Annotated in this window: 38 protein-coding genes; 12 read left to right on the top strand and 26 right to left on the bottom strand. The window is 69.2% G+C overall.

What is annotated here, in order from left to right; genetic code table 11:
* The 9 genes from DY262_RS20110 to DY262_RS20070 form a co-directional block, all read right to left on the bottom strand.
* Nucleotides 1-2,980 (bottom strand): calcium-binding protein (locus tag DY262_RS20110; protein WP_281272934.1); only part of this gene is annotated, 2,980 nt, incomplete at its 3' end.
* Between the two features lie 45 nt (nucleotides 2,981-3,025).
* A complete protein-coding gene (locus tag DY262_RS20105; RefSeq protein WP_116960855.1) occupies nucleotides 3,026-3,934 on the bottom strand; it encodes a hypothetical protein in 909 nt (302 codons plus the stop codon).
* Between the two features lie 596 nt (nucleotides 3,935-4,530).
* The gene (locus tag DY262_RS20100) at nucleotides 4,531-5,388 is read right to left on the bottom strand and encodes a formate dehydrogenase accessory sulfurtransferase FdhD (RefSeq protein WP_116960854.1); all 858 of its coding nucleotides are present in this window, start codon (nucleotides 5,386-5,388) and stop codon (nucleotides 4,531-4,533) included.
* 98 nt (nucleotides 5,389-5,486) lie between these two features.
* Nucleotides 5,487-5,873 (bottom strand): hypothetical protein, encoded by a 387-nt coding sequence (locus tag DY262_RS20095; protein ID WP_116960853.1) that lies wholly within the window; start codon nucleotides 5,871-5,873, stop codon nucleotides 5,487-5,489.
* Nucleotides 5,874-5,894: 21 nt separating this feature from the next.
* Nucleotides 5,895-7,094, bottom strand: a complete 1,200-nt coding sequence (locus DY262_RS20090) for a formate dehydrogenase subunit gamma (RefSeq protein ID WP_116960852.1) — start codon at nucleotides 7,092-7,094, stop codon at nucleotides 5,895-5,897.
* An 11-nt stretch (nucleotides 7,095-7,105) separates the two neighbouring features.
* Nucleotides 7,106-7,357 (bottom strand): hypothetical protein, encoded by a 252-nt coding sequence (locus DY262_RS20085; RefSeq protein WP_116960851.1) that lies wholly within the window; start codon nucleotides 7,355-7,357, stop codon nucleotides 7,106-7,108.
* Nucleotides 7,357-7,959, bottom strand: coding sequence for a formate dehydrogenase FDH3 subunit beta (gene fdh3B, locus DY262_RS20080; RefSeq protein WP_116960850.1), 603 nt, complete (start codon nucleotides 7,957-7,959; stop codon nucleotides 7,357-7,359). Before fdh3B ends, DY262_RS20085 begins: the two co-directional genes overlap by 1 nt.
* 10 nt (nucleotides 7,960-7,969) lie before the next feature.
* The gene (locus DY262_RS20075; RefSeq protein WP_116960849.1) at nucleotides 7,970-10,930 is read right to left on the bottom strand and encodes a formate dehydrogenase subunit alpha; all 2,961 of its coding nucleotides are present in this window, start codon (nucleotides 10,928-10,930) and stop codon (nucleotides 7,970-7,972) included.
* Between the two features lie 91 nt (nucleotides 10,931-11,021).
* Nucleotides 11,022-11,252, bottom strand: a complete 231-nt coding sequence (locus tag DY262_RS20070) for a formate dehydrogenase (protein WP_116960848.1) — start codon at nucleotides 11,250-11,252, stop codon at nucleotides 11,022-11,024.
* A 473-nt stretch (nucleotides 11,253-11,725) separates the two neighbouring features.
* Between DY262_RS20070 and DY262_RS20065 the strand changes: the two genes are divergently transcribed.
* The 3 genes from DY262_RS20065 (at nucleotide 11,726) to DY262_RS20055 (ending at nucleotide 17,170) form a co-directional block, all read left to right on the top strand.
* A complete protein-coding gene (locus tag DY262_RS20065) occupies nucleotides 11,726-13,099 on the top strand; it encodes a sigma-54-dependent transcriptional regulator (protein ID WP_116960847.1) in 1,374 nt (457 codons plus the stop codon).
* 118 nt (nucleotides 13,100-13,217) lie between these two features.
* Nucleotides 13,218-15,311: a sensor histidine kinase gene (locus DY262_RS20060; protein ID WP_116960846.1), complete on the top strand. Its 2,094-nt coding sequence runs from the start codon at nucleotides 13,218-13,220 to the stop codon at nucleotides 15,309-15,311.
* A 125-nt stretch (nucleotides 15,312-15,436) separates the two neighbouring features.
* Nucleotides 15,437-17,170, top strand: a complete 1,734-nt coding sequence (locus tag DY262_RS20055) for an FG-GAP repeat protein (RefSeq protein ID WP_147326287.1) — start codon at nucleotides 15,437-15,439, stop codon at nucleotides 17,168-17,170.
* Between the two features lie 24 nt (nucleotides 17,171-17,194).
* Here DY262_RS20055 and DY262_RS20050 read toward each other — a convergent pair whose 3' ends face one another.
* From DY262_RS20050 to DY262_RS20030, 5 genes are read right to left on the bottom strand one after another with little or no spacing between them, the layout of a single operon-like run.
* Nucleotides 17,195-17,500: a DUF1330 domain-containing protein gene (locus DY262_RS20050; protein WP_116960844.1), complete on the bottom strand. Its 306-nt coding sequence runs from the start codon at nucleotides 17,498-17,500 to the stop codon at nucleotides 17,195-17,197.
* A gap of 26 nt (nucleotides 17,501-17,526) precedes the next feature.
* Nucleotides 17,527-18,144 (bottom strand): TorD/DmsD family molecular chaperone, encoded by a 618-nt coding sequence (locus DY262_RS20045; protein ID WP_116960843.1) that lies wholly within the window; start codon nucleotides 18,142-18,144, stop codon nucleotides 17,527-17,529.
* 11 nt (nucleotides 18,145-18,155) lie between these two features.
* Nucleotides 18,156-20,225: a 4Fe-4S binding protein gene (locus DY262_RS20040; RefSeq protein ID WP_116960842.1), complete on the bottom strand. Its 2,070-nt coding sequence runs from the start codon at nucleotides 20,223-20,225 to the stop codon at nucleotides 18,156-18,158.
* Nucleotides 20,185-20,808 carry a DUF3306 domain-containing protein gene (locus tag DY262_RS20035; protein ID WP_116960841.1) on the bottom strand — a complete coding sequence of 208 codons (624 nt, stop codon included), beginning with the start codon at nucleotides 20,806-20,808 and terminating at the stop codon, nucleotides 20,185-20,187. The genes DY262_RS20040 and DY262_RS20035 overlap by 41 nt, the downstream gene beginning before the upstream one ends.
* Before the next feature lies 1 nt (nucleotide 20,809).
* Nucleotides 20,810-21,442: a DUF3305 domain-containing protein gene (locus DY262_RS20030; RefSeq protein ID WP_116960840.1), complete on the bottom strand. Its 633-nt coding sequence runs from the start codon at nucleotides 21,440-21,442 to the stop codon at nucleotides 20,810-20,812.
* Between the two features lie 189 nt (nucleotides 21,443-21,631).
* On the opposite strand from DY262_RS20030, the gene DY262_RS20025 reads away from it, so the two are divergent.
* Nucleotides 21,632-23,407: an FG-GAP repeat protein gene (locus DY262_RS20025; protein WP_116960839.1), complete on the top strand. Its 1,776-nt coding sequence runs from the start codon at nucleotides 21,632-21,634 to the stop codon at nucleotides 23,405-23,407.
* Nucleotides 23,408-23,420: 13 nt separating this feature from the next.
* On the opposite strand, the gene boxA is transcribed toward DY262_RS20025, so the two are convergent.
* The 4 genes from boxA to DY262_RS20005 form a co-directional block, all read right to left on the bottom strand.
* Nucleotides 23,421-24,698: a benzoyl-CoA 2,3-epoxidase subunit BoxA gene (gene boxA / locus DY262_RS20020; protein WP_116960838.1), complete on the bottom strand. Its 1,278-nt coding sequence runs from the start codon at nucleotides 24,696-24,698 to the stop codon at nucleotides 23,421-23,423.
* A gap of 135 nt (nucleotides 24,699-24,833) precedes the next feature.
* Nucleotides 24,834-26,261, bottom strand: a complete 1,428-nt coding sequence (gene boxB, locus DY262_RS20015; RefSeq protein WP_116960837.1) for a benzoyl-CoA 2,3-epoxidase subunit BoxB — start codon at nucleotides 26,259-26,261, stop codon at nucleotides 24,834-24,836.
* 29 nt (nucleotides 26,262-26,290) lie between these two features.
* Nucleotides 26,291-27,949 (bottom strand): 2,3-epoxybenzoyl-CoA dihydrolase, encoded by a 1,659-nt coding sequence (gene boxC / locus DY262_RS20010; RefSeq protein WP_116960836.1) that lies wholly within the window; start codon nucleotides 27,947-27,949, stop codon nucleotides 26,291-26,293.
* A 138-nt stretch (nucleotides 27,950-28,087) separates the two neighbouring features.
* Nucleotides 28,088-29,017, bottom strand: a complete 930-nt coding sequence (locus DY262_RS20005) for a helix-turn-helix transcriptional regulator (RefSeq protein WP_116960857.1) — start codon at nucleotides 29,015-29,017, stop codon at nucleotides 28,088-28,090.
* Nucleotides 29,018-29,164: 147 nt separating this feature from the next.
* On the opposite strand from DY262_RS20005, the gene DY262_RS20000 reads away from it, so the two are divergent.
* The 3 genes from DY262_RS20000 (at nucleotide 29,165) to DY262_RS19990 (ending at nucleotide 33,266) form a co-directional block, all read left to right on the top strand.
* A complete protein-coding gene (locus DY262_RS20000) occupies nucleotides 29,165-30,742 on the top strand; it encodes a 3,4-dehydroadipyl-CoA semialdehyde dehydrogenase (protein WP_116960835.1) in 1,578 nt (525 codons plus the stop codon).
* A gap of 24 nt (nucleotides 30,743-30,766) precedes the next feature.
* Entirely contained in the window at nucleotides 30,767-32,344 is a 1,578-nt protein-coding gene (locus DY262_RS19995; protein ID WP_116960834.1) for a benzoate-CoA ligase family protein, read from the top strand.
* Between the two features lie 163 nt (nucleotides 32,345-32,507).
* Nucleotides 32,508-33,266 (top strand): hypothetical protein, encoded by a 759-nt coding sequence (locus DY262_RS19990; RefSeq protein WP_116960833.1) that lies wholly within the window; start codon nucleotides 32,508-32,510, stop codon nucleotides 33,264-33,266.
* A 62-nt stretch (nucleotides 33,267-33,328) separates the two neighbouring features.
* Here the strand turns inward: DY262_RS19990 and DY262_RS19985 are convergent, their stop codons facing one another.
* From DY262_RS19985 to DY262_RS19970, 4 genes are all read right to left on the bottom strand, one after another.
* Nucleotides 33,329-34,180: a GNAT family N-acetyltransferase gene (locus DY262_RS19985; RefSeq protein ID WP_116960832.1), complete on the bottom strand. Its 852-nt coding sequence runs from the start codon at nucleotides 34,178-34,180 to the stop codon at nucleotides 33,329-33,331.
* 89 nt (nucleotides 34,181-34,269) lie between these two features.
* Complete coding sequence (gene apbC / locus DY262_RS19980; protein ID WP_116960831.1) at nucleotides 34,270-35,361, bottom strand: iron-sulfur cluster carrier protein ApbC; 1,092 nt, start codon at nucleotides 35,359-35,361, stop codon at nucleotides 34,270-34,272.
* Between the two features lie 156 nt (nucleotides 35,362-35,517).
* Nucleotides 35,518-38,376, bottom strand: a complete 2,859-nt coding sequence (locus tag DY262_RS19975) for a hypothetical protein (protein WP_147326286.1) — start codon at nucleotides 38,374-38,376, stop codon at nucleotides 35,518-35,520.
* 310 nt (nucleotides 38,377-38,686) lie between these two features.
* Nucleotides 38,687-40,078, bottom strand: coding sequence for a hypothetical protein (locus DY262_RS19970; RefSeq protein WP_147326285.1), 1,392 nt, complete (start codon nucleotides 40,076-40,078; stop codon nucleotides 38,687-38,689).
* 177 nt (nucleotides 40,079-40,255) lie between these two features.
* On the opposite strand from DY262_RS19970, the gene metG reads away from it, so the two are divergent.
* A complete protein-coding gene (gene metG, locus DY262_RS19965) occupies nucleotides 40,256-42,307 on the top strand; it encodes a methionine--tRNA ligase (protein WP_116960856.1) in 2,052 nt (683 codons plus the stop codon).
* Nucleotide 42,308: 1 nt separating this feature from the next.
* On the opposite strand, the gene bamE is transcribed toward metG, so the two are convergent.
* Nucleotides 42,309-42,833: an outer membrane protein assembly factor BamE domain-containing protein gene (gene bamE / locus DY262_RS19960; protein WP_116960828.1), complete on the bottom strand. Its 525-nt coding sequence runs from the start codon at nucleotides 42,831-42,833 to the stop codon at nucleotides 42,309-42,311.
* Nucleotides 42,834-42,934: 101 nt separating this feature from the next.
* On the opposite strand from bamE, the gene DY262_RS19955 reads away from it, so the two are divergent.
* The 4 genes from DY262_RS19955 to nadB are packed head-to-tail and all read left to right on the top strand — an operon-like array spanning nucleotide 42,935 to nucleotide 47,361.
* Entirely contained in the window at nucleotides 42,935-44,587 is a 1,653-nt protein-coding gene (locus DY262_RS19955; RefSeq protein ID WP_116960827.1) for a SulP family inorganic anion transporter, read from the top strand.
* A 42-nt stretch (nucleotides 44,588-44,629) separates the two neighbouring features.
* Nucleotides 44,630-44,842, top strand: coding sequence for a DUF3460 family protein (locus DY262_RS19950; protein ID WP_116960826.1), 213 nt, complete (start codon nucleotides 44,630-44,632; stop codon nucleotides 44,840-44,842).
* A gap of 10 nt (nucleotides 44,843-44,852) precedes the next feature.
* On the top strand, nucleotides 44,853-45,707 hold the full coding sequence (locus DY262_RS19945) for a segregation and condensation protein A (protein ID WP_070397269.1): 855 nt from the start codon (nucleotides 44,853-44,855) through the stop codon (nucleotides 45,705-45,707).
* 52 nt (nucleotides 45,708-45,759) lie between these two features.
* Nucleotides 45,760-47,361 (top strand): L-aspartate oxidase, encoded by a 1,602-nt coding sequence (nadB, locus tag DY262_RS19940; RefSeq protein ID WP_116960825.1) that lies wholly within the window; start codon nucleotides 45,760-45,762, stop codon nucleotides 47,359-47,361.
* Nucleotides 47,362-47,411: 50 nt separating this feature from the next.
* Here the strand turns inward: nadB and DY262_RS19935 are convergent, their stop codons facing one another.
* The 3 genes from DY262_RS19935 to DY262_RS19925 all read right to left on the bottom strand — a co-directional run.
* Complete coding sequence (locus DY262_RS19935) at nucleotides 47,412-48,059, bottom strand: hypothetical protein (RefSeq protein ID WP_147326284.1); 648 nt, start codon at nucleotides 48,057-48,059, stop codon at nucleotides 47,412-47,414.
* A 13-nt stretch (nucleotides 48,060-48,072) separates the two neighbouring features.
* Entirely contained in the window at nucleotides 48,073-48,465 is a 393-nt protein-coding gene (locus tag DY262_RS19930; RefSeq protein WP_147326283.1) for a hypothetical protein, read from the bottom strand.
* The coding region (locus tag DY262_RS19925; protein WP_181936577.1) for a hemagglutinin repeat-containing protein at nucleotides 48,462-54,111 on the bottom strand (5,650 nt) is incomplete at its 5' end. The genes DY262_RS19930 and DY262_RS19925, both read right to left, overlap by 4 nt.

Here is a 54,111-nt window from a genome sequence, read left to right as displayed (position 1 = left end):
TGGTACCGTAGTCGCTGATGGTGTCCGAGCCATCGCCCCGGTTGAACACATAGGTGTCGTTGTAGCCGCCGCCCGTCATGGTGTCGTTGCCCGTCCCACCAATGAACGTGGTGGACTGCTCCGCACCGTTGCTCAGCTTGAGCACGTCATCCCCCGCTCCGCCGTCGAGCACGTCCCAGCTGCCCACCGCCGTCAGCGTGTCGTTGCCCTCCAGGCCAATCAGCCGGTCGCTGTAGGTTCCCGTTCCACTGATGGTGTCGTTGCCGGCCGTGCCGGTGTTCGTCGTGGCCAGCGCCAGCTGCGCCAGGTTGTTGTGGGTCCAGACCGTCCCGTCAGCGAAGTTGATTTGCTCGATGCGGTAGAAGCCATTGACCTCGCTGAACCAGTTCTTGATCGTGATCTGGTCGCCCGGCACACCCGCCACCGTGACCACCAGATCCACGCCTACCCGGCGCGCTCCCACGTCGCTCACGGCGATGCCTGCACCAAAGCTGAGCTGGTCCAGGTAAATGCTGCTCGTGCCGTGCGTGCCGTAGTCGCTGATGGTGTCCGAGCCATCGCCCCGGTTGAACACATAGGTGTCGTTGTAGCCGCCGCCCGTCATGGTGTCGTTGCCCGCCCCACCAATGAACGTGGTGGACTGCTCCGCACCGTTGCTCAGCTTGAGCACGTCATCCCCCGCTCCGCCGTCGAGCACGTCCCAGCTGCCCACCGCCGTCAGCGTGTCGTTGCCTTGACCGCCATGGAGGTACTCGGACCCAGCGGCGTTGCCAGCGATGCTGTTGTCCAGCGCATTGCCAATCACCGTGAACCCGGCTTGCCCGGCCGGCACGGCAAACGACGTGGCCTGCGTCCCCATCCATGCCAGCCTCTCCGCTGTCAGCAAGGCGGTCACGTCTGGCGTGATCTCCACCGAGGCCAGCACCGCGGCCATGGTGTCTTCGAACGCCCACCCCACACCCTTCAGAACCTCATTGCCATAGCGCCTAAGGTCCGTCAGGTCTTTGATGGCATTGAGCGCATCGGTCTGCGCTCCTTGCAGCGCCAGCGCCTGAAGGCCCGAGGTGTCGAAATGAACGCCATTTCCATCCACCGTCAGCTCCACCGCATCCAGATACGGCTTGAGCCGCGTCTGCATCACCAGCGCCCCATACACGCTCTCTTTCAGAGCCTGGTACGCCTGCTGCAGGAACGCCACCTGCTGCGCCGCCGGGTTGATGACGTAGCCCGTCACCCCATTGACCGTGCTGCCCGACTGCCCCACCGGCATCGCGCTGCCCACTGACGCATAGAACCGGCTGCCATTGAACGCCTCCAGCACGCCGATCATGTTGCGGTACTGCTCACCGGTCATGCCCGCCGGCGGTGTCAGCGTCACGGCGCCGCCCAGGTAGCCCTCCAGGCTGCTCCAGTAGCTCGAGGTCTGTGCCCATTCGGTGATGAGGTTGTCGAGCAAAGCCCTCTGCGCCTCCCGCGTGCCCGCTGCCGCGAACGCCGCCACCGCCGCCTCCAGCTCATCGGCCTGCGCGCCCGTCAGGCTCATCGCCGCCCTCAGGTTCCTCACCATCCCCGAGCCGTTCATCTGCGGCAGCGCATGCGCCGCCTGCGTGATCACCACCGGGTTGCCCGCCTCGTCCACCACTTCTGGCGGGATCTGCGAGAAGAACCCATTGGCCTCCAGGTCGATCGCCCCCACCGTGCGGTTGACCCCATTGCGCGTGAACGTGGTGCTCAGCGCCACCCGGTTGTTGTTGATCGTCTGCCCCGCCTGCGGGCCACTGGCGCTGCCGTTGAGCCCAATGCGCGTGATGCCCAACGCATCGAGCCCGCTGAGCTCGCCGCTTTGGCTGATGCCGTCCTGGTTCGTATCGCGCCAGACCTGCAGCTGGGCCCAGGCAGCGTCCGCGCTGGTGATCTGGCCGTCTCCGTTGGTGTCCAGATCGCCCAGCGCATCGAAGCCCTGCGTGGCCATCTGGCCGTTGCTCTTCACCGTGTCCACGCCGAAGAGCTCGCGCCCGGAGTCGATCAGACCGTTGCCATTCAGATCGCGCACGAGGAAACCGTCGTCGGGGCGGGCCCAGCCCGTGCCGGTCTTGATGCCGTCGGCGTTGTGATCGAACAGCACGTTGCCGCCGGCGGCAGAGAGTTCCAGACCGTCGCCGTCCAGGTCCAGCACCAGCGGGTCGCGTTGAAGGACGACGGCTCGGGCGGAAGTGAACGCGGTGTTGAGCAGGGGATTGACCAGGAAGAGCGGGTCGCTTTCGATGACTTGGTGGATGGCATTCCACATGCGACCGACTTGCGTGTTGTTCAGCCACTCCTTCACCGTATCGATCAGCCGGCCCCATTCTTCGAAGTTCGCGAAACCCGGAACCTCGTCAATCCATGTTTGTGCCTGTTCTTGATAGGTAGGGTCAAACCTCAGCGAGCTAACGATGTGATAGAGCTCAAAATTTACGGCGAGCGCGTCCCAACCATCGCCACCGGTGTCTCGAACCTTTCCCCAAAGGGCCTCAACCGCCTCATCGCCTTGGGTCTGGCGAACCAGTTCCATGGGGGTGTTGAGGGTCCAGTTGTCGAGGGAGAGGTTGTGGTTTGCGAAGACAGCTTCGTGAATTTCTTTTGTATCGCGATAGTCGATGTCGCTGGAAAGCACCCCGCCATCACGATCTGCATATCGGATGAGGACATCGACGTAGCGCGTCGCCATCTGCATTCGAATCGAATCCAGTGTCGCCTCTGGCAAGTTACGACACTGCTCACCGCCCCACCCCATCATGGCCGTGCCCGTCAGGAAGTTCACCGCTGACACGCCGGCAATGGTGCTCTCACTCGCGACCCCACCGGCCCAGCCGGCGTAGCTGTAGCCCTTGCTGTAGAGATCGGCATAAACCTGCTCCACATTGGCCAGCGTGCCGTTGGCAAGTTGCTGAGAGTAGGCTTCAAGTTGCACGGTGGTCAGTGCTTGCGGTTGTGACATGGGTTTCCTCCTGAGCGTTGGTGGTTGAGGTGATGAGTGAATGGGTCAGCGCGGTGCAGAGGGCGCTTTCTCGGACTTGCTGGGGTCGTGCCGGAAGCCCAGAACGATCTGGGTGACCATGGGTTGAATCTCGCGCCAGTGCTGTAGCAGGGGACGGCGGTAGCTTGCCGTCAGTTGAACTCGAAGTTCCTGTGTTTCCATGGACCAGACCTGGGAACACCTAGACCTGTTCGCATCGAAGGAGACAGTGCAATCAAGAGTGCTGATCACTTTGCCAGTCGAATCGCGCCCGACGAACTCCTCGGACACGAGCGTCTTGGTCGGATCAGGCCCTTCTGGGGGCGGAGTCAGCCGAAACACCTCCAGGTCATGTTCGTTTTCGGCCTGGCGAAAGTAGCGGTGATTGACACTTTTTCCAGAGTGATCCAGAAGGCGTCGTTTGACATAGACGTCCAGAAAACCGTCCCTGGGATATCGCTTGCTGCTCTTCACCCCCACACTGATCCACCGATCCTCCCAAGGCGGCGTCAACAGCTTCTCCTCGCGCCGCTCCCACGAATCCAGTGTCTGGCCATCCGGGAATCGCACATAGAAGCCGAAGCTGTTGATCTTCGATTCGAAAGTGCGCACCGGCGGGCGCCAGTCCGGTGCGGGTGCCCACCCCGGGTCGCCGTCGTACTCCAGCAGCTCAGCCATGTAGCGCGGCATCTTCACCGGCATGCCGCCCAAATCACCAATGGCGAATCCCGGGTAAGGCTGAGAGGCCACATGGCTCTCGATACGCGAGGTGATGCGCTGGGCCTTGTGCAACCAGATGGCCACGATCGCCGCGATGGCAAGCAGGCCGATGAGCAGCAATCCCAGCAGCCAGCGGCCGATACGCCGACGCGGTTTGGCCGCTACCACCTCGTCGCCAAACTTGGCGACGCCCGCTTTGTTGTTCGATGTCGTCAAGACAAAACTCCCTTTCAAAAAATCAAGCGCGCGACGATACGTGGGCGCCGCACTGTCTACCGCGCGGTGTATGAGCACGGTGGCGGAAGGCCCTTCCTGCCCGCTGGGCATCCCGCGTCGTGGTCGCCGAGAACGCCGCCACCGCCGCCTCCAGCTCATCGGCCTGCGCGCTCGCCTAGCTCATCGCCGCCCGCGAGTTGCGCACCACCTCCGAGCCGTTCATCTGCGGCAGCGCATGCGCACGCCCCACAACCACCAACGGTTTGCTTGGCTTGAGCGCCCACCGATAGGCCTGCGCAAGTGCGCTCCATGGCGTCGCGCCATGCATCTATGCATTTCCCCTCCCTGTCGGTCGCAGTTGAAAGACCTGTTGCCTTCCACCGGACGTGACGGATTGGTAACGGCGAACCCTTGCGCGGTCTATCGTCGTTTGCCATGAGCCGCCGCTCGGTTCGCCAGTGCACCCGATCCCGGTCGTTCGCCCACAAGACCAGCGGGCCGACGATACGCGCGTCAGCCCAGCGGGTACAGGCCGCCGTATGCGACCTGGCCGATGTGTTAGGGCGTGAACCGCCCAGGCCAGGCGACAGCCTGGGTCAGCCGCGCACGGCCTGCGGCGCCGCCGCCGGCACCGCGTCGTACACCAGCCGCTCGGGGTTGGCGTAGCACAGGAAGTGCTTGTTGGTGGCCCGGCCCACCGCGCACAGGCCCACGCGGCGCGCCACCTGCAGGCCCATCTGCGTGATGCCGCTGCGCGAGATGACCGCCGCCACGCCCATCTGGGCGCTCTTGATGACCATCTCGCTGGTCAGGCGGCCGGTGGTGTAGAAGACCTTGTCGAGCGTCTCGCCCACGTCGCGTGGGGCATCGTCTTGCAGGGCGAGCCAGCCGGCGATGGTGTCCACCGCGTTGTGCCGGCCCACGTCTTCCACGAACAGCGCCAGCTCGGTGCCGCGGAACAGCGCGCAGGCGTGCACCGAGCCGGCCGACTTGTAGGTGCTCTCCTTCAGGCGGATCGCGTCCACGATGGCGTAGACCTGCGACTGGCGCAGCACGCCTTCGGGCAGCCGGATGCGGTCCAGGTCGTCCATGAGTCCGCCGAACACGCTGCCCTGGCCGCAGCCGGTGGTGACCACGCGCTTGGCCGTGCGCTCTTCAATGCGCTCGATGCCGTGGCGGGTCTTCACGCTCGCGGCGTTCACCTCCCAGTCGACGGTGATGGACTCGATGTCGTCCACCGAGGCGATGAGCCGCTGGTTGATCAGGTAGCCCAGGGTCAGCCACTCGGGCCGGGCGCCCAGGGTCATGAGCGTGACCAGCTCGCGCTTGTCGACGTAGACCGTGAGGTCGCGCTCGGCGGGGATGTGGATGGCGCGGCGCTGGCCGAACTCGTCCAGCGCGTCGATGGACTCGGTCAGGGGGGCACGGGCCTCGGTCAGTTGGGGCAGGCGCATGGGGCGAGACTACTAAAGAAAAAGGCCGGCACCCGAGGGGTGCGGCCTTTGGCGCTGCCCCGCGCGGGGGCATGGGGGCCGGCGGCGGCGCGCGGCGCTTACGGCTTCTTGGGCGTGGGCGCGCCGGCCGGCGCCTGGTTGCTGGGCGGGCTGGTCGCCGGTGCCGCGGGCGAGTGCGCGCCCGCCGCTTCGGCCGGCTTGGGTGGCACGTAGGAGAAGGGGCCCGGGTCCGTGCAGGCCGGCGCGCCCGCCGAGGGCTGCTTGCCCGCGCCCGCGGTGGTCTTGAAGTAGTTGGCCGCCGCCTTGTCCATGGCCTTGCACAGCTTGTAGGCGTCGACCTTGGTGTTGTACGCGGCCTTGGCCTTGGCCTCATCGGCCTTGGCGGCGGCCTCGGGCGTGAGCGGCGGCGGTGCCGGCAGCTTGGCCTGGGCCAGGGTGGCCGCGGCCAGCAGGCCCACGGCGATGGCGATTTTCTGGATGCTCATGCGGTCTGTCTCCTGAAACGCTCAGGCCTTCGCCGGCTGGCCGGACGCGCCCTCGGGCTTGTTCGCCGTGCGCTGGGCGGGGATCTTGCCGGCCTTGATGTCGTCGTGCCACAGGGCGTGGTGTTCCTTGGCCCAGGTCTCGTCGACGTAGCCGGTCTTCATCGCCGCGTAGGCGCCCTTCATGCCGATGGTGCCCAGGTAGATGTGGCCCAGGAACAGCGCCATCATCAGCGCCGCGGCCGTGGCGTGGATCATGTGGGCCACCTGCATGTTGGCGCGCGTGAACTCCACCGCCGGCAGCAGCTTGTCCAGGAACAGGCCGGAGCCCACCACGATCAGGCCGAAGAAGAACACGCCGGCCCAGAACACCACTTTCTCGCCCGCGTTGAAGCGGTGCGAGGGAACCTCCTTGCCGCTGAGCAGGCCGCCGCCCTTGAGCAGCCAGACCAGGTCACCCTTGGCCGGCAGGTTGTCCTTGATGAAAGTGAAGATCACCACCACCAGCGACACCGCGAACAGCGGGCCGACGAAGTTGTGCAGGTTCTTCAGCGCGTAGGTGAGCCAGCCGAACAGCGTGCTGCCGATGACGGGCAGCAGGAAGAACTTGCCGAAGGCCATGACGATGCCGGAGACAGCCAGCGCGACGAAGGCGATCGCGTTGACCCAGTGCGCCGCGCGCTCGAAGTACGTGAAGCGCTCGATCTTGCGGCCGGTCTCCGGGCCGTGCAGCTTGATCGAGCCCTTGGCGAGGTAGAACAGCGCGATCGCCACCAGCACGATCAGCAGCAGCGAACCGCCATAGGGAATGATCCAGTTGTTGCGCACCTGGCGCCAGGCCTCGCCGGCGGTGGTCAGCTTGGAGCCGGGGTACTGCACGAAGCCCTGGATCAGGTTGCCGTACTCCGGGTACGGCAGCATGGTCTGGCCGGTCACGCCCTTGCTCACGTCGTGCCACATGGGCGCGTTGTTGCCGGGCTGCACCTTGCGCCGCTCGGCGTTGCTCTGGCTGGCGTAGTTCGGGTCGGTGTCGGCGTCGGGGCGGATATCGAAGATGTTCTGGCTCTTGATGCCGCCCTGCCCCGCGGGCGCCGCCTGCTGGGCCGCTGGCGCGGGATCGTCCGGCACCGCCTTGGGCGCCTGGGCCCAGGCCGAGGCCGCGCCCAGACCCAGCAGCAGCGCCGCGAGCCCGGCCCGCCAGCGAGGGGTTGCTTGCTTGTGCATGGCCGTCGCCTTTACTTCTGCTGCGCGCCGATGCGCACGTAGTCGTTCTGGCCGTACTGGGCGCGCGCCTTGAGCTGCTGCTCCCAGCTGCCCTTGTCGCCGGCCTTCCAGCCCGATTGCGCGTACTGGCTTTGGCCAACGCCGCTGTAGGCCGCGTTGTCCTGCTTCACGCCGTTGGCGCCCATCTCCTGCGGCTTCTCGCCGCAGGCCGCCAGGCCCAGCAGGGCCGCGATCGCAAGGGAGGTGAGGGTCAGGCGTTTCATCACGATTTTTTCCCTTCCGCGGTGCCGTACGCCGTGCCCCAGCCCCAGACCTCCGCGCCCTTGCCGCGCGTGATCACGCGGGTGCGGAAGATGTCGGCCACGGTGTCGCCGTCGCCGGCCAGCAGGGCCTTGGTGGAGCACATCTCGGCGCAGGCCGGCAGCTTGCCCTCGGCCAGGCGGTTGCGGCCGTACTTCTCGAACTCGGCCTGGCTGCCGTGGGCCTCGGGGCCGCCGGCGCAGAAGGTGCACTTGTCCATCTTGCCGCGCACGCCGAAGGTGCCCTGCGAGGGGAACTGCGGCGCGCCGAAGGGGCAGGCGTAGGAGCAGTAGCCGCAGCCGATGCAGACGTCCTTGTCGTGCAGCACCACGCCCTCGTCGGTGCGGTAGAAGCAGTTCACCGGGCAGACCGCCATGCAGGGCGCGTCGCTGCAGTGCATGCAGGCCACCGAAATCGACTTCTCGCCGGGCACGCCGTCGTTGAGGGTGATGACGCGGCGGCGGTTCACGCCCCAGGGCACCTCGTGTTCGTTCTTGCAGGCGGTGACGCAGCCGTTGCATTCGATGCAGCGCTCGGCGTCACAGATGAATTTCATTCGTGCCATGGTGTTCTCCTCAAGCCTTCTCGACGTTGCAGATCGTGGTCTTGGTTTCCTGCATCATCGTCACGATGTCGTAGCCGTAGGTGGTGGCCGTGTTGACCGCCTCGCCGCGCACCACGGGGAAAGCGCCATCGGGGTAGTAGGGCTTCATGTCGGTGCCCTGCCAGTGGCCCGAGAAGTGGAAGGGCAGCCACACCGTGTCGGGCGCCACGCGCTCGGTCACCAGCGCCATCACCTTGATGCGCGCGCCGGTGGGCGTGCTCACCCAGACCTGCTCGCCCTGGCGGATGCCGCGCTGCGTGGCCGCCGCCGGGTTGATCTCCACGAACATGTTCTGCTGCAGTTCGGCCAGCCAGGGGTTGGAGCGCGTCTCCTCGCCGCCGCCCTCGTACTCCACCAGGCGGCCCGAGGACATGATGAGCGGGAATTTCTCCGGCAGCTTGTCTTCGACGTTCTTCGCCTGCAGCGACTTGTAGAGGATGGGCAGGCGCCAGCGGTTCTTCTGGTCGTCGTGGCTGGGGTACTTGGCGATGAGGTCCGGGCGCGTGCCGTAGATGGGCTCGCGGTGCTGCGGGATCGCGTCCGGGAAGTTCCACACCACCGCGCGCGCCTTGGCGTTGCCGAAGGGGTGGCAACCGTGCTTCATGCACACGCGCTGGATGCCGCCCGAGGGATCGGTCTTCCAGTTCTTGCCCTCGGCCTTCTTCTTCTCGTCGTCGGTGAGGTCGTCCCACCAGCCCAGCTTCTTGAGCAGCACGTGGTCGAACTCGGGGTAGCCGGTGGTGATCTCGGCGCCACGCGAGTGCGAACCGTCTTCGGCCAGCAGGTTCACGCCGTCGCGCTCCACGCCGAAGTTGGCGCGGAAGTTGCCGCCGCCGTCCATGACGTGCTTGGAGGTGTCGTACAGGTTGGGTGAGCCGGGGTGCTTGATCTCGGGCGTGCCGAAGCAGGGCCAGGGCAGGCCGAAGTAATCGCCCGACAGGTCGTAGCCGGTCTCCTTGTCGACCACCTTGCCCTTGGCCTTGAGCGTCTTCACGTCGAAGGCGTCCATGTGGCGCATGTGGGCCTTCAGCCGCTCCGGGCTCTGGCCGGTGTAGCCGATGGTCCAGACGGAGCGGTTGATCTCGCGCAGGATGTCCTCGGGCATCGGCTCCTCGCGGCCCTTGATCTTCTGCATCTTGTAGTTCTTGGAGAGCTGCTCCGCGAAGCCCAGCTTCTGCGCCAGCTCATGCATGATCATGTGGTCACTGCGGCTCTCCCACAGCGGGTCGATCACCTTCTCGCGCCACTGGATGGAGCGGTTGGACGCGGTGCACGAGCCGCTGGTCTCGAACTGCGTGGCCGCGGGCAGCAGATAGACCTCGCGCTCGGGGTTGATCTTGTCGCTCGGCATGGCCGCCATCGACGCGGTGGCCGACGGGTACGGGTCGATCACCACCAGCAGGTCCAGCGCGTCCATGGCCTTCTTCATCTCCAGGCCGCGCGTTTGCGAGTTCGGTGCGTGGCCCCAGAAGAACACGCCGCGCAGGTTCGGACCCTGGTCGATCAGCTCGTTCTTCTCCAGCACGCCGTCGATCCAGCGCGAGACGGTGATGCCGGGCTTCTCCATCATGCCCTCGGCGTACTGCGACTTGATCCAGTCGTAGTCCACGCCCCAGGCGTTGGCGAAGTGCTTCCACGAGCCCGCCGCCACGCCGTAGTAGCCCGGCAGCGAGTCGGGGTTGGGGCCCACGTCGGTGGCGCCCTGCACGTTGTCGTGGCCGCGGAAGATGTTCGCGCCGCCGCCGCTCACCCCGATGTTGCCCAGGGCCAGCTGCACGATGCACGAGGCGCGCACCATGGCGTTGCCAATGGAGTGCTGCGTCTGGCCCATGCACCACACCAGCGTCGACGGGCGGTTCTTGGCCATCATCTCGGCCACGCGCGCCATCTGTTCTTCCTTGACGCCGCAGGCCTCTTCCACCTTGTCGGGCGTCCACTTGGCCATCACGTCGGCCTTCACCGCCTCCATGCCAAAGACACGGTCGTTGATGTAGCGCTTGTCTTCCCAGCCGTTCTTGAAGATGTGGTACAGCAGGCCGAAGAGGAAGGGGATGTCGGTGCCCGAGCGGATGCGCACGTACTCGTCGGCCTTGGCCGCGGTGCGCGTGAAGCGCGGGTCGACCACGATCATCTTGCAGCCGTTCTCCTTGGCATGCAGCATGTGCAGCATGGAGACCGGGTGCGCCTCGGCCGCGTTGGAGCCGATGTACAACGCGCACTTGCTGTTCTGCATGTCGTTGTACGAGTTGGTCATCGCGCCGTAGCCCCAGGTGTTCGCCACGCCGGCGACCGTGGTGGAGTGGCAGATGCGGGCCTGGTGGTCGCAGTTGTTCGTGCCCCAGAAGCTCACGAACTTGCGCATCAGATAGGCCTGCTCGTTGCTGTGCTTGGACGAGCCGACGAAGTACACCGAATCGGGGCCGCTGGCCTCGCGCAGGGCCTTCATCTTCTTGACGATGCCGTCGTAGGCTTCGTCCCAGGTGATGCGCTGGTACTTGCCGTTGACCAGCTTCATCGGGTAGCGCAGGCGGTACTCGCCGTGGCCGTGCTCGCGCAGCGAGGCGCCTTTGGCGCAGTGCGCGCCCAGGTTGATCGGCGAGTCGAACACCGGCTCCTGGCGCACCCAGACACCGTTCTCAACGATGGCGTCGCTGGCGCAGCCCACCGAGCAGTGCGTGCACACCGTGCGGCGCACCTCGATCTTGCCGGTGCCGTCGATCGAGCCGCCCGAGGCGGCCTTGGCCTTCTTCACCAGGGTGAGCTGCGAAGCGGCCAGGCCCACGCCCACCCCGAGACCGGAGCGGCGCAGAAAGGCGCGGCGGTCCATGGTGGGCAGCGCGGACGACAGGCCTCGCTGCAGGGCGTTCACGAAGGTGGCGTGCGCCGGCGTGCCACGGCCGGCGGCGGAGGGGGATTTCTTGGTCAGCAGCATGGTGTGTCTCCTGGGGCGCCGCGGGATGCCGTGGGGCGGGTGGGCGGCGGACGGGACGTTCGTGGGGAGGCTCTGTTTCTCGCGCGCCGGATCAGAGGCGCGTGGTGCGGTAGTAGTGCTTGACGTGCTCGCTGAGCGTGTAGCCTCCGCCGCGCTCGGGCGCGGGCTTGGGCTCGGAGGCGGTGCTCTCGGGGGCTTGGGCCACGGGCATCACGCTGGCCACGGCGGCCACGGCACCGGCTGTGCCAGCACCCGCGAACAGGGTGCGCCGGCTCAGGCGCGAACGGCCCTCGGCCGGGCCGGAGCGGGAAGACTCTTTCATGCATGTCTCCAGGTGTGCAGGGCCCGCACACCAGACGTGTGGGCTCCTTGCATAAGGTCGAATCTACTTCGCCCCCTGGGGGTATGCAAGCTTGTGCATGAGCGCTCTGGCCAAGGCACGGCCCCCTCGCGCGGGCGCCGAGGCGGACCACCGGCGGCGGCGCCGCGCTTAGCGATAAGCATGCCAACCACCATCGATGAGAACCACTCGCAACGTCGGCCCGCACAGGCCCGCTCAACCGCCCAAAGCGCGGGCAAACCCGCAGAACTTAGGACCACCCGGCGTCTGGCTTGCGCCATGTTGTCCAACGAGCGCGACAACTTGTCGCACGCCAAGCACCGGTCCTCACCGGGCCAAGGGCGCCAATGCCCGAGTGATTCGATCAGGCTCCAAGGCCTTGGGCGCGTGGGCCATCGAGGTCCCGCGCCAGGCCGCGCAGCGGTGCGCCCACGCCCGCTTCATAGAATCGACCGGTGGAGACGATCACCCCCCCGACAAGCCCCGAGCGCACCCTGGACGGTTGGCCCAACTGGTCCATCCTGGTCGTCGACGACGAACAGGGCATGCTCAACTTCCTCGTCAAGACGCTCGCCCCGCGCTGCCATTTCGTCATGAGCGCCACCAGCGCCGAAGAAGGCGCCGAGTGGCTGCGCGGCCACCACGTGGACCTCGTGGTGCTCGACATCTCCCTGCCCGGCAAGAGCGGCGTCGAATGGCTCAAGGAACTGCGCGAACAGGGCTACACCGGCGAGGTCATCCTCATCACCGCCTTCGCCGACCTCGACACCGCCATCGAGGCGCTGCGCGCCGGCGCCTCCGACTTCATCCTCAAGCCCTTCCGCGTTCCGCAGATCCTCAACGCCATCAAGCAGTGCCACGAGCGCTCGCGCCTGCGGCGCGAGAACTTCGTGCTGCGCCGCGCCATGGGCCCCGCCACCGTGCACCGCGCGGCGCTGGTGGGCGACTCGCCGTCCATGGCGGCCCTGCGCGATTCCCTCGACCGCGTGGCCGGCGTGGACAGCACCGTGTTGCTGCAGGGCGAATCGGGCACCGGCAAGGAGCTGGTCGCGCGCGAGCTGCACGCGCGGGGCGCGCGCGCCGCCGGCCCCTTCGTGCCCGTCAACTGCGCGGCCGTCTCGCCCGAGCTCATCGCCAGCGAGCTCTTCGGCCACGCCAAGGGCGCCTTTCCCGGCGCCACGCGCGCGCGCGACGGCCTCTTCCACTACGCCCAGGGCGGCACCCTCTTTCTCGACGAGATCGCGGAACTGCCGCTGTCCATCCAGGCCACGCTGCTGCGCGCCATCGAGGACCTGCGGGTGCGCCCCGTGGGCAGCGAGCAGCTGGTGCCGCTCAACCTGCGCATCGTCGCCGCCACCAACCGCCAGCTCAGCGCCGAGGTCGCGGCCGGCCGCTTCCGCAAGGACCTGTACTTCCGCCTGCAGGTGGTGGAGCTCGCGCTGCCGCCGCTGCGCGAGCACAAGGCCGACATCCCCGCGCTGGTGGCGCACTTCATGGGCCAGCTGGCGCCCACGCTGGGCGCCGAACCGCTGCGCATCAGCGAGGCCGAGATGGCCTTCCTGCAGCAGTACGACTGGCCCGGCAACGTGCGCGAGCTGCGCAACCTGATCGAGCGCTCGCTCATCCTCGGCACGCTCAACGTGTCGGCGCTCTACCCCGGCGCACCCGAGGCGCCGGCGGCCGAGCGCCCCACCGACCTGCACACGCTGGAGAAGATGCACATCCTCTCCGTGCTCGACTCGGTGCAGGGCGACAAGACGCGCGCCGCGCAGTTGCTGGGCGTGTCGCGCCGCACCCTGGAGCGGCGCGTGGCCGAATGGGCGAACTAGAGACAACACCCCCGCCGCGCTTCGCGCGCCCCGCCAAGGGGGGCAGCGCCGGCGGCACGGCACAGCCGGTTCCACGCCGTCACCGGGCCAGGCCCGGGCGAACGCAGGAGGCGTCGGCATGACGCTCTGGCGCGCGCCGCGCTGGCTCGCGGGCTCGGTGCGCAACAAGCTGCTGGCCATGGCGCTGCTGCCGCTGCTGGTGGCCTTCCCGCTGCTGGTGCTGGCGCTGGCGGTGTGGAGCGACCAGGCCTACGACCGCCTGCTCATCACCAAGGTGCGCAGCGACCTGGCGGTGGCGCGGGGCTACTTCGACCAGGTGCTGATCGAGATCGGATCGGGCACCCAGGGCGTGGCCGATTCGCGCGCGCTGGCCGACGGGCTGGCCCCCGGCACGCCCGACGCACTGGCCGCGCTCGCCGCGCACCTGGCCACCGAGCGCGAGCGCCTGGGGCTCGACTTCCTCGTGCTGTACGGCAATGACGGCCTGCCGCTGGCACGCGGTGCGCCGCCCGGCCTGAGCCTGCAGGACCAGCGCGCCGGCCTGCTGCCGCAGCCGCCCGCGCTGGGTGGGTCCATCCAGGCCCGGCGCGACCGCGCCAAGGCCAGCCTGCTGGTGCTCGACCGCGCCTCGCTGCACGCCCTGGCGCCGCACCTGATGTCGCGGCTGGACATCCCCCTGGTGCCCACGCGCAACGCCACGCCCACGCAGCGCAGCGCCGAAGACCGCGCCATGGTCGCGCAGGCCACGCTGCCCGTGGTCGACGCGCAGGGCCGGCGCCTGGGCCTGCTCAGCGGCGGCCTGCTGCTGAACCAGAACCTGGATTTCATCGACCACATCAACCGCATCGTCTACCCCGCCGGCTCCCTGCCCTTCGACAGCCAGGGCACGGCCACGCTGTTCCTCGACGACGTGCGCATCACCACCAACGTGCGCCTGTTCCAGGACCGGCGGGCCATCGGCACCCGCGTGTCGCAGGCGGTGCGCGGCGCCGTGCTCGGCGAAGGCCACACCTGGCTGGACCTGGCCTTCGTGGTGAACGACTGGTACGTCTCGGCCTACGAGCCCCTGGCCGACGCCAGCGGCGCGCGCGTGGGCATGCTCTACGTGGGCTTCACCGAGGCCCCCTTTCGGCTGGTGCGCTACGCCATGCTGGCGCTCATCGGCCTCATCTTCGGCGGCGTGATGGCGGCCTCGGCCTGGTTCTCGCTGCGCTGGGCGCGCAGCATCTTCCAGCCGGTGCAGCAGATGAACCTGACCATGCAGCGCGTGGAACAGGGCCAGGGCGGCGCGCGCGTGGGCCCGCTGCCCGCGCGCGACGAGCTCGGCGCGCTCGCGGGCCACCTCGACCAGCTGCTCGACACCATCGACGAGAAAACCCAGGCCCTGCAGCGCTGGGCCGACGAGCTCGACCGCAAGGTGGCCGAGCGCACGCGCGAACTGCAGGCCAGCAACGCATCGCTGCGGCTCGCGCAGGAGCAGCTCGTCAAGAGCGAGAAGCTGGCCGCCATCGGCCAGCTCACCGCCAGCATCGCGCACGAGATCAACAACCCCATCGCGGTGATGCAGGGCAACCTGGACCTCATCCGCGACACCCTGGGCCGCGCCACCGAGCCGGTTCAGGGCGAGCTGCGCCTGCTCGACCAGCAGGTCGAGCGCATGCGCATCATCGTCACGCAGTTGCTGCAGTACGCCCGGCCCACCGAATACGCCGGCTACGTGGACACGCTGGCCTTGGACCGCACGGTGGACGACTGCCTCGTGCTGGTGGGCCACCTGCTGTCGCAGACCGACATTGCGGTGGAGCGCGAGCGCGGCGCCACGCATGGCGTGGGCATCAACCGGCAGGAACTGCAGCAGGTCATCATCAACCTGCTGATCAACGCCATCCAGGCCATGCCCGGGGGCGGCCGTCTGCGCCTGGTCACGCGCGACGTGGAGGGCGGCGCCGAGCTGCAGGTGATCGATGGCGGCGCCGGCCTGAGCGAGGCCACGCGCGAGCGCCTGTTCCGCCCCTTCTTCACCACCAAGAACGACGGCAACGGCCTGGGCCTGTGGATCAGCCAGGGCCTGGTGGAGCGCTACGGCGGGCGCATCACCGCGGCCAACCGCAGCGACGGCATGAGCGGCGCGGTGTTCACCGTGCGCCTGTTCACCGAGCCGCGCGCGCCCGCGGCCACGCCGACGAACGACGGGCGGCCCACGCCGGGCTGAGGCCACGCGGCGGCCCGCCGGCCACGGGCGGGGCCGGCGGCGCTGTGAATACTGCGTCGGGGGTATGGATAGGCGCACGAGGCATCCGCTTCAATCGCTGTGCCTGCCCCCCCTGCACAGCGTTCATGGAAGTCCGCCCGTTGCCTGCCGTCCGCGCCGCTGCCTTTGCGCTCGCCGCCGTGTTGTCGGCCTGCGGCGGCAACGGCGGGGGTGCGCCGTCCTCCGCCACGGTCGCCTTTCTTCCCGCGGCCGCCCTCGCGGCACCGGTCCTGGCCCTCACGCCCACCGCCACCACGACCTTTCACTTCAGCTGGGCCGACGTGCCCGGGGCCAGCGAATACCGGCTGCTCGAAGACACCGACGGCGCCTCGGGCTACACCCTGATCGCCACGCTGCCGGCCGGCAGCACGCAGGTCGACCGCACCGTGTTCCTGCCCGAGCGCATCAACGCGCGCTACCTCCTGCAGGCCTGCCAGGCGTCGGCGTGCGTGGACTCCGCCGCCGTCACCGCCAGCGGGCCACTGGCGGAGGCCATCGGCTATGTGAAGGCCTCCGATCCGGCCAGCGACGCCCAGTTCGGCCAGAGCGTGGCGCTGTCCGCGGACGGCCAGACCCTGGCCGTGGGGGCGCCGGGCAGCGACTCCCTCAACAGCTCCAGCGGCACCGTCCATGTGTTCACGCACGACGGCGCCACCTGGCGCCAGCAGGCCCGGCTGCAGGCCCCGGCCCCCCAGCCGAACGACGGCTTCGGCTACCGCCTGGCCCTGTCCAGCGCGGGCGACACCCTGGCCGTGGGCGCGCCGCACGACAGCCAGACGGCCAACTACGGCGGCGCGGTCTACCTCTACACGGGCCAGGGCGGCGCCTGGAACCTGCAGACACGCCTCACCGGCTTGAACACCGGCGGCGGCGATGCCTTTGGTGGCAGCGTCGCGCTGTCTGCGCAAGGCGACGTGCTGGCGGTGGGGGCGGACCAGGAAGCCGGCAGCGGCACCGGCGTCAATCCCCCCGACGACGACAACAGCCCGCAAAGCGGCGCGGCCTATGTCTTCGCGCGCCAGGGCAATGCCTGGAGCCAGCAGGCCTACCTCAAGGCCGCCACCAACCACGTCGCCGATCAGTTCGGCCGGCGGATCACCCTGTCGGCCGACGGCCATACCCTGGCCGTGGGCACCCCGTCGCCGGACCCCATGGGTGGCAGCGCCACCGGCGGGTCGGTGCATGTCTACGCCCACGACGGGGTCGCCTGGGGCCTGCAGGCCTTCCTGCCGGCGCCCAACCCCCTGCTCCCGTCGGGGTTCGGGGAAGCCCTGGCCTTGTCGGCCGACGGCCAGGTCCTGGCGGTCGGCAGTCCCTACGACAGCAGCGCCGCGACGGGCGTCGACGGCGACCCAGGCAACACGGGCGCCACCTTCAGCGGCGCGGCGTACGTTTTCGCCCGGGACAACGCCGGCTGGAACCAGCGCGCCTACATCAAGGCCTCCAACACCGGCGCGAACGACCGCTTCGGCAGCACCCTGGCCCTGTCCAGCGATGGCCAGGCACTGGCCGTGGGCGCCACCGGCGAGAGCAGCGACGCACGGGGCATCAACGGCGACCAGGGCAACGACAACGCGCCCGACACCGGCGCGGCCTACCTGTTCACGCACAGCGCCACGGGCTGGCGGCAACAGGCGTACCTCAAGCCCTCGAACACGGCCGAATACAGCGTGTACCAGTTCGGCGCGGCGCTGGCCCTGTCGGGCGACGGTCTGGCCCTGGCGGTGAGCTGCCCCTATGCGAGCAACGCCACGGCCGGCGTGGGCGGTGACCAGGCCGATGCCTCGGGCGTGAACGTGGGCGCCGTCTACCTGTATTGAGGCGGCAGCGCCGCCCGCGACCGCTCAGGGCTGCGCGCCTTCGTGGCCTTCGATGATGATCAGGTCGATCACCGACACCGGCGCGCGCAGCGCGATGGCGGCCTGGTAGCCCGGCGAGCGGTAACAGGCCATGGCCTGTTCGTACGAGGGGAACTCGATCACCACGTTGCGCGAGCGGCTGGTGCCCTCCACGCATTCGAAGCGCCCGCCGCGCACCAGGAACTTCGCGCCGTACTCGCGAAACGGCGCCGCGTTGGCCTCCACGTACAGCTTGTAGCGCTCCAGGTCGTCCACGTCGACGCGACCGATCCAATAGCCCTTGCCTGCCATGCCTGCTCCTGTGTGCGTGATACCGGTCAGGCCAGCAGGTCGAAGCCCTGCGCCTCGACCCCGATGAAGGCCTGCGTGAAGCCCGCGAGCGCGGCATAGAAGCCGGCGCGGGGCTGGGCCGCGATGGTCTCACACAGCTGCGGCACCCAGGTCTGCACGTGCTTCGTGAAAAACTCGCGCTGGCGCATGAGGTTGGCCACCTCGACGTCGTCGCCAGCGATCAGGTAGCGCATGACCTCGAACACGTAGGCCACGTGGTCTTCGGTCTCGGGCATGCTCTCTTCGCGCGCCAGGCCCAGCGCGGCCAGGTCGCCGCGCAGCTGGGCCAGCGGCTTTTCGTTCAGGAAACCGCTGAGGTAGTGCGAGCCGAACAGGTGAACCTCGGGCTTACCCACGCCGCCGAACAGGGCGTCGAACTCGTCGGCGATGGCCGCGTCGTCGCGCTCGCGCGCGGCCGCCACGACCTGGCGCCAGGGCTCCTCGAGAAAGGCGCCCGCCGCCGGCGCCTCGGTGGCGGCCACGCGCAGCTGGCTCAGCAGCTCGGCGCCGGGCGGCGCGTAGTACAGCGCGGCCAGCAGGCCATAGACCTCGGCGCGCGCGGTTTCTTCGTCGAGCGTGGAGGAGACGGGGATGCGTTCCATCATGGCGGCGTGTCTCAGTGGTCGGTGATGCGCGATTCGTTCGGGTTGCTGTAGATGTCCACCACGCGGCAGTCGCCGCACATCTTGAGGCGCTCCAGCGCCTCGCCCTGGAACATGGCGTGGCCGGCCAGCTTGCCCAGCATCAGCTCCACGCCCTTGAGCGTGCCAAAGGGCTTGCCGCAGCGCACACAGGCGTAGGGCTGGGCCTCGTTGAGCACGCGCGGCTGGCGGCGCTGCTCGGTCAGCAGCAGGCGGGGCTGCAGGGTGATGGCGTCCTCGGGGCAGGTGGTGGCGCACAGGCCGCACTGCACGCAGTTTTTCTCGACGAAGCGCAGCTGCGGTCGCTCGGCATTGTCGAGCAGGGCGTTGGCCGGGCAGGCGCTCACGCAGCTCAGGCACAGGGTGCAGGCGTCCTTGTTCACGTTCACCGCGCCGAACAGCGAGGCCGCGGGCAAGGGCACGGCGTCCACCGCACGCGGGTGCGCGGCGCTGTCCTGCAGCAGGTGGTCGAGCGCGAGTTCCATGGTGGCGCGCTTCTCGCGCTGCACCGCGTAGCTCGCGCGGCGCTTCACGCCCTGCGCCGGCGGCGAGGCCAATTGCACGTCCAGCGTGGCCGCGTCGCGCGCCTCGATCAGGCGAAAGTGCGTGCCCGCGTAGCCCAGGCCGCTCACGATGGCCTGGGCCACCGCCATCTGCTCGCGCAAGGCCTCGCGGTACTGCGGCGCCTCTTCGTCCGTCATCAGCACCCAGACCTGCGAGGCGCCGTAGGCGAAAGCGCTGAGCCACACATCCAGGCCGACCGAGGCGGTGTGCCACAAGGGCAGCGGAATCACGCGCGCGGGCACGCCCTTGATGGCCTTGGGCCGCAGCACGGCCTCGCGGCCCAGGGCCTCGATGAGTTCGCTGCCGGCGGTCTGGCTGTGCAGCAGCACGGCCGCCTCTTTCCCACCGGCCTTGGCGTAGGTGGACAGCACGGTGCGCAGCCGGTTGCCCTGCTCGCTGGCGCGCGGGTAGGCGAAGCCCAGCGCGCCCGTGGGGCAGACGGTGGTGCAGGCGCCGCAGCCCACGCAGAGGTTGGGGTTGACGGCGATCTGCTGCCGCTCGACCTCGCTTCGGATGGCCTGCGCCGAGCAGACCGATATGCAGGCGTCGCAACCCACGGTCTCGTTGCGGCCATGCGCGCAGAGCTTGTGGTTGTAAGTGAAGAACTTGGGCTTCTCGAACTCGCCCACCATCTCGCGCAGTCGGACCAGGGTCTCGAGGCCCTTGTCGTGCCGCAGGCCGCCGGGCAAGTGGAAGTAGCCCTGCGGGGGCGCGTGCTGAACGAACGCGGGCGCGTCGCGCAGGTCGAGCACGAGGTCGAAGCGATCGCGGTGCGGGACGGCGTCGCGCTGGAAGTTGATGGCGCCCACGGCCTCGCAGGCCTGCACGCAGGCGCGGTGGCTCTGGCAGCGGTCGAGGTCGATCTGGTAGTCCAGGCCGATCGCGCCTTCGGGACAGGCGGCCACGCAGGCGTTGCAGCGCGTGCACAGGTCCAGGTCGATGGGATTGGTGCTGGACCACTCGACCTCGAAGGCGCCGAGCCAGCCCTGGATGGCGCCCAGTTGCCCGCCCAGCACCGGCCAGGCACGCGCCTGCTGGCCCCGCCCGCCTTGCGCGAACACGGTGACCTGGAGCGCATCCGCCAGTTGCGCGGCGATCCGCTCGGCGGCGTCGAGCGGACCGACGATGAGCAGACGGCCTTCGCTCTGGTAGCTCACCGTGGGCACGGGCTCGGGGTCGGGCAGGCGCGCGGCCGCCAGCAGCGCGGCCATCTTGGGCGTGGCGGCCTTGGCCTCGCGGCCCCAGCCACCGGTCTCGCGCAGGTTCACGAAACGGATGGGGCGCACGTCCAGCGGTACCGCGCCCTCGGTCTGTTGCGAGAGCTCGGTGAACAGGCGGCTTTCCTGCGTGCAGGCCACCACCAGTTCGTCGCCGCTGCGGCTGGCGCGCTGGAACGCGGCCGCATCGCGCCGGCACAGCGTGGTGTGCGTCGTCAGGTCTTCATCCAGCGCCGCGCCCAGGGCCTTCGGGTCCAGGGGCATGGTCTGGTTGCAGTTGCAGATCAGCGTGGTCATCGTGGGTGGGGGGCGTGTCGGCGGGGGAGGCGCCGGGGATGGCGGCGGTGGGTCCGCCGCTCGGTGTGGGTTCGCTGGCCGGCGCGGGCGCCTTCTCGTCTTCCGGGTCGTCCACCAGCTTGAGGAAGCGCGCGCCAACCATCTTGGCCATGTCGGCCTTGGACAGCGGGCTGGGCAGGCTGTAGTCGTCGATGTAGACGTCCAGGCCGTCCATCACGTTGAAGTGTGGGTCGGCGAAGAGCTTCTTCACGGCGGCGTTGCGCACCTCGCTGGAGACGTCGGGCGCGACGAAGCGGCTGAAGTCGGCCTCGGGAGTGAGCCGGGCGACGTCGTCCAGCGTGGGTGAGGGGGTGCTGTCGCGCGGCGCGTCGGCGGGCGGCAGGGCCGAAGCGGGCGAAGCGGCCGACGGGGCCGATGCGACCGGGGCCGCGGGCACCGGCTCCGCGCCCGGCGGCGCGGCCGCCGGCTCGGGCGGCAGCGCCTGGCCCTCGCGCACCGCCTGCTTGCGCCGCGACCAGCGCGAGAGGAAGCCGCCGCCCTCGTCCGCCACCTCAATGGCCTCCGTTGCCGCCGCGCGGCTTGTCCGTGCTCACGCGCACCGGCTGGCCGAAGCGGTCCGTCAGCGGCCGAAAGCTCTGGGGCCGCTGGCGCCGCTTCGGCTCGGGCACGTAGGTCGCGTCGACGAAAGCGCGCAGCCAGTCCACCACCTCGGGCGGCGCGGCCACTTGGTCCACGCGCTCCTGCGCGTCCAGCCAGCGGCCGGCGTCGTGGTAACTCAGGGTCACGATCAGGGGCACGGCCAGGGGCTCGCCCCCGACCAGGGCCTCGCCCTCGGCGCGCCACATGACCCAGAAACAGGGCCGGGGGCTGCTGAGGTTGAGGAAGTAGCCCTCGGCGTCGTCGCGGAACAGCTCGACGCGAAAGCGCGGGTGCAGCCAGTGCTGGCTGCCGTCGGCCACCGCGCCCGCATCGATGGGCTCGACCGCCTGCGGCCGGTGCGCCTCGTCCGGCGCCAGCCGGGCGGCCTCGTCGGGCTCGGCGCGCAGCAGCACATCGGCCAGCACCCAGCGCCAGGGCTGCCAGTGCGCCATGGGCCCCTGCACGGGCTCGCGGCGCATCACGACATCGACCTCGATCACGGGGCGATGCCGGGCCGGCACGGGAGACGTATGGGCAGCATGCATAGGGAACGACGACTGTACGCCATCCGTCGGCCTCCCCCCCGGAGATGCCCGGGGCCCCGCCGGGGTTTGCCCGCGCCACGGCGAAGGATTTATTTGCCCTGATGGGTGCAAGAACTACCGCCTAGGCCGTATGGATGGCGCACGAGATCGCCGATCCAATCGCGGGCTTTCCTGACTGCCGGCCTCGACATGACACCCGACATCCGCCGCGCGATCCGCGCTTCCCTGCTTCTGCTGGCCAGTGCCCTCGCGGCCTGCGGCGGCGGCTCCAGCGCCGTGACCTCGTCCGCCACCGTCGGGTTTCCCAGCGACGCCACCCTGGGCTTCACGCTCACGCCCGCCGCCATCAAGACCTTGCGCTTCACCTGGAACGACGCCGCCGGCGAAACCGGCTACCGCCTGCTCGAGGACCCCGACGGCGCCTCGGGCTACACGCCCATCGCCGACCTGCCGGCCGACACCACGCAATACGACCATGGGGTTTTTCTGCCCGAGCGCGTGAACGCGCGCTACCGGCTGCAGGTCTGCCGCGACCAGGACTGCGTCGACACCGCCGAGCAGCGGGTGAGCGACGCGCTGGTGCCGGCCATCGGCTACGTCAAGGCCGCCGCCCCCGCCGACAACGACCGCTTCGGCCAGAGCGTGGCCGTGTCGGCCGACGGGCAGTTCCTGGCCGTCGGCGCACCGGGCAGCGCGTCGGGCCGGGGCAGCGGCGGCGCGGTCTACGTCTTCGCCCGCACGGGCGCTCAGTGGGCGCAGGCGTCCCGACTGGCGCCCCCGGCGCCGGAACCGGGCGACCTGTTCGGCTACAGCCTGGCCTTGTCCGCCGACGGCGCGACGCTGGCGGTGGGCGCGCCCACTGGCAGCGGTGACGTCGGCCACAGCGGCAGCGCCTTTGTCTTCACGCGCGGGGGCGGTGCCGCTGCCTGGGGCCTTCCGGTCCGGGTCGCGGCGTCGAACGCCGATGCGGGCGACCGGTTCGGCTGGCAAGTGGCGCTGTCGGGCGACGGCACCGTCCTGGCCGTGACCGCACCCGACGAATCGGGCGATGCCCGCGCCATCAACGGGGCGGACAACAACAGCCGGCGGCGAAGTGGCGCGGCCTACGTGTTCGCCCTCGCCGCCGCCGCTTGGACGCAGCAGGCCTACGTCAAGGCCTCCAACGCCGACGCCGACGACGGCTTCGGCGCCGCGTTGGCGCTGTCGGCCGACGGTCAGACGCTGGCCGTCGGCGCCACCAACGAATCCAGCGCCGCCACGGGCGTGGGCGGGGACCCCGACGACAACACCGCCCAGAGCAGCGGCGCGGTGTACGTCTTCGGTCGGGCCCGGGACACCTGGAGTCAGCAGGCCTACGTGAAAGCCTCCAACACCTTGGGCAACGCCGCGTTCGGCGCTGCCATCGCGCTGTCGGCCGATGGCCAGGCCATGGCCGTGGGCAGCCCCTACGAAGCCAGCGGCGCGAGAGGCATCGATGGCGATCCCCACAACAACGCCGCCACGGCCAGCGGGGCCGCGTACCTGTTTGACCGCCAGGGTGGCCAGTGGCGCCAGTCGACCTACGTCAAGGCATCGAACGCCGACGCCAACGACAACTTCGGCGCCAGCGTGGTGTTGTCCCGCGATGGCGCCACGCTGGCGGTGGGTGCCCCCGGCGAGGGCAGCGCCGCACGGGGCCTGCAGGCCGACCAGGGCGACAACAGCGCCCCCTGGAGCGGCGCGGCCTATCTCTTCCGGCGCACCGCGGCGGGGTGGCGGCAGCAGGCCTACCTCAAGCCCTCGAACACCCTGCGCGGCGACGGCTTCGGCTCCACCCTCGCCCTGTCGGACCAGGGCGCTGGCGTGGGGCCCCCCCGCGCGGCACTGGCGGCGGGCAGCCCCTCGGCGGTCAACGCCAGCCCCGGCATCGGGGGCGACCAGGCCGACCGGTCGGGCAGCGACGTCGGCGCGGTGTACCTCTACTGAACCCCGCCGGGCGTCAGTAGGTTTCGAGGTGCAGCCGGCCTTCGCGCTGCAGCGCGGCGCCCACGCTCTCCCAATCCATCCCGGCGCCCGTGGCGATGTCGCGCAGCGCCAGCACAACGCCCTCCTCCATGCTCTTCAGGCCGCAGACATAGAGGTGGGTGTTCGGGTCCTTCAGCAGCGCAGCGAGGTCGGCCGCGCGCTCGCGCATGGCGTCCTGCACGTATTTCTTGGGCTGGCCCGGCGTGCGGCTGAAGGCGAAGTTGGTGTCGATGAAGTCCTTGGGCAGGCTCTGCAGCGGGCCGAAGTACGGCAGTTCCTGCTGCGTGCGCGCACCGAAGAACAGCAGGAGCTTGCCGCCCTCGAACTTGCCCGAGGCGCGCAGGCGGCGGCGCCACTCGGTCATCGCGCGCATCGGCGCCGAGCCGGTGCCGGTGCAGATCATCACGATGTGGCTCTTCGGGTGGTTGGGCATGAGGAAGCTCGAACCGAAGGGCCCGATCACCTCCACCTTGTCGCCCACCTTGAGGTCGCACATGAAGTTGCTGGCCACGCCGCGCACCGGCTTGCCGTCGTAGTCCTCCAGCACGCGCTTGATGGTGAGCGAGAGGTTGTTGTGTCCCGGCCGCTCGCCGTTGCGCGGGCTGGCGATGCTGTACTGGCGCGCGTGGTGGGGGCGGCCTTTGGCGTCGGTGCCCGGCGGCACCACGCCGATGCTCTGGCCTTCCAGCACGGGAAAGGGCATGGCGCCGAAGTCCAGCACGATGTGGTGGGTGTCGTAGTCGGTGCCCACGTCGGTGACGCGCAGGTTGCCGACCACGGTGGCCGTGATGGTCTTTTGCGCGGCCTTGGGGCCGTAGAGGTTGGTGAAGGCGTGCGCGGCCGACCAGGGCGGCAGCGTGGCGCCGTAGCGGCTGGCGACGAAGGTGTCCTCCAGCGTGGCGGCGGTGGGGGCGGGCGCCGGGGCGGACGCGTCGGCCACGGGCGCCTCGGCACCGGCGGCCGCCAGCTCCTCGGGCGGCAGCTCGGCAGGCAGCGACTCCCAGCCGAACTGCTCCTCGATGGAATAGGCGCGCGCCTTGGGCATGGTGCGCCAGTTGTCGATCGAGCCCGTGGGACACGGCGGCACGCAGGCCATGCACAGGTTGCACTTGCTCGCGTCGACCACGTAGTTGTTCGAGTCGTGCGTGATCGCGTCCACGGGGCAGGTCGCCTCGCAGGTGTTGCAGCGGATGCAGATTTCGGGGTCGATCAGGTGCTGCTGGATGACAGCGAGTTCAACAGGGGCGTTCATAAACCTACTCCAGAAAAAGGCGAGGCCCGTGGGAGTGCCCGGGCCTCAACCAGGGATGCCGCGGAACCGGCTGTGCCGGGCCGCTGGCATCGCCCCCCTTTCTAAGGGGGGAGCGGCGAAGCCGCGCAGGGGGATTTACCCGAATCGCACGTACTCGAAATCCACCGGCTGGCGGTTGATGCCCATCACCGGCGGCGCGATCCAGTTGGCGAACTTGCCCGGCTCGACCACGCGGCCCATCAGCGAGGCCACGAAGGCGAAGTCTTCCGGCGTGGGCAGCCACTCGGCCTTCTTCGCTTCCCATTCGGCTGCGTTGACGACGCGGCCCTCGGGCGACAGGCGGATGCCCGCGAGCGCGCCGATCTGGCGGTTGAAGGCCTTGTGCGGCACGGTCAGCCGCGTGGGGATGCCGGCCTTCTCCAGCACCTTGTTCCAGCGGTTCACGCCCGCCACGGAATCGGTGATGAAGTCGTCGCGCAGCACCTCGTTGAGCGCGTTGAGCATGGGCACTTCCTTCTCCACGAGCTGGCCGTTCTGCACCTCGAGCACCTTGTAGGTCTGGCCCTTGAGCACGTGGTCGTCGGTGCGCTTGCCCTCTTCGTAGCGGCCCTTGAGGCCCGAGCTGTAGAAGATGGCGGCGTTGCTCGACTGGTCGGCACCGAACAGGTCGATGGTGACCGAGTAGTGGAAGTTCAGGTAGCGCTGCACCGTGCCGAGGTCGATGGCACCGGCGGCGCGCACCTTGGCCGGGTCGTCGGTCTTGAGCTCGTTCATCACCTGCGCGGTGCGCTGCAGCACGCGCGACACGCCGCTCTCGCCCACGAACATGTGGTGGGCTTCCTCGGTCAGCATGAACTTGGTCGTGCGGGCCAGCGGGTCGAAGGCGGACTCGGCCAGCGCCGACAGCTGGAACTTGCCGTCGCGGTCGGTGAAGTAGGTGAACATGAAGAAGGCCAGCCAGTCGGGGGTCTTCTCGTTGAACGCGCCCAGGATGCGCGGGTTGTCCTGGTCGCCGGACTGGCGCTGCAGCAGGGCCTCGGCCTCCTCGCGGCCGTCGCGGCCGAAGTGCTTGTGCAGCAGGTAGACCATGGCCCAGAGGTGGCGGCCCTCTTCCACGTTGATCTGGAACAGGTTGCGCAGGTCGTACATGCTGGGCGCGGTCAGGCCCAGGTGGCGCTGCTGCTCCACCGACGCGGGCTCGGTGTCGCCCTGCGTGACGATGATGCGGCGCAGGTTGGCCCGGTGTTCGCCGGGCACGTCGTTCCAGGCGGCCTCGCCCTTGTGGTCGCCGAAGTGGATCTTGCGCTCGGCCTCGCCGGGGTTGAGGAAGATGCCCCAGCGGTAGTCGCGCATCTTCACGTGGCCGAACTGGGCCCAGCCCTGCGGGTCCACGCTGACCGCGGTGCGCAGGTAGACCTCGTGGTTGGTCGAGCCCTCGGGGCCGACGTCGTCCCACCAGTTGATGAAGTTGGGCTGCCAGCCTTCCAGCGCGCGCTGCAGCGTGCGGTCTTCGGACAGGTTGACGTTGTTCGGGATCTTCTCGCTGTAGTTGATCGTGGACATGTCGTTCTTCCTCGGGTTCGGTGGGTGGGTCAGACTCGGTTGAAATCGAAAAGCGCTTTGTCGCCCTTGCCGTAGACCTTGAGCGCGCCCTTGTCGCCGACGGCGTTGGGGCGGATGAAGATCCAGTTCTGCCAGGCGGACAGGCGCCCGAAGATGCGGGTGAGCATGTTCTCTTTCTGGGCAAAGCGCAGGTTGGCTTCCAGGCCGGTCAGCGCGTCGGGCGACATGGCGGCGCGCTCTTCGATGGCGATGCGCACCTCGTCGGCCCAGTCGATGTCGTCGGGCGCGGCGGTGACCAGGCCCAGTTTGAAGGCCGCGTCGGCGTCCAGCGCCTGGCCCACGGCGCCGCGCACGGCCTCCATGGCGGGCGCTTCTTCATAGAAGCGGCGCTGCAGGCGCGACTGGCCGTTCACCATGGGCAGCAGGCCCAGGTTGAACTCGCCCAGCGTGATCTTGGGCGCGTTCGCCTCGTCATCGGGCAGCGCGAGCATGTAGGTGCGGTCGGCGCAGAAGGCCAGTTCGGCCAGCGAGCCGGCGAAGCACGAACCCTGCTCGACCAGCGCGAACAGGCTGCGCGAGGACACGTCCAGGCGGGCGAAGGTGCGGCGCAGCAGGCCGATGGTTTCGCGCACGAACCAGTGGTTCTGGTGCTTGAGCAGCGTGGCGTCGCTGGCCAGCACGGCGGCGGCGTCGCCCTCGGTCTTGATCAGCCAGGTGCCGATGTCGAGCTCGTTGGTGCGCAGGTTGAGGATGGCGTCGTCGAGTTCGCGGCCCATCTGCAGCGGCCACCACGAGGCGCCCGCGGCCTCGATGCCGGCAATGTCGGTGGGCTGGGCGCTGCCGGGCGCCTTCACGGTCAGCGTGGCGGTGCGCTTGGCGCGGTCGATGGCGACGTTGACGTATGGGTAGGCGATGCCGTCGGCGCTGTCGGTGCGCTGGATGCGCGGCAGGGCCACGCCCTTGGCATCGGCCGGGCGGTCGCTCTGCGCGGCCAGGGCCTCGGCGCGCGCGGCGACGTGGGCGGCGAACTGCTGCGGCTTGGCGATGGAATCCACCAGGCGCCAGTCCACGGCCTTCTGGCCGCGCACGCCTTCGCTGGTGGTGCAGAAGATGTCGGCCAGGTCGTGGCGCACGTGGCGCTTGTCGGTCACGCGGGTCAGGCCACCGGTGCCGGGCAACACGCCCAGCAGCGGCACCTCGGGCAGGCTCACGGCGCTGCTGCGGTCGTCCACCAGCACGATCTCGTCGCAGGCCAGGGCCAGCTCGTACCCGCCGCCGGCGCAGGCGCCGTTCACCGCGGCGATGAACTTCAGGCCGCTGTTCTTGGAGGAGTCTTCCAGGCCATTGCGCGTTTCATTGGTGAACTTGCAGAAGTTCACCTTCCAGGCGTGGCTGGAGAGGCCCAGCATGAAGATGTTGGCGCCCGAGCAGAACACGCGGTCTTTGCCGCTGGTCACCACCACGGTGCGCACCTGCGGGTGCTCGAAGCGGATGCGGTTGACGGCGTCGTGCAGCTCCACGTCCACGCCCAGGTCGTAGCTGTTGAGCTTGAGCTTGTAGCCAGGACGGATGCCGGCGTCTTCGTTGATGTCGACGGCCAGCGTGGCGGTGGAACCGTTCACCGACAGCTTCCAGTGGCGGTACTGGCTGGGTTCGGTGCGGTAGTCGACGGGGGCGGGGTGGCTCATGGCGGTCTCCTCGGGAGGGTGGGGCTTGGCCAGCGGACCATGGCAGGCGCCGCCGGCATGACCGGAATAATAATGCATGCATCAAAGTGCAGTCAATGCATTTTTATGCATGTCCCGGCCGTTGGTCGGCCGGGTCGCTCAGCCGCCGGGGGCGGCGATCAGGGCCTGCACCCGCTCCCGCAGGGCGGCGTAGGCCTCGTCCACGCCCGCGTAGGCGCTGGTATTGAAGTGCAGATCGGCTTTGGAATAGAAGGCCGAACGGCCCGCGAGGATGCGCTTGAGGTCTTCCATCGCCTCGCGGCTGGCGGCCATGGGCCGCAGATCGCCCTGGGCCGCCACCCGGCCCATGTGGTCGGCCGGATCCGCCTGCAGCCACACGGTGGTGCAGTGGGCCAGCAACACGTTGAAGTTGGCCGCGTCCGAGACCAGGCCGCCGGGCGTGGCGATCACCACCTCGGGGTAGATCTGGATCGCCTCCTCCAGCGCGCGGCGCTCGTAGCGCCGGTAGGCCGGCGTGCCGTAGAGCGCGTGGATCTCGTCGATGCTGCAGCCGGCGAACTTCTCGATCTCGCGGCTCAGCTCGATGAAGGCATAACCGAGTTCATCCGCCAGGCGCTGGCCCAGCGTGGACTTGCCGGCGCCGCGCAGGCCGATGAGCGCGATGCGCGTGTGCCGGGTGCTGTCGCTCTCCGTTTGCGACTGGCCCAGCGCGGCACCGATGGCCACGCGCACGCGGCGCAGGTCGGTCTCGGGCCGGCCCGCCAGCATCTCGCGGATCAGCAGCCACTCGGGCGAGCTGGTGCTCACGTCGCCAATCAGCTCGGCCAGCGGGCAGTGCAGCGCCTCGGCCACCTGCAGCAGCACCAGGATGGAGGCGTTGCCGGTGCCGTACTCGAGATTGGCCAGGTGGCGCTCGGACACGTCGGCCGCCAGCGCCACGGCCTTGCGCGTCATGCCGCGGCGCGAGCGCAGCGTGCGCACGCGCTCGCCGAGCGCCACGAGGAAAGGGTGCCGGCCCTCATCCTCGGCGGCGGGGCTGGCGGTGGCGGCACTGGCGTCGGCGTCCATGGTGGGCATGGTTGGTCGGGCTTAGGGTTTGCGGGCTTGCAAAATGGCAAGACATGCACTTTAATGCACATTTCGCCGCACGCAACATAGTGCACTTTATCGCTTCACCGGTTTTGACACCAGCCCCCCGGTTTGATTGAGCCCACCATGACCACCACCCCCCTGCTGCCCAACATCGTTGCCGGTAAAGCCCAAATGGGCCAAGGCCCGGGAACCCCCCTGTTCGACCCGGTGCTGGGCACCGAACTCGTGCGCGTGAGCCGCGAAGGTCTGGATCTGGCCAGCGCCTTTGCCTTCGCGCGCGAACAGGGCGGCGCCGCGCTGCGCGCGCTCAGCTACCGCGAGCGCGCCGGTCTGCTCGGCGCCATCGGCCAGGTGCTGCAGGCCAAGCGCGACGACTACTACGCCATCGCCACCGCCAACTCCGGCACCGTCACGCGCGACTCGGCCGTGGACATCGACGGCGGCATCTTCACCATCGGCCAGTACGCCAAGTGGGGCGACAAACTCGGCGACGCGCGCGCCCTGCTCGACGGCGAACGCATCCGCCTCGGCAAGGACCCGGCCTTCCAGAGCCAGCACGTCCTCACGCCCACACGCGGCCTGGCGCTGTTCATCAACGCGTTCAACTTCCCCAGCTGGGGCCTGTGGGAGAAGGCCGCGCCCGCCCTGCTCAGCGGCGTGCCCGTGGTGGTGAAGCCCGGCACGCCCACCGCCTGGCTGACGCAGCGCATGGTGCAGGACGTGGTGGAGGCCGGCGTGCTGCCCGCTGGCGCGCTGTCGGTCATCTGCGGCTCCTCCGCCGGCCTGCTGGACGCGCTGCAGCCCTTCGACGTGCTGTCCTTCACCGGCTCGGCCGGCACGGCCGCGCAGATCCGTGGCCATGCGGCCATCGCCGAGCGCTCGGTGCGCTGCAACATCGAGGCCGACAGCCTCAACAGCGCCCTGCTCGACCCGAACGCCGCCGCCGGCGACGAAGCCTTCAACCTCTTCGTGAACGAGGTGGTGCGCGAGATGACCGTCAAGAGCGGACAGAAGTGCACGGCCATCCGCCGCGCCTTCGTGCCGCGCGCGCTCTACGACGCCGCCGCGCAGGCGATCGGCGCCAAGCTGGCCAAGATCAGCGTGGGCAATCCGCGCCACGAGGCCGTGCGCATGGGCGCGCTGGTGAGCCGCGCGCAATTCGATGGCGTGCAGGAAGGCCTGGCCCAGTTGCTCGCCGAAGCCACGCCGCTGTACGACGGCCGCGCCCAGGCCCTGGTGGACGCCGACCCCGCGGTGGCCGCCTGCGCCATGCCCGTGCTGCTGGGCACCAGCGACCCGGTGAAGGCCCGCGTGCTGCACGACGTGGAGGTCTTCGGCCCCGTGTCCACGCTCATGCCCTACGACAGCGACGCCCAGGCCTTCGAACTCATCCGCCGCGGCCAGGGCTCGCTCGTGGCCTCGGTCTACAGCGCCGACCCCGCCTTCGTGGCGCGCGCCGCGCTGGAGCTGGCCGACAGCCACGGCCGCGTGCACGCCATCTCGCCCGACGTGGCCAGCCTGCACACCGGCCACGGCAACGTGATGCCGCATTCCCTGCACGGCGGACCGGGCCGCGCGGGCGGCGGCGAAGAGCTCGGCGGCCTGCGCGCCCTGGGCTTCTACCACCGCCGCAGCGCCGTGCAGGCCAGCACCGCCGCGCTGGACGCGCTGGCCGCGAGCGCCACCGCCTTGACCTACTGAGCCCACGATTCCGAGGAGACCGCCATGAGCCCCGACACCGTGGCCGCGCCGCCGGCGCGCTTCAACTTCGCCCGCCATCTGCTCGACCTCAATGCCACGCGTGCGGGCAAGACCGCGCTCATCGACGACCAGGGCACGCTCAGCTATGGCCAGCTCGCCGACGCCGTGCGCCGCTGCGCGGGCGCGCTGCAGTCCCTGGGCCTGCGCCGCGAGGAGCGCGTGCTGCTGCTGGCGCAGGACAGCAGCGACTGGGTCGTGGCTTTCCTGGGCGCGCTGTACGCCGGCGTGGTGCCGGTGGCGGTGAACACGCTGCTGCCGGCCAAGGACATCGCCTACATGCTGGGCGACAGCCGAGCGCAGGCGGCCATCGTCAGCGGCGCGCTGCTGCCCACCGTGCAGGAGGCCATGACCCTGGGCACACACGGCGTGAAGCACCTGATCGTCTCGCGCGGCCAGCGGCTTCCCCCGGGCGCCCACGCCTTCGATGCCCTGCTCCAGGCCGCCGCGCCCGCCGAGCCCACCGACACGCACGCCGAGGAGCCCGCGTTCTGGCTCTACTCCAGCGGCTCCACCGGCGCGCCCAAGGGCACGGTGCACACCCAAGGCAACCTGTACTGGACCGCCGAGCTCTACGGCAAGGGCGTGCTGAAGATGCGCGAGGACGACGTGGTCTTCTCCGCCGCGAAACTCTTCTTCGCCTACGGGCTGGGCAATGCGCTGAGCTTTCCGCTCAGCGTGGGCGCCACGGTCGTGCTGATGGCCGAGCGGCCCACCCCGCAGGCCTGCTTCCAGCGTCTGACCGTGCACCGCCCCACCATCTTCTGCGGCGCGCCCACCGGCTATGGCGGCATGCTGGCCAGCCCCGATCTGCCGGCCAGGGACGCCGTGGCGCTGCGCCTGTGCTCCTCGGCCGGCGAGGCGCTGCCGCAGGACATCGGCGAGCGCTGGACGCGCCACTTCGGCGTCGAAATCATCGACGGCATCGGTTCCACCGAAATGCTGCACATCTTCCTGTCCAACGCGCCGGGCGAGGTGCACTACGGCACCACCGGCCGGCCCGTGCCGGGCTACGAGGTGGAGCTGCGCGGCGAGGACGGCCGTCCCGTGGCCGACAACGCCGACGGCTCCTCCGAGATCGGCGACCTCTACATCAAGGGCCCCAGCGCCGCGCTGATGTACTGGAACAACCGCACCAAGAGCCGCGACACCTTCCAGGGCGCCTGGACCAAGAGCGGCGACAAGTACCTGCGCAACCCCAACGGCACCTACACCTACGCGGGCCGCAACGACGACATGCTCAAGGTGAGCGGCATCTATGTCAGCCCCTTCGAGGTGGAGGCCACGCTGGTGCAGCACCCCGCCGTGCTGGAGGCGGCCGTCATCGGCAAGGAAGACAGCGACGGCCTGACCAAGACCAAGGCCTACGTGGTGCTCAAGCCCGGCCAGCAGGCCAGCGCGGCCGAGCTGCAGGCCTTCGTGAAGGAGCGCCTGGCGCCCTACAAGTACCCGCGCTTCATCGAGTTCCTGGACGAGCTGCCCAAGACCGCCACCGGCAAGATCCAGCGCTTCAGGCTGCGCGAGCGCGAGAAGGCGGCGGGCTAAACCCGCAACGGGACGGGCATCGGCCATGTGACCAGGAATGGCGGCTGCCAGCCACATGGCCGAGCACCAGCGGGCGGGTTGGCGTTACCCATCGAGCGTTCACTACCGCGCCGGCTCCCTGCCCCCTGGACAAGCGGCTGGCCCATCTACGAAGCGCTCACCCATGCCGTTCAAGCTCTCCCGCCAGCACAAATCCCACCACCCGAAGCAGCCGTCGGCCCAGTCACTCGCCAAGCTCAACAAATTCCTCCAGCCGCAAGCGCCGGCGGCGCGTGCGCCCAAGACGGCGAAGCCGGGCTTCAAGCACAGCGCCAAGGCCTTTTTCAAGAAGCACTTCCATTTCAACACCACCCCTCGGGTACGCGACGCCCAGCAATGCGTTATCCGCACCGTGGTCACCGACCTGCCCAGGCAGGACCTCCCGAATCGCCGGGAGTACCGGGACAGCCTGCGCGCCCTGGCCCAGCCTCAGCCGGTGGTGTTCACCACCGCCGATTCGCTGCCGCAGGGGTACACACCGCAGGCCTATGCCGCGGCGCTGGCCGAGCCGTTCGTGTCCGAGAGTGCCGCGGTGCCGCCCGAACCCGCATCGACCCAAGAGCTGCAAGACAAGCTGAAAGCCTGCATGCAGGCGATCTGCCACGACATGCTGGCCAAAGGCGAAGACCGCCGGGTGTGCACGCTGGGAGACCGCACGGTCACCGCTCGCATCGAAATGCCCCAGCGGAACAACCCCGACAAGCGCTTGATGTTCGGCATCCTGGATTCCCAAGCCATCGACTCCAGAGGCAAAGCGGGCGTGAACGCCGTCCTGTTTGACGGCACGCTTCACCTGAATGGCCGCGACGTGGCGCAGCACCCGCACCCCAGGCTCGCGCTGCTGGACGCGTCGGACGCCGCCCGGCTCCTGCAGCTCGCCTGAGCCCTCCGCCAGGGCCGCCGCCGCGCGGCCCTGGGCGGTGCATCGACCGCCCCTCTCGACGCTCAACCGATCTCCAGCGCCGTCAACGCGTACTGCCGCGCCAGATCGATGGCCGGCGCCGGGCCGCGGTACATGCGCGCCGTGGGGAAACCTGCCACGAAACCGTGGCGCTCCATCAGCGCCCGGGCCTCGTGGTTGGGCTCGGGCACGTCCAGGTGCACGGCCTCCTGCGGCGCCACGCCCGCGCACAGGGCCTGCAGCAGGCCCTCGGCAATGGCCGGGGTGTCGGCGCACAGCGGACCGATTTTGTGGCCCTGCACACAGGCGCGGCGCACGCCGTAGCCGCGCAGCCGCCCATCCTGCAGCCAGCCCAGGGCCGTGCCCCGGCGCTGGCGGATCCAGGCCTGCAGGAAGGCCGGTCGCGGCTCGGGGTGGAAGGCCAGGTCGTAGGCGGCCAGATCGTCGAAGGGCAGGCCCGCCAGGCGCACGGTGGCCGGGTGCGGCGGTCGCGGGCCCAGGCCGTGCCCGCTGTAGCGCCGGTTGCGCCAGGCCAGCTCGAAGCCGCTGCGCGCGTAGTTGTGCTGCTGCGCGACCACGCCGTCCAGCCCCGCCACGCAGCCCCTCAGGTGCTCCAGCGCCGCGTTCCACACCGCCAGGCCCAACCCCCGGCCACGGAACGCCGGCTCCACGATGTACAGGCCGATGAAACCGTAGCCCACGCCATAGCGCAGGCCGCTGATGCTGGCCACCGGCCGCTCGCCCACCCAGGCCATGAAGTGGCCGCGCGGGTCGATGGCGTGGAACATCTCCGTGTCGTGCAGGCCAGGGTTCCAGCCCTCGCGCGCGGCCCAGTGCAGGGCCAGGCCGAGGTCGTGGCGCGACATGCGCTGGATGCGGTGGGCGGGTGTCTTCATGCGCGGCCTCTCAGGTGAAACCGCGATGAAAGCCCAAGCGGCTCCCGGGTGCCATACCGCGTCGGCGGTAGGGCACATGACGGCCCTGATCAGGTGTCGCTGGAGATCTTGATGCTGGGGAACTTGGACGAGAAGTCTTTGGCCTTGGCGGCGATCTTGATGGCCACCTGCCGCGCCACCGACTTGTACAGCCCGGCGATCTCGCCCTCGGGGTCGGCCACCACGGTGGGCCGGCCGCCGTCGGCCTGCACGCGGATGCTCATGTTCAGGGGCAGCGCGCCCAGGTAGTCCATGCCGTACTCGGCGGCCATGTTCTTGCCGCCGTCGGCGCCGAAAATGTGCTCCACGTGACCGCACTTCTCGCAGACGTGCACGGCCATGTTTTCCACGATGCCCAGGATGGGCACGCCCACCTTCTCGAACATCTTGATGCCCTTGCGCGCGTCCAGCAGGGCGATGTCCTGCGGCGTGGTGACGATCACCGCGCCCGTGATGGGCACACGCTGCGACAGCGTGAGCTGGATGTCGCCGGTGCCGGGCGGCATGTCGACGATGAGGTAGTCGAGGTCCTTCCAGTTGGTCTGGCGCAGCAGCTGCTCCAGCGCCTGCGTGGCCATGGGGCCGCGCCAGATCATGGCCTCGTCGCGGTCGATGAGGAAGCCGATGGAGATGACCTGCACGCCGTAGTTTTCCAGCGGCTCCATGGTCTGGCCATCGATGCTCTCGGGCCGGCCCTCGATGCCCAGCATCATGGGCTGGCTGGGGCCGTAGATGTCGGCATCGAGCACGCCCACGGAGGCGCCCTCGGCCGCCAGCGCCAGCGCCAGGTTCACGGCCGTGGTGCTCTTGCCCACGCCGCCCTTGCCCGAGGCCACGGCGATGATGTTCTTCACCTGCGGCAACAGCGCCACGCCGCGCTGCGCGGCGTGCGCAATGACCTTGGTGTGCAGGTTCACCGATACGTTGTCCACGCCCGCCACCGAGCGCGCCGCCGCCACCAGGGCCTTGCGCAGCGCGGGCATCTGGCTCTTGGCCGGGTAGCCCAGCTCGACGTCGAAGGACACCTCGCCGTCCTGCACCTGCAGGTTCTTCAGGGCCTTGGTGGAAACGAAGTCGCGGCCGGTGTTCGGGTCCTGCACGGCTTGCAGCGCCTGCATCAGCGCCTGTTGGTCGACGGGCATGGGGGGATGGCTCCTGGGGTGAGGGGATGGCCGCCACGCCGTGGGGGAATACGGGGGCGGGTGCTCTGGGGCGGCGAAAGTCTACCGCCGTGGGGACACCACCGCCATGGAAGGGGTTCAGCGCCAGGCGCCCTGGTGCCCGCACACCCCTCCGGCTCACTGCGCTTTCGATGACAGCAGGGCCTTGCGCCAATCCAGCGCTGTCTGTTTCAGGGCTTGGGGTTTGTCCTCCGTGGGAATGTCTGTCGAGGTGAAGAGGCCCATCATGGTTTTCACCCAGGTGGCCTCGTGCTGAGCGATCGCTGTGTCCAGCCACTGCGGAAAGGTCTCGGCCGCGGCGGTCCAGAGCGCGGCGAGGTTCCAGGCCCAGCGCGGGCCCACCGCCTCGGCGTTCGGCCGCGACAGCACGTCCCGGCACGCTGTCACCAGGGCGGTGGCCCAATGCTCCGCCCATTGGAACGCGGGGCCAAGCGACCCGCTCGGCGCGCAGGCCGCGACGCGCGCGGCGTTCAGGGCCTGACGGCAGCGCAGCAGCCCTGTCGCCAGGTTGTGCCGCAACAAGACCACGGGCGCTGGTCCGCCCGCCGGTGTCCCCAAGGGGTGCTCCATCAGGGAAAGAAACAGCCCCTGGTTGTCATGGTCCCAAAGGTGAATCTGCATCCGCTCGCGCCATTGGTAGTTCTCCATCAGCCGTGCGTGCAGTTCCGCGGGGCACGGCAGCCCATTGACGAGCGCCCTGACCCACAGGTCTTCCAGGAATGCCCTGCGCTGCTGGCCCTCGGCGCGCTCGGCCTCGAGGCCAAGGCCGAGGCAGAACTCGATGAGCCACCGCTCCATCGACGCCGATGCGGGATCGGGCTTGGCCGCGACGAACCGGCAGAAATCCAGCAGCAACCCCCACCCCGGCTGCCAGCGATGGGCGTGCCTTTCCCTGTCGGCCAGCCAGTCGCGCTGTGAGATCAGCCGGCTGGCGATGCGCAGTAAGCGGTCCACACCCGACACCGGCGTCTCGCTCTGCCAAGGAGGCGGCATCGCCACCAGCACCCGCCGCAGATCCAGGCCGTCGGCGAAGCGCTCGAACAGCCACACCATGCGGGCGATGCCGCAGGCCTCGCCGTCGATGGCCGCCGCCAAGGCGCACGCCAGCAGGGGGCCGGAAGCCTTCTGGTCTTTGGCGGCGAGTCGCCACCATCCATCGAACTCGGCGGACGACAGCGCCTGGACCACGCCGCCCCCGAAAGCGCCCAATCCCAGGTCCAGCAGCCGGTCTATCCAGTGGCGCGTCTCCCACCACGCCCCCCAGGCCGGGCGCCAGGCCCGGCGGGCCAGTTGTTCCATATGGGCCCGCAACCGGTCCATCCGGGCCTGCCTGCCGGCGCTCTCGGGGTTGGCGCAAGGGGGCACCGCCCCGCTGTCCAGGTGTTGACGCACCACGTCCGCCAAAGGGTGGTTTTCGCCCAGCCCGCAGCGCTCCAGCAGCCCCAGCAGGCGCTGGAGCACCGACCGCCGCTGCGTCCGCCTTTCGCTCTTCACTGTCGCCGACCGCGCCAGCGTCCTGTCCAACTGCCGCCCAAGCACCCCCATCTCCCGCGCGTGCCGCTCCTGCTCCTGCGGTGTGGTGTGCCGGGGGTCCTCGGCCCAGGTGATCTCGGCTCGCCGAATCGCCTCGCGCAGCCCATCGGCCTTCTTCTGGATGCGCCGCAGCGCTTCGTCGTCCTCTTCGGGGAGCTCGTGGATGTGCAAGCCCTTGCCGGTCAAGCCGTACGTCAGGCCAACGGTCTTGAGCAGCGCCTGGAAGTCCTGCGCCAGCCGATCGAAGTGATCCAGGGCGACGCCTGGCCCCGCCAACCAGCACAGCTCGGCGATGCAATCGGCGGCCTTCTCGAGGCAACCATTCTGGAGATGGCGGGCCAGCTGTTGCGGCACGCCCCGGTCCAGAGCCGCCTGCATCGCTTGCACCTCGGCCCGCGACCGCTCGTCCAGGCCACTGTCGGCGGCGAGCAGGTCTTTGAACGCCGACCTCAGGCAGTCACCGAGCCAGCAGCGATCGTCTGCATTCGCCAGCGGTTCATCGCACAGTGCCAGGTAGCAAGCGACCAGCCCATTCAGGGCGTGGGTCGTGTCGGCGTTGGCCGCCCGCTGCACCGCCGCCGACAGCAGGCGTTCGCGGTACCGCTCGGGCACGGCGTCCAGCAGGTCCGGCGTCAGCTCACAGGCCCAGGCCCGCTCGAGCAAGCGGTCCCAACCGCCGAGCTGAAGCGGCAGCTGCTCCGGCGAAGGGCCTCGCTCTGTCAAGGCATGCGCCACGGCGCTGAGCAGGATGGCGCGACGCAAGGGGTCCCCCGCGCCTTCCGCACGGTCCAGCCAGGTCGCGCACAGGCCCATACCGGCCGACAAGCTGGCGTCAAAACCCGCCTCGACGTTCTGGCGTACCCAGTCGAACAGGTCCAGGGTCGAAAGGCCGGCCCACACCTCGTGCAAGCCGCCCACCGCATCGGAGACCCCGTACGCGAGGCCGCGCTTGTCCTCGGGGGTACACCCGCGATAGGCGGTCCAGAAGCCGCTCCAGTCATGGCGCAGCAGCGCAATCTTGGCGAGCGAGTGGGCCGAGCAATGCGCACTCACGTGCTCGACGATGAAGTCGTGGTACTCGAACTGCTCATTCATGTGCCGGCAAGCGTGCGCCGCCACGTCAAACAGCGCGCCCTGGAAACGCTGGCGAATCTCCTCGTCGGCGTGGTCTTTGAGCGCCCCCTTGTCTTCGGCGCTCATCGACAGGAACAGCTGGGCCCGCGTGGCCGGAGCCAGCACCTCAAGCCAGTCGCAGACCTGCGAATGCTGCCCCTTCGCCACCAGCCCTGTGATGTACGGGGCCAGGTGGGTCGTTGCGCCCGTGTCGAGCTCCACCGGGCCATTGAACTCCAGGCGACCGTCGCCAACGCGCGCGGGCGACTGGTCCTTCCTTTGGAACGCCTGGATCGTTTGGCACACGCCGAGCCACGCGCTCTCGCTCATGGCCCCCCGCGCAAAGACGAGGGGCTGGAGGTCGCCGGGGGTGGGCGGCTCGGTCCCCTCCCGCGGGGACCCGGCGCGTCCCCCGGGCGAGTGCGGCATCGAGCCGGTGTTCTGTGGCACGACCACCGGGCGCTGCTCGTGAACGCTCCCACGCGATAGGCGCCGAGGAGACGTCGAAGGCGAGCGACTGATCATTCGCATGCGGCTGGCTTGACAGGTGGGCAAGGACGGCGACACGACGCCGCCGCGGCCTGCAGACGACAGCGCGTGTGCAGACGGCAGCGCGTGGCCACGTTCTCAGGCCAAGCGCCTATCGTTTGAGGTGCTGATGCACCCAGCGCACGATGGCGCTGCCTGCCGCCTCGTCGCTGGCACCTGCGTTGTCGGCGTTGTTGGCGCTGTTGGCATCGCTGTCGTTCACGATGTCGATGACACGGGCCAACCACGGGTGGCGCGACAACACGCCGTCCCACCACTCGGGATTCAGCCTGGCCAGGCCGCTCCAGAAGCGGCCGACGTCCAGCACGAGGGGGGCCAGGACTGCCTGGGGAAGATCGATCAGTGGCGGCGCGAACGCCTCCGACGCAGTCCACCACTGCAGAGTGAACTCCACCGACGCCGTGGCCCGTTCCACATCTTCGCTGGACCATGAATCGCCGCCCTGAGGCGCCAACAGCGGCAACAAGCGCGGATTGCGCACCGCCATGCGCGCCAGGTTGTCGTTCAGCAACGCGAGCTGTTGCTGTTGACCAAGGTCTGAGCAGCGGGCGGGGCACAGGCGCGCCAGCAAACGCGGGTGCTGACTGCGGTCCCGAAGAACGTTCGATACCGGTGCCACGCCCGACACCTCGCTGAACATGAAATGGTCGTCGAGGACCTTGGGGGACAGACCATTCACCACCGCCGACAACCAGAGGTCGTCAACGAGAGCGCGCCGCTCGGCTTGGCCGCCAGACCGCATCGATTGGTGCAGAAACTCCCGGATGGTCAAGCCCTCGCCCCACTGGGCCGCCTGGGGCGAGTCCTGGATGAACTGTCCCAGGGCGAAGAGAACAGCCCACCCGTCCCAGGCGGTGGGACTTGACCACCGATCGCCGGCCAGGCGTTGAAGCGCGTTCAGTTGCTCGGGCGCAGCGGCCAAACGTGCGGCGAGCGCGCAGAGGCGATCGAGGCCGGACACCGGCGGCTCGTCGGGTGACGAGGGCGCCCAGATGGGCGAGAGCAGTCGGCGCAGCGCGACGTGAGGGGCATAGGCCGCGATGAGGGCACACAACTGGCCGGTCGTGCAATGCGGCGATCCCATGGTCTTCGTGATCATCTCCAGCAACAGCGCCTTGATCTGCGGGGTCGCTTGGGACAAGGCCTGAAGCACCTTCTCGTTCGCGTGTCCTGCGTCGTCGAGCAGCTCCTTCAGCACCGCCTTCACCGACGGCTCGTCGTGCGGCTTGGGCAGGGCGAGCAGCGGCAGGAACCGCTGCGTCTGCGTCGCTGGCAGGCCCGCAGGGGGGAAGCCGAGGGCCTGCTCAGGTGGACGCACTTCCAGGCCTTCGGGGCGGCGGTCCTCCGGGGTGTCCGGCTGCAACGCCGTTGTGGCCAACGGCATAGACGCCGGGGGCAAGGGGCCCTTCTCCGGGTCTCTCTTCGGGCTTGAGGGGAAGCGGGGGATGGGGCTTTGGGGAAATGTTCCGCTGTGTTTTTGCATGGGGTTGTTCCTTTCGATCGACCACGGGTGCCATGCGGGAAGGGGTCTGCAGCCTGGCCAATGCCTTTGCCCTGTTGCTCTTTGACCGCTTCCCGATGCATCGCCGCGTCAGTACCCCCGCCAGACGGGGCGGTTCCTCTCACCCATAAAATGAAGGGTTTCATCACGAGCGCCACCATGCCCCGCCAGCTCTTCGTCACCACCGCATTGCCGTACGCCAACGGCCACTTCCACGTTGGCCACATCATGGAGTACATCCAGGCCGACATCTGGGTGCGGTTCCAGCGCATGCAGGGGCACACGGTGCACTTCGTTTGCGCCGACGACGCGCACGGCGCGCCGATCATGATCGCGGCCGACAAGGCCGGCAAAACGCCGCAGCAGTTCGTGGCCGACATCGCGGCGGGCCGCAAGCCCTACCTCGACGGTTTCCACATCGCCTTCGACAACTGGCACAGCACCGACGCGCCCGAGAACCACGAACTGGCGCAGGCCATTTACAAGGACCTGAAGGCCGCCGGCCTGATCGAGACGCGCACCATCGAGCAGTTCTTCGACCCCGAGAAGAACATGTTCCTGCCCGACCGCTTCATCAAGGGCGAGTGCCCGAACTGCCACGCCAAAGACCAGTACGGCGACAACTGCGAGGTCTGCGGCAAGGTCTACAGCCCCACCGACCTCATCAACCCCTACTCGGCGCTGTCGGGCGCCAAGCCGGTGCTCAAGCACTCCGAGCACTTCTTCTTCAAGCTGTCCGACCCGCGCTGCCTGGCCTTCCTCAAGCAGTGGACCACCAGCGGCGCCGTGCAGCCCGAGGTGCTGAACAAGATCAGCGAATGGATCGCGCCCGACGAGAACGGCCAGACCAAGCTGGGCGACTGGGACATCTCGCGCGACGCGCCCTACTTCGGCATCGAGATCCCTGACGCGCCGGGCAAGTACTTCTACGTGTGGCTGGACGCGCCCGTGGGCTACCTGGCCTCGCTGAAGAACTGGCTGGGCCGCCAGGGCATCGACTACGCCGCCTTCATGGCCGACCCGTCCACCGAGCAGTACCACTTCATCGGCAAGGACATCATCACCTTCCACACGCTGTTCTGGCCGGCCATGCTGCACTTCAGCGGCCGCAAGACGCCCAACGCCGTCTTCGTCCATGGCTTCCTCACCGTGAACAACGGAGAGAAGATGAGCAAAAGCCGCGGCACCGGCCTGGACCCCTTGAAGTACCTGAGCCTGGGCATGAACCCGGAATGGCTGCGCTACTACCTGGCGGCCAAGCTCACGGCGCGCAACGAGGACCTGGACTTCAACCAGGAAGACTTCCAACTGCGGGTCAACAGCGACCTGATCGGCAAGTTCATCAACATCGCCAGCCGCGCGGCCGGTTTCATCGCCAAGCGCTTCAACGGCCAGCTGGGCGCGGCCTCGGCCGACGGCGCGGCCCTGCTGCAGGCGCTGCAGGCCAAGGCCCCGGCCATCGCCGCGCTGTTTGATGCGCGCGAGTACGGCAAGGCGCTGCGCGAGGTGATGGGCCTGGCCGACCAGGTCAACGCCTACGTGGACCAGAACAAGCCCTGGGAGCTGGCCAAGCAGGACGGCCAGGAGGCCCGGCTGCACGACGTCTGCAGCACCTGCATCGAGGCCTTCCGCCTGCTCACGCTCTACCTCAAGCCCGTGCTGCCGGCGCTGGCCGCGCAGGTCGAGACCTTCCTGCAGGTCCAGCCCCTGCAATGGGCCGACGCGGCCCACCTGCTGGGGACCGGCCACGCCATCCAGGCCTACCAGCACCTGATGCAGCGCGTGGACCCCAAGCAGCTGGAGGCGCTGTTCGAGCCACCGCCCGCGCCGGTGGCAGCGGCGCCGCTGCCCGGCGGCGAGGCCCTGGCCGAGACCATCACCATCGACGACTTCGCCAAGATCGACCTGCGCATCGCCCGAATCGTGGACTGCGAGCGCGTGGAGGGCTCCACCAAGCTGCTGCGCCTCACGCTCGACGTGGGCGAGGGAACAACGCGCAACGTCTTCAGCGGCATCGCCAGCGCCTACCAGCCCGAGCAGCTCAAGGGCAAGCTCACCGTGCTGGTGGCCAACCTGGCGCCGCGCAAGATGAAGTTCGGCGTGAGCGAGGGCATGGTGCTGGCCGCGAGCCACGCCGACGAGAAGGCCCAGCCCGGCATCTTCGTGCTGGAGCCCACGCCCGGCGCCGTGCCGGGCATGCGGGTGCGCTGAGCTAGCGCTTCTGCAGGTCCGGGTCCGGCATGGTCCCGGACTTGATCACGCGCAGGTCCTTGTCGAAGGCCACGCTGAAGATCATGGGCTCGGTCTGGCCCTTGGCCTGGAAGCGCCAGTCCTGGTGCGTTTCGCCATTGAGCGGGAAGGTCTGCACCTTGCGCGGCTTGCCGAGCAGGCGGCGCACCTGCTCCAGCGGCATGCCGGGCTGCACCTTGGCGAAGTTCTCTTCGGTCAGCACCTGCGAGACCTTCACCAGCACGCCGTCGGCGCCGATGGTGACCATGTAGTTCACCACGCCCTCGGGCTGGCGGTTGTACTCATAGATCTGCGCGCCCTCCTCGCCTTCCCACACGGCCTCGGGCTGGCCGAACTTCTCGCGCACGTCGGCCTCGGTGGACACGCCGGGCTCCAGCTCGGCGATGTTCTGCAGATCGCAGGCGCCCACGAAGCCGACGGCGGCGAGCACGCCGGTGATCAGGCGGCCCAGGCGCCACCAGGCGCTGCGGGTGTTCGGTCGGGTCATGCGGGCTCCTTCTGTCCTGGCGGCCGGCAGGGGTCTGCCGGTGTGAGCGGCAGTGTAGGACCTTGCCTTGCGGCGCCGGTAGCCATCGGTAACATCGGCCCATGCCTGGCCTGCCACCCCTCGCACCGTTTCGCCCGCGCCTGCTGGCGGACCTGCGCGGCTACGACGGCGGCCGCTTCGCGCGCGATCTCGGGGCGGGCGTCACGGTGGGCATCGTGGCGCTGCCGCTGGCCATGGCCTTCGCCATCGCGAGCGGCCTGCCGCCCCAGGCGGGGCTGTGGACGGCCATCATCGGCGGGCTGCTGGTCTCGCTGCTGGGCGGCACCTCGGTGCAGATCGCGGGGCCGGCGGGCGCCTTCATCGTCATCGTCTACGGCATCGTCGAGCGCTACGGCGTGGCCAACCTGCTGATCTCGACCGCCAGCGCCGGCGTGCTGCTGTTCCTGCTGGGCCTGTTCCGCCTGGGCGCGCTGGTGCGCTACGTGCCGGTCAGCGTGGTGATCGGCTTCACCAATGGCATCGCGGTGCTGATCGCGCTGTCGCAGCTGCGCGATCTGCTGGGCCTGCGCGTGCCGCACATGCCAGCCAACTTCTTCGGCCAGATGGCCACCATGGGCCGCCACCTGGACACCGTCAACCCCTGGGCGCTGCTGTTGGGCGCGCTGTGCGTGCTGGGCCTGTTCGTGTGGCCGCGCCTGTGGGCCACCGACTCGCGCTTTCGCCGCCAGCTGGACAACCTGGAGGTGCCCGGCGCCCTGCGCGCGACCTCGCGGGTGCCGGGACCGGTGGTGGCGCTGCTCACCCTCTCGCTGCTGGCCTGGGCACTGCAGCTGCCGGTGGAGACCATCGGCACGCGGTTCGGCGGCATCCCGCAGGGCCTGCCGGCCTTCGCGCTGCCCGATTTCTCGTGGGATACCGTGCGCCTGCTGGTCACGCCCACCCTGACCATCGCGCTGCTCGGGGCGGTGGAGTCGCTGCTGTGCGCGCGCGTGGCCGACCAGCTCGCCGAGGCGCGAAAGCACGACCCGAACCAGGAACTGATGGCCCAGGGCGTGGCCAACGCGGTGGTGCCCTTTTTCGGCGGCATGCCGGTCACGGGCACCATCGCGCGCACCGTCACCAACATCCGCGCCGGCGCGGCCTCGCCGGTCGCGGGCATGGTGCACTCGCTCACGCTGACGGTGGTGGTGCTGGCGGCGGCGCCGCTGGCCTTTCACATCCCGCTCGCCGTACTGGCCGGCGTGCTGCTGTTCGTGGCCTGGAACATGGGCGAGTGGCGCGAGTTCGCCCGCCTGAAGCACTTCAGCAACCACTACCGGCTGATGCTGCTGACCACCTTCTCGGTCACCATCGTCTTCGACCTCACCGTGGCCGTGGAGCTGGGCCTGGTGCTGGCGGTGGTGCTGTTCGTGCGGCGCCAGCGCGACATCTTCAGCGCCGAGCCGCTGCAACGCGAGGACGGCCGCCAGACCTGGCGGCTCTACGGCTCGCTGTTCTTCGGCGCGGTCACCAAGATCGACCCCATCGTCACCGAGGTGGAGGCCGCGCCCGGGCCGCTGCACCTGCTGCTGGACGCGCACCTGATGGTCTCGCTCGACACCACCGGCCTGGACGCGCTGGAGCAGCTGCACAAGGCCCTGCGGCGGCGCGGCGGGCGGCTGGAGATCGTGGGCCTGCAACCGCAGCCGGCCTCGCTGATGGCACGCTCGGGCTTTGCGGGGCGCCTGGCCGAGGTCGACGGGGACGGCCAGTAAAATCGACGGTTTCCCCCGATCCGGACACCCTCCCCCGCCGCCATGTCCTTCTTCCGCCGCCCCGACTACCAATCCGAAGCCACCCAGTTCATCGAGCAGCTCAAGGCCGAACGGCCGGGGCTGGAGGCCCGGCAGCGCGAGGGCCGTGGTCTGCTCTGGGACAAGACCATCGACCGCGAGTTCGCGGCCGAGGCCGAGGCGGCCGAAGTCCCGCAGAAGCCCTACGTCTACCAGACGAATTCCGACTTCAACTGAGCCGGCGACCATGACCGAACCGGCGCCCTCCCTGGACGAAGCCCCGCAGGGCCTCGACGAGGTGCTGCCTTCGGTGGTCGACAACGTGGCGCTGGCGCGGCTCTATGGCGAGCCGCTGTTCAAGCTGCCGCAGGACCTGTACATCCCGCCCGACGCGCTGCGCGTCTTCCTCGAGGCCTTCGAGGGTCCGCTGGACCTGCTGCTCTACCTGATCCGCAAGCAGAACTTCAACATCCTCGACATCCCCATGGCCGGGGTCACGCGCCAGTACCTGGAGTACGTCGAGGAAATCCGCGCCAACAACCTCGAACTGGCGGCCGAGTACCTGCTGATGGCCGCGATGCTGATCGAGATCAAGTCGCGCATGCTGCTGCCGCCCAAGAAAACGGCCGAGGGCGAAGAAGCCGAGGACCCGCGCGCCGAACTCGTGCGCCGCCTGCTCGAGTACGAGCAGATGAAGCTGGCTGCGCAGCGCCTGTCCGAGGTGCCCCAGTACGGCCGCGATTTCCTGCGCGCCCAGATCTATGTCGAGCAGGCGCTGCAGCCGCGCTTTCCCGACGTGGACATGGTCGACCTGCAGAGCGCCTGGCGCGACATCCTCAAGCGCGCCAAGCTCGTGCAGCACCACAAGATCAGCCGCGAGGAGCTGTCGGTGCGCGAGCACATGAGCATCGTGCTGCGCCAGCTGCAGGGCCGCCAGTTCGTCGAATTCGGCGACCTGTTCGACACCAGCCGGGGCGTGCCGGTGGTGGTCGTGACCTTCATCGCCATGCTCGAGCTCGCCAAGGAAACCCTGATCGAGCTGACCCAGGCCGAGGCCTTCGCGCCCATCTACGTTCGCCTGGCCTATACCCCCACTTCCTGAGCCCGCCCACCCGCCACCGCCGCGCGGCGCGCCCACGGTCTCCTCCACCGCCATGACCGACCTTCACCGTTTCGACGTCCTCATCATCGGCAGCGGCCTGGCCGGCCTGAGCGCCGCCCTGCACCTGAGCGCCACCCACCGCGTGGCCGTCATCACCAAGCGCGCCCTGCTCGACGGTTCGAGCAACTGGGCCCAGGGTGGCATCGCCGCCGTGCTGGCCGAGGGCGACAGCTACGCCTCGCACGTGGAAGACACCCTGGTGGCCGGTGCCGGGCTGAGCGACCGCGAGGCCACCGAGTTCACGGTGGAGAACGCGCCCGCCGCCATCGCCTGGCTGCGCGAACTGGGCGTGCCTTTTTCCACCGCCGACGGCGAGCTGCACCTCACGCGCGAGGGCGGCCACAGCCACCGGCGCATCGTGCACGCGGCCGATGCCACCGGCGCCGCCGTGCAGGCCACCCTGGTCGAGCGCGTGAAGGCCACGCCCGGCATCCAGGTGTTCGAGCACCACATGCTGGTGGACCTGATCACCGAGCGCCACGTCGGCGGCAACGGCGAGCGCCGCTGCTTTGGCGCCTATGTGCTCGACACCGTGCGCGACGAGGTGGTCACCTTCGCGGCCCGCCACACCGTGCTGGCCACCGGCGGTGCGGGCAAGGTCTACCTGTACACCACCAACCCCGACACCGCCACGGGCGACGGCATCGCCGCCGCGTGGCGCGCAGGCTGCCAGGTGGCCAACATGGAGTTCATCCAGTTCCACCCCACCTGCCTGTACCACCCGCACGCCAAGAGCTTCCTCATCACCGAGGCCGTGCGCGGCGAGGGCGGCATCCTCAAGCTGCCGCCGCACCTGGGCGACCTGGGCGGCCACCGCTTCATGCCCGACCACGACCCGCGCGCCGAGCTGGCGCCGCGCGACGTCGTGGCGCGCGCGATCGACTTCGAGATGAAGAAGCACGGTCTGGACTGCGTGCACCTGGACATCTCGCACCAGAGCCCCGAGTTCCTGCGCGAGCACTTCCCCAACATCCTGGCGCGCTGCGCCGAGCTGGGCATCGACATCACCCAGGAGCCCATCCCGGTGGTGCCGGCCGCGCACTACACCTGCGGCGGCGTCGTCACCGACCTGCAGGGCCACACCGAGATCGCCGGCCTGTACGCCGTGGGCGAAACCACCTGCACCGGCCTGCATGGCGCCAACCGGCTGGCGAGCAATTCGCTGGTGGAGTGCATGGTCTTCGCGCAGGCGGCGGCCAGCGCCATCCGAGCGCACCAGGCGCCCGACACGCCGGCGCTGCCCTTATGGGACGACAGCCGCGTGACCGACGCCGACGAGATGGTGGTCATCTCGCACAACTGGGACGAGCTGCGCCGCTTCATGTGGGACTACGTGGGCATCGTGCGCACCGACAAGCGCCTGGAGCGTGCGGCGCACCGCATCACCCTGCTGCAGCGCGAAATCCACGAGTTTTACGCGCAGTTCCACGTCACGCGCGACCTGCTGGAGCTGCGCAACCTGGTGCAGGTGGCCGACCTGATCGTCATGTCGGCCATGCTGCGCCGCGAAAGCCGCGGCCTGCATTTCAGCCTGGACCACCCGGGCATGCTGCCCGAGGCGAAGCCGACGATTCTGGTGCCACCGGGGCGGTGAGGCAGCCAGCGAGCCCGCACCAACGGTAACGTGGTTCTGCCGGGATCACGTCAATTGATCTCGTCGGGGCCAATGAGCCTGGGCTTGCCGATACCCAGGAATGGCTTGCTGCACCACCAACGCGAGTGCTTCACGGGGCGCGCCTGTTCTGTTTCGACCAGCTCTTGAATGCTCAATCGGCAGATGTGGTCCTGCAAATCCGTCGACAGCGAATAGTGTTTGCCCTCCTCCGGTGTGAACCGCAGAAACAATGGGCCGCAGGAGGCGTCGTTGATGTACGTGGTGGCCGCGAAGGCGATCGCCTGGCCAGCGGGGTAGTGGGTGATCTTGGTCCTTGGCAGTTTCTCGATCCGATTCAGATTGCCCAAGGACATGAAGTTGGCCAGACCATGAAAGCGCTGTACGGAAGCCGAGAGCATCTCGCGCCTTCTGACGCGTGCGGCGATGTCCTCGGATTCGGGCTCACACAGCTTGTCTCCCACACGCCGTTGAAAGACCGCGATCGCCACGGAGTTCGTCGTGAACTCAACGACGGCGCTTCCTGGCGGTGGCGCGGACCCCACCTCATCTTCGATCGCTTGTTCGGCGTCAGGGTAGTACTGAACAGTCGGAGCGGCGCACCCCGTCAGTACGGCGCCAATGGAAACCGCCACGCAGGTCATCAACGGCCTAATCCGGCCAAAGGTTTCGGCATTCATCGTCAAGAGCACGTCAGTTCGGGAATTCGACCTCGATCGGCTTGTGTTCCGGATCGGCGAGAAAGCGCACGTAGGTTTGCACGGCGAGCTTGTATTGGGCGAAGCTGACCTCGCCGCCTTCGCCTTGGCTGTATAGGCCCTCGAACCAGACTTTGTCAGGGGTGATGTAGGTGACCCAGGCATTGCCGTCGGATTCGATATAGGCCGACTCACCGGATTCAATCTGGCGAATTTCCTCGAGTGCCGTAGCTCCAGAGCCCTCTGCACTTTGGACGTCCTCGCCGATCGCGGCGCACATCAATTCGAAGCTTGCGGCGTTCGTCCCGTCGACATCTGCAACATAGATTTTTCGACTGAGGCCCCGTCGGCCTCCTAGATCAAATCGTTTGTGGCATTTAAGTTTCATGGTGTCGCCTCCTTGAGAGGATAGAACGTAGTGCGTTGGCTTTTGGTGTCCCAATGGAACTGAATATCGATCCCGCTCGGCGACGGTTGCACAAAACTCGTCCCCGGTGCCCCCTTCTTGAACGCCTCCGACACCTCGTAATCGATGCGCGCCTGCGACCACGAAGGCGGGAAAAAGGTCGACTCACGGCCCTTGTCCACCCACACCCCCTTCTTCGCATCCCACACCTGCACCGGCGCCTCATACGTCCCATTGGCGTTGTATGTGATGTCCGCCCCCGGCTTGATGCGAGCGGCCCCATCGGCGGCGAACTCCGCGTGGTAGCCCGTGGCCTTGCCCTTGGCGTTGACCTCGCCCGTCAACACATGGTCCATGTCGAAGTTGTTCTGTTGCAGCACCTGGTTGTCGGTCTTCGCGATGTACTCGGCGTCCCGGCTGGTGTCGGGCGTCATCTTCGCCCAATCGTCCAACTCCGTTCGCAAGTGCTCGCCCTGGACCGCGCTGGTGGGCGGTCGGGCCTGGGCAGCATCACCGGCCGACTTGATGGCGGCTTCGCCGCCTTCGCCGACCCGGGCCGCGCCAGCAATGGCCGAGACCTCCTTGCCCTCGATGCCCCGCGCCACCACCTTCGCGCCGCGAGCCGGCAGACGAAACCCGAGCAGCGTCTCTTCCAGCGTCGTGTCTGGCACCGCCTGCCCGTTGGGCGTGTTCAGGCGTTCCAGCCGCTGCCCATCCCGCCGCTCCTTACCCGGGACGACCGAGGCCTGGTTGTCGGGCGAACCACCCGGAAAGACGTTGCCATACGGATCGTTGCGCTGCGCTGGCGTGGCGCTGAAGTAGGTTTGTGGCTGACCATCGCTGCCCAGCACCGCTCGACCCTGGCCGTCCAGGATGGGGCGCCCTGCCTCAGCGTCCAACATCTTCCGGGCTTCGCCCAGGTCGGCAAAGAAGCGCTCCGCCCCACCCATGGCCGCCTCGCTGCCAGGTTGCCTGGCAGCGTCGACCACGCCTTGCTGATAGGTCTGTTCGTGGGCAGCGGCCTGCGCGTCCACGCGGCTCTCTGCCGCACGCTCAAGCATGTCGCTCCAGTACACGCGCGCATCCCGCTCGCAGGCGCTGTCACCTCGGCAACTGGCCTTCGCCTTGTCTCCCGCCAGTTCGCGGATGCGCTGCTTCTCCGTCGGGTGCAACTGCCGGTTGTTCAGATCGGTACTGAACGCCGTCCCCGCAGCCGCTGTGCCCCCTGCCGCACCGGCCGCCAGGCCCACTCCCGTGGCCATGCCCAGCCCCGCGATGCCCTTGGCCGCGTTGGGGCCCAGGCCGGCACCTTCCAGCGCTGACTGCATCTGGTTCTGCAGGTCATTGAGGGTGGGTGCCGCCAGGCTGGCAGCACCCGCGCTCGCCGCGGCGCCCGCGCCGCCAGCCAGCCCACCGATCACCGCATGCCCCGCCGCGCGGTACGCGCCGCCTTCGTCCCATTGGTCGGCCTCGGCCAGCAACTCGGCACGGGCCGGGTGGTTGACATCAAGCCCCGCGGCGTCCTTCCTCTTCTTGTCGCGCTGCTGGTCGGCCATGTTGCCCCAGCCCTTGGCGAGCACAGGCAAGCCGTTCTGTGTGATGGTCCCCTGCGCATTGACTTCGTCCTTGACCTTCTCCTTGTCAAAGATCGGCGAGATGCCGCTCTGCGCGTCTCCCGTGCGGGCGTCCTTGTCGCCCGCGATGCCCGAGATCCCCGCTTTGGTGGTGCTGCTCGCGCTGCCCTTGTCTTCGCCCCAGCCTGCGCCACTGGGCCGGCTCACCTCCTGCACGGGTTTGCCGTCCTGGCCCAGCACCGGGCGACCGTCGGGGGTCGTCTTGTCAGACACGGACACACCGGCATTCACGCTCCAGCCGCTGGCCTTGTAGCTGGCCTCGTTGTGCACATCCTGCAGCTCGACCCCGCCGTCGCTGGCGAAGTGGTTCCTGCCCTGCTCCACCGCCACCTGCGTGCTCGTGATCGCCCCGCCCTTGAGCACGGTCTTGCCCTTGACCCGGACATCAAAGCCGCCATCGCCCGCGCGCATGCCGCTCTGCTCGGTCACGCTGGCGTACTCGCTGTCAATGTTCGTGGCGCCGCTGCTGAAGGAGGCGCCCCCCGCATTGGCCCCGAAGCTCACGCTGCCACCCGCCTGGCGGCTGCGCTCGTGGTAGCTGGCGCGGTCCTGCAGGCTCTCGATGTGCAGGTCGCCCTGGACATCGCCCTCGATGCGCGGCGCGCTGATCACCGCACCGTCCAGGGCGGTGTCGCCCCCGGACTCGACCACCACCTTGTCTCCCGCCGTGACGTGGGTGTTGGTGTGGGTCAGCGCCTGACTGTCGGCGTTGCCACGCCCCGCGCTGGCGCTGGCCGTGACGCCCCAGCCGGAGTTGGCGCCGCCGAGCTGGAAGCCAATGCCCACGCTGCCCGAGCGGTTCTCGCTCTCGGTGCGCTCCTGCACGGTGTTGTGTGCCGCCCCTAGGTCCACGTTGCCCTCGGCCTTGAGGTGCACGCTCCGGCCCGCGTTGAGCTCGCTGCCGCGGACCTGGATGTCGCTGTCCTGGCCGGCCCCTTCGGCGATGAACGTCACGTTGCCGCCGGCGTAGACGCGGCTGCCCTGCGCGCTGTCGGCGCTGCCTTCGCTGGTGCTGCGGCTGCTGGAGGCGCCGACGCTGAAGTTCACGCCCGCGCCACCCGTGGCGTCTCCCTTGCCCTGCGCCTGGGCCACCGATCCCATGCCCTGCTGCACCTGCAGCCCCGCCGTGGCCACGCCCAGCGCCTGCAGGCGCTTGTTGTTCGTCTCGCCCAGGGCCTGCACCGTGTCGGCAAAGCCCTGCATGGCCTGCACCGGCGCGCCGCTCAGGCCCACGGTGAAGCCGCTCTGGCTCATCTTGTCTTGCTGCCAGCGCCGCTCGCCGGTGCGCGCGTCGATGACCTTGGCGGCCCGGGCGTGGACGTCGATGTCGCCCTGGGGGGCCAGCAGGTCCGAGCCCACCTGCTCGTAGGTCTGGCCGGCCCGGATGTTCACCTTGCCCTGGAGGGACCCCAGCGTGCTGCCCGCCGCGCCACTGCCGGAGGCGTTCTGTTCGCTGCTGCGTTGCTGGCTGCCCAGGGTGAGGCCCGCGCCGCTGCCGAAGACACCACTGCTCTTGTCTTCCTTGAAGCGCTCCTGGCGGTGTTCGGTGTGCTGTGCCAGCACGCGCACGCTGCCGCCGGCGTTGACGTCCAGGTCCTGATCGGCCACGGCGTTCGAGCCCTGGAAGGTGATGTCGCCGTCGGCGCTGAGGTCGATGTGGCGCCCACCCAGCGCGCTGCCCTGGGCCTGCGTGTGGCTGTCCAGGCGGCGGGTTGTGGTGCTGGAGGCGCCCAGGATGTCGCCGCTCTTGGCGTGCATCCCGTGCTCGACCTGGTAGCGGGCCTCGCCGGCGTCGATGTCCAGGTTGCGCCCGGCGTGCACGCGCAGGCGCCCGTTGGCCGGGTCTTCGTCGTCAGGGGACTGGGCGGGCTGGTCCCGGCCGTTTAGGTCTGCGTTGTTTAGGTCTGCGTTGTTGGGGTCCGCGTTGGCCTGCACCTGCGCGGCGCGCATCTGCACGTCCCGCTCCGCCGAGAGGTTCACGTCCTTGCCGGCGACCCAGCTGCCCACCTCGGCGCTGCGCTGCACCCGGCCGTAGTTCCTCTCGTCGCGGGTGGCGTCCAGCGCTTCGCGCGTGTCCACGGTGCCCAGGCGCATGTCGCGATCGGCGTGCATGTCCACCCCGTCGGCCTGAGCGCCCGCGCCCAGCAGCTCGATGTCGCGCCCGGCGTGGGCGATGAGCTGGCCGGCCGGCCCGCTCACGCTCAGGCGGGCCACCCGATCGAGCACCTCGGTCTGGCCGTCGGCGCTGTGCGCGGTGGTGCTGGCCACCTTGAGGTCTTGCCCGGCGTCCAGCAGCAGCGCGTCTCGCGCGCTCAGCTCACCGCCTTGCACGTCGATGTCGTCCCGGGCCCTGAGCGCGGTGACGCCCTCGCTGCGGATGCGCCCGCTGCTTTGAACCCCTTGGGCGTCGATGAGCACCAGCTCGCGCCCGGCCACCGTGCCGCCGTTGAGCAGCGCGCCGCTGAGGTTCAGCTGTACCTGGCGCCCGGCGATCAGGCTGCCATCGGGGGCCAGGTCGCCTGGCCTGGGCATGAGGTAGACCCGGGGGAGCAGGACGCTCTGCGTGCTGCCGTCGGGCAGCGTGACAACCTGGGTCTCCAGCCAGACGATGTCGCTGGTGAGCGCGGCCACCTGCTCGGCCGTGAGGGCGATGCCCGGGCGCAGTTGGTGGGCCTGGGCATAGGTGGCGCCGGCCTCCAGGAGCGCCATGTATTGCGCTTCGTCGTCGCTGAAGTCGCCCAGGAAGCGCTGGCCCGTCAGTTGGGTGATCTGCTCGCGCACCAGGCGCTGTTCGATGAAGCCGTCGCCCAGGCGCTTCTGGAAGGTGCTGGGATCGACGCCCAGCAGGGCCAACTGGTGGTCCGAGCCCATCCACTGGCGCCGCCCGGCAAAGCGCGGGTCGGTCTCGATGAGGTAGGGGGCCGCGGGGTTGGCGCTGGGCTTGAACAGGGCGTTGTTGAGCTCCACGGAGGGCGCCTGGGGCGCGTCGGCGGCGCCTTGCTCCTGGCGCAGCGCCTTCACCTTGAGTGGGATGGGGATGCGCTGGTCGATGGGGGTCTGCACCCAGCCGTAGTGGGTCTGGCAGGTGAGCACCTCGCAGGTGTGGTCGACCACGCCCCAGGTGTAGGCCGTGCCTTGGCGCCTGAGGCTGGCGGCCACCTCGCTGGCCTGGTTGTCCACCGCCGCGCCCGGCGTGTGCAGCACGCCGCCGGCCACGATCTCGCTGTCCTGGTTGCTGAGCCGCTCGCTCGCGTTGAGCCGCATGCCGCCGCCCGAGAGGATTTGCCCGGGCTCGCTGTGCACGGTCTTGAGCGCGGGGCGGGTCTCGGTGACGGTTTGGTAGATGTCGAAGGGGCGCAGCTCGGCGTTGATGGCGCTTCTCACCGCCCCGAGCTTCTCGCCCAGCGCCGCCCAGGGGGCGGCCTGGTCCTGCCAGGCGGCGAGTGCGCGCTGGTAGGCGCTCAGGTCCACGGGGGCGGGGCCGTCGGGAACTGGCGGGCGGGGCATGGGGCCCGGAGGCTCGCCGGGCGGGGGGGCCACGCCCAGGGCGGCCCAGATGGGGTCGCCGCGGCGGTAGTTGAACTGCGCGTCTTGCCAGACCTGGGCCTCGCTGTCTCCATGGCCCACGGTGACGATGCCGGCGGGCACGTAGGGCTCGGGGCCGTGGTACCAGGCGCTGAACTGCGGGTCGCTCACGCCCAGGGCCTCGGCGCTGGCCCGGGTGAGGATCCAGGGGCGGGCGTGCAGCACGTAGTCGTTCCAGCCTTCGCTGCCCTGCATCAGCGAGAGGGGTTTGACGGCCATCCAGGCGATCTCGCTCGCATCGACTTCGCCGCTGGGGGTGAAGTACAGGGTGCGCGTGGTGGTGCCACCCCCGTCGCTCACGACCTCGGTCTGCAGGTGCTCGTTGGCGTTGATGAGCACGCGGGCCTTGACGTCCAGCTCCCCCAGGGCTTCGATGCGCGCGCTGCGGTTCTCGATGCGATCGGCCGCG

It is taken from the genome of Hydrogenophaga borbori (genome assembly GCF_003417535.1).
GTDB classification, from domain to species: Bacteria; Pseudomonadota; Gammaproteobacteria; order Burkholderiales; family Burkholderiaceae_C; genus Hydrogenophaga; species Hydrogenophaga borbori.
Note: the sequence above shows the minus strand (reverse complement) of the source record. Positions and strands in the feature narration are given on the sequence as shown.

What these genes read in the sequence shown, in the direction of transcription:
- DY262_RS20100 (WP_116960854.1), bottom strand. Translation starts at nt 5,388, where the DNA reads ATGCGCCTGCCCCAACTGACCGAGGCCCGTGCCCCCCTGACCGAGTCC.
- DY262_RS20095 (WP_116960853.1), bottom strand. Translation starts at nt 5,873, where the DNA reads ATGAGCATCCAGAAAATCGCCATCGCCGTGGGCCTGCTGGCCGCGGCC.
- DY262_RS20090 (WP_116960852.1), bottom strand. Translation starts at nt 7,094, where the DNA reads ATGCACAAGCAAGCAACCCCTCGCTGGCGGGCCGGGCTCGCGGCGCTG.
- DY262_RS20085 (WP_116960851.1), bottom strand. Translation starts at nt 7,357, where the DNA reads ATGAAACGCCTGACCCTCACCTCCCTTGCGATCGCGGCCCTGCTGGGC.
- fdh3B (WP_116960850.1), bottom strand. Translation starts at nt 7,959, where the DNA reads ATGGCACGAATGAAATTCATCTGTGACGCCGAGCGCTGCATCGAATGC.
- DY262_RS20075 (WP_116960849.1), bottom strand. Translation starts at nt 10,930, where the DNA reads ATGCTGCTGACCAAGAAATCCCCCTCCGCCGCCGGCCGTGGCACGCCG.
- DY262_RS20070 (WP_116960848.1), bottom strand. Translation starts at nt 11,252, where the DNA reads ATGAAAGAGTCTTCCCGCTCCGGCCCGGCCGAGGGCCGTTCGCGCCTG.
- DY262_RS20060 (WP_116960846.1), top strand. Translation starts at nt 13,218, where the DNA reads ATGACGCTCTGGCGCGCGCCGCGCTGGCTCGCGGGCTCGGTGCGCAAC.
- DY262_RS20055 (WP_147326287.1), top strand. Translation starts at nt 15,437, where the DNA reads ATGGAAGTCCGCCCGTTGCCTGCCGTCCGCGCCGCTGCCTTTGCGCTC.
- DY262_RS20050 (WP_116960844.1), bottom strand. Translation starts at nt 17,500, where the DNA reads ATGGCAGGCAAGGGCTATTGGATCGGTCGCGTCGACGTGGACGACCTG.
- DY262_RS20045 (WP_116960843.1), bottom strand. Translation starts at nt 18,144, where the DNA reads ATGATGGAACGCATCCCCGTCTCCTCCACGCTCGACGAAGAAACCGCG.
- DY262_RS20040 (WP_116960842.1), bottom strand. Translation starts at nt 20,225, where the DNA reads ATGCCCCTGGACCCGAAGGCCCTGGGCGCGGCGCTGGATGAAGACCTG.
- DY262_RS20030 (WP_116960840.1), bottom strand. Translation starts at nt 21,442, where the DNA reads ATGCATGCTGCCCATACGTCTCCCGTGCCGGCCCGGCATCGCCCCGTG.
- DY262_RS20025 (WP_116960839.1), top strand. Translation starts at nt 21,632, where the DNA reads ATGACACCCGACATCCGCCGCGCGATCCGCGCTTCCCTGCTTCTGCTG.
- boxA (WP_116960838.1), bottom strand. Translation starts at nt 24,698, where the DNA reads ATGAACGCCCCTGTTGAACTCGCTGTCATCCAGCAGCACCTGATCGAC.
- boxB (WP_116960837.1), bottom strand. Translation starts at nt 26,261, where the DNA reads ATGTCCACGATCAACTACAGCGAGAAGATCCCGAACAACGTCAACCTG.
- boxC (WP_116960836.1), bottom strand. Translation starts at nt 27,949, where the DNA reads ATGAGCCACCCCGCCCCCGTCGACTACCGCACCGAACCCAGCCAGTAC.
- DY262_RS20005 (WP_116960857.1), bottom strand. Translation starts at nt 29,017, where the DNA reads ATGGACGCCGACGCCAGTGCCGCCACCGCCAGCCCCGCCGCCGAGGAT.
- DY262_RS20000 (WP_116960835.1), top strand. Translation starts at nt 29,165, where the DNA reads ATGACCACCACCCCCCTGCTGCCCAACATCGTTGCCGGTAAAGCCCAA.
- DY262_RS19995 (WP_116960834.1), top strand. Translation starts at nt 30,767, where the DNA reads ATGAGCCCCGACACCGTGGCCGCGCCGCCGGCGCGCTTCAACTTCGCC.
- DY262_RS19990 (WP_116960833.1), top strand. Translation starts at nt 32,508, where the DNA reads ATGCCGTTCAAGCTCTCCCGCCAGCACAAATCCCACCACCCGAAGCAG.
- DY262_RS19985 (WP_116960832.1), bottom strand. Translation starts at nt 34,180, where the DNA reads ATGAAGACACCCGCCCACCGCATCCAGCGCATGTCGCGCCACGACCTC.
- apbC (WP_116960831.1), bottom strand. Translation starts at nt 35,361, where the DNA reads ATGCCCGTCGACCAACAGGCGCTGATGCAGGCGCTGCAAGCCGTGCAG.
- DY262_RS19975 (WP_147326286.1), bottom strand. Translation starts at nt 38,376, where the DNA reads ATGAGCGAGAGCGCGTGGCTCGGCGTGTGCCAAACGATCCAGGCGTTC.
- DY262_RS19970 (WP_147326285.1), bottom strand. Translation starts at nt 40,078, where the DNA reads ATGCAAAAACACAGCGGAACATTTCCCCAAAGCCCCATCCCCCGCTTC.
- metG (WP_116960856.1), top strand. Translation starts at nt 40,256, where the DNA reads ATGCCCCGCCAGCTCTTCGTCACCACCGCATTGCCGTACGCCAACGGC.
- bamE (WP_116960828.1), bottom strand. Translation starts at nt 42,833, where the DNA reads ATGACCCGACCGAACACCCGCAGCGCCTGGTGGCGCCTGGGCCGCCTG.
- DY262_RS19955 (WP_116960827.1), top strand. Translation starts at nt 42,935, where the DNA reads ATGCCTGGCCTGCCACCCCTCGCACCGTTTCGCCCGCGCCTGCTGGCG.
- DY262_RS19950 (WP_116960826.1), top strand. Translation starts at nt 44,630, where the DNA reads ATGTCCTTCTTCCGCCGCCCCGACTACCAATCCGAAGCCACCCAGTTC.
- DY262_RS19945 (WP_070397269.1), top strand. Translation starts at nt 44,853, where the DNA reads ATGACCGAACCGGCGCCCTCCCTGGACGAAGCCCCGCAGGGCCTCGAC.
- nadB (WP_116960825.1), top strand. Translation starts at nt 45,760, where the DNA reads ATGACCGACCTTCACCGTTTCGACGTCCTCATCATCGGCAGCGGCCTG.
- DY262_RS19935 (WP_147326284.1), bottom strand. Translation starts at nt 48,059, where the DNA reads ATGAATGCCGAAACCTTTGGCCGGATTAGGCCGTTGATGACCTGCGTG.
- DY262_RS19930 (WP_147326283.1), bottom strand. Translation starts at nt 48,465, where the DNA reads ATGAAACTTAAATGCCACAAACGATTTGATCTAGGAGGCCGACGGGGC.